50 protein-coding genes and 9 tRNA genes (2 of these 59 running past the window's edge) are annotated in these 56,888 nt (G+C 53.9%); 27 read left to right on the top strand and 32 right to left on the bottom strand.

The genetic code is table 11. The annotated features are described in order from the left end of the window. Positions 1 to 655 carry the 3' portion of a LysR family transcriptional regulator gene (locus AAGR22_RS15940; protein ID WP_067705867.1) on the top strand. 266 nt of this gene lie to the left of the window's left edge, so the window shows 655 of its 921 coding nt (coding positions 267–921); the start codon falls outside the window, past its left edge; its stop codon occupies positions 653 to 655. Here AAGR22_RS15940 and AAGR22_RS15935 read toward each other — a convergent pair. Next, positions 652 to 996 carry a FlxA-like family protein gene (locus AAGR22_RS15935; protein WP_067705865.1) on the bottom strand — a complete coding sequence of 115 codons (345 nt, stop codon included), beginning with the start codon at positions 994 to 996 and terminating at the stop codon, positions 652 to 654. The genes AAGR22_RS15940 and AAGR22_RS15935 overlap by 4 nt on opposite strands. Positions 997 to 1,363: 367 nt before the next feature. On the opposite strand from AAGR22_RS15935, the gene AAGR22_RS15930 reads away from it, so the two are divergent. Then, positions 1,364 to 2,899, top strand: a complete 1,536-nt coding sequence (locus AAGR22_RS15930) for a M12 family metallo-peptidase (RefSeq protein WP_345828473.1) — start codon at positions 1,364 to 1,366, stop codon at positions 2,897 to 2,899. An 85-nt stretch (positions 2,900 to 2,984) separates the two neighbouring features. Here the strand turns inward: AAGR22_RS15930 and AAGR22_RS15925 are convergent. The 4 genes from AAGR22_RS15925 to AAGR22_RS15910 form a co-directional block, all read right to left on the bottom strand. Then, positions 2,985 to 3,060, bottom strand: a tRNA-Lys gene (locus AAGR22_RS15925). Positions 3,061 to 3,064: 4 nt separating this feature from the next. Next, positions 3,065 to 3,140 (bottom strand) — tRNA-Val (locus AAGR22_RS15920). A 32-nt stretch (positions 3,141 to 3,172) separates the two neighbouring features. Beyond that, positions 3,173 to 3,248, bottom strand: a tRNA-Val gene (locus tag AAGR22_RS15915). Between the two features lie 51 nt (positions 3,249 to 3,299). After that, positions 3,300 to 3,375: transfer RNA gene (locus tag AAGR22_RS15910), tRNA-Val, on the bottom strand. A gap of 275 nt (positions 3,376 to 3,650) precedes the next feature. Here AAGR22_RS15910 and gltX point away from each other — a divergent pair. Beyond that, the gene (gene gltX / locus AAGR22_RS15905) at positions 3,651 to 5,072 is read left to right on the top strand and encodes a glutamate--tRNA ligase (protein WP_345828472.1); all 1,422 of its coding nucleotides are present in this window, start codon (positions 3,651 to 3,653) and stop codon (positions 5,070 to 5,072) included. Positions 5,073 to 5,336: 264 nt separating this feature from the next. On the opposite strand, the gene AAGR22_RS15900 is transcribed toward gltX, so the two are convergent. Next, entirely contained in the window at positions 5,337 to 5,696 is a 360-nt protein-coding gene (locus AAGR22_RS15900; protein WP_067705859.1) for a YfeC-like transcriptional regulator, read from the bottom strand. Positions 5,697 to 5,849: 153 nt separating this feature from the next. Next, positions 5,850 to 6,635 (bottom strand): formate/nitrite transporter family protein, encoded by a 786-nt coding sequence (locus AAGR22_RS15895; protein ID WP_067705857.1) that lies wholly within the window; start codon positions 6,633 to 6,635, stop codon positions 5,850 to 5,852. 416 nt (positions 6,636 to 7,051) lie between these two features. Here AAGR22_RS15895 and AAGR22_RS15890 point away from each other — a divergent pair. The 4 genes from AAGR22_RS15890 (at position 7,052) to AAGR22_RS15875 (ending at position 8,333) form a co-directional block, all read left to right on the top strand. Next, a tRNA-Ala gene (locus AAGR22_RS15890) sits at positions 7,052 to 7,127 on the top strand. 45 nt (positions 7,128 to 7,172) lie between these two features. Beyond that, positions 7,173 to 7,248, top strand: a tRNA-Ala gene (locus AAGR22_RS15885). 266 nt (positions 7,249 to 7,514) lie between these two features. After that, the gene (locus AAGR22_RS15880; RefSeq protein ID WP_345828471.1) at positions 7,515 to 7,805 is read left to right on the top strand and encodes a hypothetical protein; all 291 of its coding nucleotides are present in this window, start codon (positions 7,515 to 7,517) and stop codon (positions 7,803 to 7,805) included. 48 nt (positions 7,806 to 7,853) lie between these two features. After that, positions 7,854 to 8,333 (top strand): nuclear transport factor 2 family protein, encoded by a 480-nt coding sequence (locus AAGR22_RS15875; RefSeq protein WP_067705854.1) that lies wholly within the window; start codon positions 7,854 to 7,856, stop codon positions 8,331 to 8,333. Between the two features lie 95 nt (positions 8,334 to 8,428). On the opposite strand, the gene AAGR22_RS15870 is transcribed toward AAGR22_RS15875, so the two are convergent. The 5 genes from AAGR22_RS15870 to AAGR22_RS15850 all read right to left on the bottom strand — a co-directional run bounded on the left by AAGR22_RS15870 (position 8,429) and on the right by AAGR22_RS15850 (position 13,748). Beyond that, the gene (locus AAGR22_RS15870; protein ID WP_345828470.1) at positions 8,429 to 10,042 is read right to left on the bottom strand and encodes a rhodanese homology domain-containing protein; all 1,614 of its coding nucleotides are present in this window, start codon (positions 10,040 to 10,042) and stop codon (positions 8,429 to 8,431) included. Beyond that, entirely contained in the window at positions 10,035 to 10,622 is a 588-nt protein-coding gene (locus AAGR22_RS15865) for a cysteine dioxygenase (protein ID WP_345831615.1), read from the bottom strand. Before AAGR22_RS15865 ends, AAGR22_RS15870 begins: the two co-directional genes overlap by 8 nt. Beyond that, positions 10,619 to 11,590: an ABC transporter substrate-binding protein gene (locus tag AAGR22_RS15860; protein ID WP_345828468.1), complete on the bottom strand. Its 972-nt coding sequence runs from the start codon at positions 11,588 to 11,590 to the stop codon at positions 10,619 to 10,621. The genes AAGR22_RS15865 and AAGR22_RS15860 overlap by 4 nt, the downstream gene beginning before the upstream one ends. Then, the gene (locus AAGR22_RS15855) at positions 11,590 to 12,672 is read right to left on the bottom strand and encodes an LLM class flavin-dependent oxidoreductase (protein WP_345828466.1); all 1,083 of its coding nucleotides are present in this window, start codon (positions 12,670 to 12,672) and stop codon (positions 11,590 to 11,592) included. Before AAGR22_RS15855 ends, AAGR22_RS15860 begins: the two co-directional genes overlap by 1 nt. A gap of 110 nt (positions 12,673 to 12,782) precedes the next feature. Further along, the gene (locus AAGR22_RS15850; protein WP_345828465.1) at positions 12,783 to 13,748 is read right to left on the bottom strand and encodes a LysR family transcriptional regulator; all 966 of its coding nucleotides are present in this window, start codon (positions 13,746 to 13,748) and stop codon (positions 12,783 to 12,785) included. A gap of 87 nt (positions 13,749 to 13,835) precedes the next feature. On the opposite strand from AAGR22_RS15850, the gene AAGR22_RS15845 reads away from it, so the two are divergent. Further along, positions 13,836 to 14,756 carry an aliphatic sulfonate ABC transporter substrate-binding protein gene (locus AAGR22_RS15845; RefSeq protein WP_345828463.1) on the top strand — a complete coding sequence of 307 codons (921 nt, stop codon included), beginning with the start codon at positions 13,836 to 13,838 and terminating at the stop codon, positions 14,754 to 14,756. Between the two features lies 1 nt (position 14,757). Continuing rightward, positions 14,758 to 16,065 (top strand): NtaA/DmoA family FMN-dependent monooxygenase, encoded by a 1,308-nt coding sequence (locus AAGR22_RS15840; protein WP_345828461.1) that lies wholly within the window; start codon positions 14,758 to 14,760, stop codon positions 16,063 to 16,065. Positions 16,066 to 16,117: 52 nt separating this feature from the next. Here the strand turns inward: AAGR22_RS15840 and AAGR22_RS15835 are convergent, their stop codons facing one another. Both AAGR22_RS15835 and AAGR22_RS15830 read right to left on the bottom strand, forming a co-directional pair. After that, positions 16,118 to 17,305 carry a NupC/NupG family nucleoside CNT transporter gene (locus tag AAGR22_RS15835; RefSeq protein ID WP_067705846.1) on the bottom strand — a complete coding sequence of 396 codons (1,188 nt, stop codon included), beginning with the start codon at positions 17,303 to 17,305 and terminating at the stop codon, positions 16,118 to 16,120. Between the two features lie 321 nt (positions 17,306 to 17,626). Continuing rightward, a complete protein-coding gene (locus tag AAGR22_RS15830; protein ID WP_345828458.1) occupies positions 17,627 to 18,589 on the bottom strand; it encodes an Rpn family recombination-promoting nuclease/putative transposase in 963 nt (320 codons plus the stop codon). Between the two features lie 441 nt (positions 18,590 to 19,030). Here AAGR22_RS15830 and AAGR22_RS15825 point away from each other — a divergent pair, with 441 nt between their 5' ends. Continuing rightward, positions 19,031 to 20,269 carry an Nramp family divalent metal transporter gene (locus AAGR22_RS15825; RefSeq protein ID WP_067705843.1) on the top strand — a complete coding sequence of 413 codons (1,239 nt, stop codon included), beginning with the start codon at positions 19,031 to 19,033 and terminating at the stop codon, positions 20,267 to 20,269. A gap of 56 nt (positions 20,270 to 20,325) precedes the next feature. Here the strand turns inward: AAGR22_RS15825 and mgrA are convergent, their stop codons facing one another. Continuing rightward, the gene (mgrA, locus tag AAGR22_RS15820) at positions 20,326 to 21,315 is read right to left on the bottom strand and encodes an L-glyceraldehyde 3-phosphate reductase (protein ID WP_345828455.1); all 990 of its coding nucleotides are present in this window, start codon (positions 21,313 to 21,315) and stop codon (positions 20,326 to 20,328) included. A 208-nt stretch (positions 21,316 to 21,523) separates the two neighbouring features. Between mgrA and AAGR22_RS15815 the strand changes: the two genes are divergently transcribed. Both AAGR22_RS15815 and glk read left to right on the top strand, forming a co-directional pair. Next, entirely contained in the window at positions 21,524 to 23,176 is a 1,653-nt protein-coding gene (locus tag AAGR22_RS15815) for a thiamine pyrophosphate-binding protein (RefSeq protein WP_345828453.1), read from the top strand. A gap of 159 nt (positions 23,177 to 23,335) precedes the next feature. Then, positions 23,336 to 24,301, top strand: a complete 966-nt coding sequence (glk, locus tag AAGR22_RS15810) for a glucokinase (protein WP_067705838.1) — start codon at positions 23,336 to 23,338, stop codon at positions 24,299 to 24,301. Positions 24,302 to 24,563: 262 nt separating this feature from the next. Here the strand turns inward: glk and AAGR22_RS15805 are convergent, their stop codons facing one another. Beyond that, positions 24,564 to 25,295: a LytTR family DNA-binding domain-containing protein gene (locus tag AAGR22_RS15805; RefSeq protein WP_067705837.1), complete on the bottom strand. Its 732-nt coding sequence runs from the start codon at positions 25,293 to 25,295 to the stop codon at positions 24,564 to 24,566. 25 nt (positions 25,296 to 25,320) lie between these two features. After that, the gene (locus tag AAGR22_RS15800) at positions 25,321 to 27,006 is read right to left on the bottom strand and encodes a sensor histidine kinase (RefSeq protein WP_345831614.1); all 1,686 of its coding nucleotides are present in this window, start codon (positions 27,004 to 27,006) and stop codon (positions 25,321 to 25,323) included. 154 nt (positions 27,007 to 27,160) lie between these two features. Here AAGR22_RS15800 and AAGR22_RS15795 point away from each other — a divergent pair, with 154 nt between their 5' ends. Next, the gene (locus AAGR22_RS15795; protein ID WP_067705836.1) at positions 27,161 to 27,688 is read left to right on the top strand and encodes a GNAT family N-acetyltransferase; all 528 of its coding nucleotides are present in this window, start codon (positions 27,161 to 27,163) and stop codon (positions 27,686 to 27,688) included. A gap of 118 nt (positions 27,689 to 27,806) precedes the next feature. Then, complete coding sequence (alaC, locus tag AAGR22_RS15790) at positions 27,807 to 29,042, top strand: alanine transaminase (RefSeq protein WP_067705834.1); 1,236 nt, start codon at positions 27,807 to 27,809, stop codon at positions 29,040 to 29,042. A 41-nt stretch (positions 29,043 to 29,083) separates the two neighbouring features. Here alaC and ypdK read toward each other — a convergent pair whose 3' ends face one another. The 3 genes from ypdK to AAGR22_RS15775 all read right to left on the bottom strand — a co-directional run bounded on the left by ypdK (position 29,084) and on the right by AAGR22_RS15775 (position 31,881). Then, positions 29,084 to 29,155, bottom strand: coding sequence for a membrane protein YpdK (gene ypdK, locus AAGR22_RS15785; protein WP_156484989.1), 72 nt, complete (start codon positions 29,153 to 29,155; stop codon positions 29,084 to 29,086). A gap of 96 nt (positions 29,156 to 29,251) precedes the next feature. Beyond that, entirely contained in the window at positions 29,252 to 30,280 is a 1,029-nt protein-coding gene (locus AAGR22_RS15780; RefSeq protein WP_345828446.1) for an HlyD family secretion protein, read from the bottom strand. Continuing rightward, the gene (locus tag AAGR22_RS15775) at positions 30,277 to 31,881 is read right to left on the bottom strand and encodes an MFS transporter (protein ID WP_345828444.1); all 1,605 of its coding nucleotides are present in this window, start codon (positions 31,879 to 31,881) and stop codon (positions 30,277 to 30,279) included. The genes AAGR22_RS15780 and AAGR22_RS15775 overlap by 4 nt, the downstream gene beginning before the upstream one ends. A 164-nt stretch (positions 31,882 to 32,045) precedes the next feature. Between AAGR22_RS15775 and AAGR22_RS15770 the strand changes: the two genes are divergently transcribed. The 5 genes from AAGR22_RS15770 to AAGR22_RS15750 all read left to right on the top strand — a co-directional run bounded on the left by AAGR22_RS15770 (position 32,046) and on the right by AAGR22_RS15750 (position 36,097). Next, positions 32,046 to 32,828, top strand: coding sequence for an IclR family transcriptional regulator (locus AAGR22_RS15770; protein ID WP_067705829.1), 783 nt, complete (start codon positions 32,046 to 32,048; stop codon positions 32,826 to 32,828). A gap of 12 nt (positions 32,829 to 32,840) precedes the next feature. After that, positions 32,841 to 33,293: a universal stress protein gene (locus tag AAGR22_RS15765; protein WP_345828443.1), complete on the top strand. Its 453-nt coding sequence runs from the start codon at positions 32,841 to 32,843 to the stop codon at positions 33,291 to 33,293. A gap of 52 nt (positions 33,294 to 33,345) precedes the next feature. Then, positions 33,346 to 34,155 carry a hypothetical protein gene (locus AAGR22_RS15760; RefSeq protein WP_345828441.1) on the top strand — a complete coding sequence of 270 codons (810 nt, stop codon included), beginning with the start codon at positions 33,346 to 33,348 and terminating at the stop codon, positions 34,153 to 34,155. Between the two features lie 251 nt (positions 34,156 to 34,406). After that, a complete protein-coding gene (locus AAGR22_RS15755) occupies positions 34,407 to 34,694 on the top strand; it encodes a hypothetical protein (RefSeq protein ID WP_067705825.1) in 288 nt (95 codons plus the stop codon). Between the two features lie 521 nt (positions 34,695 to 35,215). Further along, positions 35,216 to 36,097: an SMP-30/gluconolactonase/LRE family protein gene (locus tag AAGR22_RS15750; protein WP_345828438.1), complete on the top strand. Its 882-nt coding sequence runs from the start codon at positions 35,216 to 35,218 to the stop codon at positions 36,095 to 36,097. A 50-nt stretch (positions 36,098 to 36,147) separates the two neighbouring features. On the opposite strand, the gene AAGR22_RS15745 is transcribed toward AAGR22_RS15750, so the two are convergent. Both AAGR22_RS15745 and AAGR22_RS15740 read right to left on the bottom strand, forming a co-directional pair. Then, complete coding sequence (locus AAGR22_RS15745) at positions 36,148 to 36,282, bottom strand: hypothetical protein (RefSeq protein WP_345828436.1); 135 nt, start codon at positions 36,280 to 36,282, stop codon at positions 36,148 to 36,150. Between the two features lie 255 nt (positions 36,283 to 36,537). Further along, positions 36,538 to 36,705, bottom strand: coding sequence for a hypothetical protein (locus AAGR22_RS15740; RefSeq protein ID WP_345828435.1), 168 nt, complete (start codon positions 36,703 to 36,705; stop codon positions 36,538 to 36,540). Between the two features lie 267 nt (positions 36,706 to 36,972). Here AAGR22_RS15740 and AAGR22_RS15735 point away from each other — a divergent pair, with 267 nt between their 5' ends. After that, positions 36,973 to 37,200: a hypothetical protein gene (locus AAGR22_RS15735; RefSeq protein WP_345828433.1), complete on the top strand. Its 228-nt coding sequence runs from the start codon at positions 36,973 to 36,975 to the stop codon at positions 37,198 to 37,200. A gap of 804 nt (positions 37,201 to 38,004) precedes the next feature. Here AAGR22_RS15735 and AAGR22_RS15730 read toward each other — a convergent pair. The 5 genes from AAGR22_RS15730 to AAGR22_RS15710 all read right to left on the bottom strand — a co-directional run bounded on the left by AAGR22_RS15730 (position 38,005) and on the right by AAGR22_RS15710 (position 43,159). Next, positions 38,005 to 39,231 (bottom strand): MFS transporter, encoded by a 1,227-nt coding sequence (locus AAGR22_RS15730; protein ID WP_067705822.1) that lies wholly within the window; start codon positions 39,229 to 39,231, stop codon positions 38,005 to 38,007. Positions 39,232 to 39,375: 144 nt separating this feature from the next. Then, positions 39,376 to 40,647 (bottom strand): mechanosensitive ion channel family protein, encoded by a 1,272-nt coding sequence (locus tag AAGR22_RS15725; protein WP_345828430.1) that lies wholly within the window; start codon positions 40,645 to 40,647, stop codon positions 39,376 to 39,378. A gap of 151 nt (positions 40,648 to 40,798) precedes the next feature. Further along, positions 40,799 to 42,439: an NAD-dependent malic enzyme gene (locus tag AAGR22_RS15720; RefSeq protein ID WP_345828428.1), complete on the bottom strand. Its 1,641-nt coding sequence runs from the start codon at positions 42,437 to 42,439 to the stop codon at positions 40,799 to 40,801. Positions 42,440 to 42,616: 177 nt separating this feature from the next. Then, positions 42,617 to 42,829 carry a hypothetical protein gene (locus AAGR22_RS15715; RefSeq protein ID WP_067705819.1) on the bottom strand — a complete coding sequence of 71 codons (213 nt, stop codon included), beginning with the start codon at positions 42,827 to 42,829 and terminating at the stop codon, positions 42,617 to 42,619. Positions 42,830 to 42,943: 114 nt separating this feature from the next. After that, positions 42,944 to 43,159 carry a hypothetical protein gene (locus AAGR22_RS15710; protein ID WP_345828425.1) on the bottom strand — a complete coding sequence of 72 codons (216 nt, stop codon included), beginning with the start codon at positions 43,157 to 43,159 and terminating at the stop codon, positions 42,944 to 42,946. Between the two features lie 164 nt (positions 43,160 to 43,323). Here AAGR22_RS15710 and AAGR22_RS15705 point away from each other — a divergent pair, with 164 nt between their 5' ends. From AAGR22_RS15705 to AAGR22_RS15695, 3 genes are all read left to right on the top strand, one after another. Further along, the gene (locus AAGR22_RS15705; protein WP_345828424.1) at positions 43,324 to 44,061 is read left to right on the top strand and encodes a YoaK family protein; all 738 of its coding nucleotides are present in this window, start codon (positions 43,324 to 43,326) and stop codon (positions 44,059 to 44,061) included. A gap of 157 nt (positions 44,062 to 44,218) precedes the next feature. Further along, positions 44,219 to 44,497, top strand: coding sequence for a cupin (locus AAGR22_RS15700; protein ID WP_067705814.1), 279 nt, complete (start codon positions 44,219 to 44,221; stop codon positions 44,495 to 44,497). Beyond that, positions 44,497 to 44,796: a hypothetical protein gene (locus tag AAGR22_RS15695; protein WP_067705812.1), complete on the top strand. Its 300-nt coding sequence runs from the start codon at positions 44,497 to 44,499 to the stop codon at positions 44,794 to 44,796. The genes AAGR22_RS15700 and AAGR22_RS15695 overlap by 1 nt, the downstream gene beginning before the upstream one ends. Before the next feature lie 57 nt (positions 44,797 to 44,853). Here AAGR22_RS15695 and AAGR22_RS15690 read toward each other — a convergent pair whose 3' ends face one another. After that, the gene (locus AAGR22_RS15690; protein WP_345828421.1) at positions 44,854 to 45,585 is read right to left on the bottom strand and encodes an SDR family oxidoreductase; all 732 of its coding nucleotides are present in this window, start codon (positions 45,583 to 45,585) and stop codon (positions 44,854 to 44,856) included. A gap of 99 nt (positions 45,586 to 45,684) precedes the next feature. On the opposite strand from AAGR22_RS15690, the gene AAGR22_RS15685 reads away from it, so the two are divergent. Then, the gene (locus tag AAGR22_RS15685; RefSeq protein ID WP_345828419.1) at positions 45,685 to 46,083 is read left to right on the top strand and encodes a helix-turn-helix domain-containing protein; all 399 of its coding nucleotides are present in this window, start codon (positions 45,685 to 45,687) and stop codon (positions 46,081 to 46,083) included. Positions 46,084 to 46,802: 719 nt separating this feature from the next. Further along, positions 46,803 to 53,642 (top strand): Ig-like domain-containing protein, encoded by a 6,840-nt coding sequence (locus AAGR22_RS15680; RefSeq protein ID WP_345828417.1) that lies wholly within the window; start codon positions 46,803 to 46,805, stop codon positions 53,640 to 53,642. A 545-nt stretch (positions 53,643 to 54,187) separates the two neighbouring features. On the opposite strand, the gene AAGR22_RS15675 is transcribed toward AAGR22_RS15680, so the two are convergent. The 4 genes from AAGR22_RS15675 to AAGR22_RS15660 all read right to left on the bottom strand — a co-directional run bounded on the left by AAGR22_RS15675 (position 54,188) and on the right by AAGR22_RS15660 (position 55,827). Further along, positions 54,188 to 54,262, bottom strand: a tRNA-Arg gene (locus tag AAGR22_RS15675). A gap of 74 nt (positions 54,263 to 54,336) precedes the next feature. Further along, positions 54,337 to 54,410 (bottom strand) — tRNA-Gly (locus tag AAGR22_RS15670). 1 nt (position 54,411) lies between these two features. Further along, positions 54,412 to 54,487: transfer RNA gene (locus AAGR22_RS15665), tRNA-Lys, on the bottom strand. 476 nt (positions 54,488 to 54,963) lie between these two features. Continuing rightward, positions 54,964 to 55,827, bottom strand: coding sequence for a formate/nitrite transporter family protein (locus AAGR22_RS15660; RefSeq protein WP_231877614.1), 864 nt, complete (start codon positions 55,825 to 55,827; stop codon positions 54,964 to 54,966). 251 nt (positions 55,828 to 56,078) lie between these two features. Between AAGR22_RS15660 and ccmA the strand changes: the two genes are divergently transcribed. Together ccmA and ccmB are read left to right on the top strand one after the other, a co-directional pair. Further along, a complete protein-coding gene (gene ccmA, locus AAGR22_RS15655; protein WP_345831613.1) occupies positions 56,079 to 56,696 on the top strand; it encodes a cytochrome c biogenesis heme-transporting ATPase CcmA in 618 nt (205 codons plus the stop codon). Next, positions 56,696 to 56,888: the 5' end (the start) of a heme exporter protein CcmB gene (gene ccmB / locus AAGR22_RS15650; protein ID WP_067705802.1), read on the top strand. The gene runs 467 nt beyond the window's last position; 193 of the gene's 660 nt are visible here — the first part of the coding sequence; its start codon is at positions 56,696 to 56,698; the stop codon falls past the right edge of the window. Before ccmA ends, ccmB begins: the two co-directional genes overlap by 1 nt.

The raw sequence follows: 56,888 nt of genomic DNA, 5'->3' as shown, positions 1-56,888 counted from the left end.
GCAGCGCAGCGGCACGGTAAGAGTTGCAGCCAGCCAGACGATATCAGCTCATCTGATGCCCCAGTGCCTGGCGGCCAGCCAGCAAAACTACCCTGACATCAGGATAATGCTGCGCGACCGGCCACAGCAGTGGGTACTGCAAAGCGTGCGTAACGCGGAAGTGGATTTCGGCATCGTCATTGGCCCTTTAACGGTTGAGGATTTCACCTGTGAACCGATCCTCGATGAACCTTTTCTCCTGCTTTGCCGTCAGGACGATCCGCTGGCCGCAGAGCAAACCATCAGCTGGGAAATGCTGAACGACCGGCCGCTGGTGCTTCAGGATTATACCTCTGGCAGTCGGGTGCTGATCGATGAAGCGCTGCGCGCGCAGCAGGTGAGGGCGGAGATTGTGCAGGAAATCGGCCATCCGGCCACGCTCTATCCGATGGTGGAGGCGGGGATAGGTATCAGCATTTTGCCCGCGCTGGCGCTACCGTTGCCGCAGGGCAGGCCGCTGCTTGTCAGGCGAATGGTACCGGAAATCAACAGGACGATTATGCTGGTACGACGTAAAAACCGCTCGCTCACGCCGGCAGCAGAGGCTATCTGGCAGGAAGTGCGTCAGCAGGCAACCCTGCTGACGCAGCAACGCCGCGTCATGCCAGCGTTTTAGACGTAAACGTTAATTGAGTTGGTCGCGGTTGGACGGTTGATGCCATCGGCTACGTTGGTGCTGGCCGTCTCTTTTTTCGCTTCCTGCTTTTCCTGAGCCTTCTGCGCCTGCTGCTGCTCAATCTGGGCGATTTGAGATTCGATCATCTGAATCTGGCTCTGGATAAGCTGTTCCTGCTCTGACTTTTGCTCGGTAGTGAGTGAATCGTCAGTGCCCAGACTCTTAAGCTGATTTTCCAGCTGCGTAATCTGCTTGGTCAGCGTGGCAATCTGGGAGGTTGAACCGCCGCCCGAGCTTGCCGATCCAATTGAACTTGTGCTGCTACCACTGATAGTCGTCATCGTATTCTCCTTTGTAATAGACCAGTACGGTTATCGGAGGGTTACAGGAGATACTTGATATGAGAATTCGTAAAAAAATCGCTAAGAATTCGAAAAGGTGCGCAGGCAGGACCTGAGGCCCGGTGGCGTGCAGGGCGGCGGAGACGATGAACGCCTCTCCCGAGCAGTATAAGAAAAGATGTGGTTAGCGGTCAGGCGTGATTAATATATTTCCTGTTATTCAGAGAATAATAATAATAAATTTATCAATAAAAAATAATTGAGAATGTCACTGAGTGAATTTGCTATCCCTCTGTGCTTTGCCAGAATAGGAAACAGGGGCCTGTCAGGTGGCTGACTGTTTTTCATTTCAATCAGGTAAACTATAATGCAAAAAAAATGGGCGGTCGGAGCGTTTCTTTTTAATGTTATTTATATCGCAATATGTCTGGTTACGCTGGCACATGCTGCGCCTCCACTTATCTCGCATCTAAAAAACCCAGGCATGCAGGATGGCGTTAATAAATCAAACAACACATTTCTTTCAGATATTACTGTTTCTCGTTCCACCCGTGAAATACGTTTAGCAAGCATTGACTATTCTATATTAAATCCCGACAGTGCTAAACTGACGTTGCTGACTACGGCAGGTAATACCGTTGAATATAAGCGGTGGTCCTCGATCCTCAATAACGATGGGAGTTATACCTGGACGGGGACAGCAACAAAGCATGCCTCAACAGATCCGATGTTAGTAAGAGGTGAAATGGGAAAAGGGGCCATTAGCGATCCTGAAAATGTGGCTACCCTGGTATTTAATCATCATACGCTGGCTGGAACGTTCAGAACCCGCGGTCAGCTTTATCAGATCTTTCCACTCAGCGGTGGCACTGGGCAGGTTGCTATCGTCAGGGTAGATGAAGCTAAAGTTTCGGAAGATAACAACGACGAATCCTTGCCTGTTTTCTCTGGCAGCAAAGCCGCTATCGTCTGCCCGGATAATCCAGGACAATTCGTTGATCCGGTTAAAGAGCAAAGTACGATCAGAGTGGCATTAGTGACGACCAACCAGTCCCGAGCGGTAATGGCTTCACTGAACATCAATGCGCTGGCATCGGTTGCCTTTGCCGAAGCGAATCAGGGCGCGAAAAACAGTGATGTTAAAATAACCTTTGAAAATGCGGGCATATTGGATGCGACATATAATGAACTGGGCGATTATTCCAGTATGCGCAAGCAAATGCTGGTCAGTTCGGGTTCCGCGCTGAGCAAAGAGATTAATGCCTTCAGGGATAAAACCGGTGCAGATCTGGTAGTGATGCTGGTGAAAGATACCTCGGGTACGGGGAATGGAACGGTAGATGCAACTAAGGCAAATGCTGCGTCGGTCATCCGATATTCGTCTCTGACGGGCACCTATACTTTTGCTCATGAAATGGGGCACAACATAGGAGCCAGCCACGATCTGTATCAGTTCGGGGGAGCGCCAACGCGTGAGCCCTGTTACCGGCATGGATTCAAATATGAAGTGGCAGCGAGTCAGCCTAAGTGGCGTACTATTATGTCCTATAATTGTCAGACCGGGAGCTGTCCGCGCCTGAATTATTTCTCTAATCCGCGCATCACCTACAATGGTGTTCCCATGGGGAGTGCCAAATACGAGGATAATGCCCGTCGGCTAAATGAACGCCGCGAAGCAGTTGCCAACTTTTATACCACATCTCCAGATCCCGTCCCCAATCCTTCAGGTAACTGTCCGGGCTATACAGAGTGGGAGAGTAAAAAACCCTATAGTGTTTATGGCGAAAAGGTTTCATATAAAGAGAAGATTTACAGGCAGAACTTCTACTCGGTGGATATGCCGCCCGATATTAACTCTGCGCCGTACGGCAAGCCATGGGTTTATCTCTCTGACTGTCAGTGAAAGTAATGGTGCCGCAGGGTCAAATGCTGAGCAAATGAGCAAATGCAGAAAAGCAAAAAGGCGCCTTTAGGGCACCTTTTGACATTGGTGGGTCGTGCAGGATTCGAACCTGCGACCAATTGATTAAAAGTCAACTGCTCTACCAACTGAGCTAACGACCCGAAGTGGTGGGTGATGACGGGCTCGAACCGCCGACCCCCTCCGTGTAAAGGAGATGCTCTACCAACTGAGCTAATCACCCACTTCGGTACTTCATAACAACCTGTTCAGAAATGGTGGGTGATGACGGGCTCGAACCGCCGACCCCCTCCGTGTAAAGGAGATGCTCTACCAACTGAGCTAATCACCCATTTCTGTACACGTCTGGTACTGCCTACACTGCGGAGCCACCGGTTTAGAGTGGTGGGTGATGACGGGCTCGAACCGCCGACCCCCTCCGTGTAAAGGAGATGCTCTACCAACTGAGCTAATCACCCCCGCTGTGTGGAGTCGCATTATAGGGATCGCGGGAAATGAGTCAACGGTTTTTGAAACGAAAATCACTGTTCGTCTTAAATTTAAACAAGATGTTGGGCTTTTATGCAAAAACGGCCGTCTGCCGGGGGGGGGGTACCGCTAACCCTGGCAGTAAGCGGGGGAATGGCGTTGAGGATTCGCTTGCAGATGGTAGAATGTTGCCCACTCTCTTTTGGTCTTTATCAGACCTCCTCCGGCAATGGCCGAATCTGATAGCGTAATAAGGCAGCTGTTAATGAAAATCAAAACCCGCTTCGCTCCCAGCCCCACGGGCTACCTGCACGTTGGCGGCGCGCGCACCGCGCTATACTCGTGGCTGTTTGCCCGTAATCAGGGCGGTGAGTTCGTGCTGCGTATTGAAGATACCGATCTGGAACGTTCTACCCAACAGGCCATTGATGCCATTATGGACGGAATGAACTGGCTGGGTCTGGACTGGGATGAAGGCCCGTACTATCAGACCAAACGTTTTGATCGCTACAACACGGTCATTGACCAGATGCTGGAAGCAGGCACGGCCTATAAGTGCTACTGCTCCAAAGAGCGCCTTGAGACGCTGCGTGAAACGCAGATGGCTAATAATGAGAAGCCGCGCTATGACGGTCGCTGTCGTGACAGCCATGAGCATCATGCTGCTGATGAACCCTGCGTGGTGCGTTTCCGTAACCCGCAGGAAGGTTCGGTTATTTTCGACGATCAGATCCGTGGGCCGATTGAATTCAGTAACCAGGAGCTGGACGACCTGATCATTCGTCGTACCGATGGTGCGCCGACCTACAACTTCTGCGTGGTGATCGACGACTGGGATATGGAAATTACCCACGTTATCCGCGGTGAGGATCACATCAATAATACGCCCCGTCAGATTAATATCCTGAAGGCAATCGGTGCTCAGGTACCGGTCTACGCACACGTATCCATGATCCTCGGCGACGACGGTAAAAAGCTCTCCAAGCGCCACGGTGCGGTTGGGGTGATGCAGTATCGCGACGACGGTTATCTGCCGGAAGCGTTGCTGAACTATCTTGTCCGTCTGGGCTGGTCGCATGGCGATCAGGAAATTTTCAGCATCGACGAGATGAAGCAGCTGTTTGGTCTGGACGCGGTCAGCAAATCAGCCAGCGCGTTTAACACTGAAAAGTTACAGTGGCTGAATCATCACTACATCAATTCGCTGGCACCGGAATACGTGGCGACGCACCTGCAATGGCATATCGAGCAGGAGAAGATTGATACGCGCACCGGTCCTGAACTGGCCCAGTTGGTGAAGCTGCTGGGTGAGCGCTGTAAGACGCTGAAAGAGATGGCTGCATCCTGCCGCTACTTCTATGAGGACTTTGACGCCTTTGATCCTGACGCTGCGAAGAAACATCTGCGACCAGTGGCACGTCAGCCGCTTGAGGTCGTGCGTGACAAGCTTAGCGAACTCACCGACTGGACGGCTGAAAGCGTACATCAGGCTATTCAGGCTACCGCTGACGACCTTGCCGTGGGCATGGGCAAAGTGGGCATGCCTTTACGCGTCGCGGTAACCGGCGCGGGCCAGTCTCCGGCGCTTGATGTTACGGTCCATGCTATCGGCAAGGCGCGCTGCGTCACCCGCATTAATCAGGCCCTCAGCTGGATTGAGGCGCGGGAAGCTCAGCAGTCAGTCTGATAAAATCGTGCAGCGAAAAGCCGTTCACCCGAGATCGGGTGAACGGCTTTTTTTTAGCCAGCGCCGAATGGACCCGTCATCCTTAGCGCTGAGACACGTCAGGGTAATGCAGCCCGGCAGGCAGCTTTTCATCTGGCAGTGAGGTAACTGAATGATTTGTGATGAAAGCAGGCGCTGCCGATTCCAGGGGCCACAATCGTATTAACCCATGTTAGCTCCCGGAACAACCGGACGAAAGGTCATCTCCCGCCCGGCGAACCGCTATTACTGATCGTTACCGCGAATACTCAGTCGATTCAATAATCCCTGTATGCCTTCGCGTAATAACAGTGAGTAAAGCTGATCCTGTTCTTCGGCATTCATCTGCTGGAGTGACGTCATTAGCAGGGCAGGAAGGGAGTTATGGGTTACGCGATAGGTAGCGGTGGGCTCTGCGGCGTGACGTGTAGATTTGAGGAAGTTTTTAACCCGCTCATCAATAAATATCATCCGTGCTTTACCGCCCTGAACGCCGGGTTTAGGCGCGGTTGTCCATTGCTCTTTCTTAACCCATTTGTTGATGGTCTGACGACTGAAACCCGTTTCCTGCGCCAGTTCTTCTGGCGTTAACCATTCCTTTTTCATTGTGCAATCCCTTTTGCGAGTTATGTAACACGATCATATTACAGCAAAATGTTCCCAGAACAACTAACAGGAAGCCTTAAAAGGGGCAGAAAATTTGGCAGGCAGATCGGGAGAACAATACCCCCCGGTCCTGAAGACAGGGGGGCATTGGTATTAGCGGGGGACTACGGCATTCAGCTGTGAGCGGTAAGCCATAAAATAGGCCAGGCCAACAAAGACGGCACCGCCGACGGTGTTACCCAGAAAAACAGCTGTAAAATTAGGCAGGTAGGCAGCCCAGCTTAATTGACCGGCGAAAATAGCGGCGGGGACGATAAACATATTGGCGACGACGTGCTGGAAGCCGATGGCAACGAAGGCCATGACCGGGAACCACATACCAAAAATTTTACCCACCACGTCTTTACTGGCAAAGGCCAGCCACGTCGCCAGGCACACCAGCCAGTTACAGCCAATACCTGAGATAAAAGCGTGGGTGAAATCGGCATTTACTTTGGCCGTGGCGATGGCAACGGTCTTTTTCAGGTAGTCACCTTCGGTCATGCCCAGGATATGGCCAAAGAACCAGGCGACGGCCAGGCTGCCGACAAAGTTCGCCAGGGTGACCCAGAACCAGTTACGCAGCAGGCTTAAGCCACTTATCTGGCGGGCAAACCAGGCGATGGGCAGGGTCATCATATTACCGGTCAGAAGCTCCCCTCCCGCCAGAATAGTCAGAATGATGCCGACCGGGAACACGGCGGCCCCTAACAGCCCGCTGAACGAACCCCAGTCAGCAGGAAGGGAGTTGATAACGTGAATATCCAGCAGAAATCCAACGGCAATAAATGCACCGGCCATAAAACCGAGGATAATCAGCGTGGCGACGGAATACTGGCTTTTGGCAACGCCTGACTGAATGGCGAACGCCGCAATTTCTTTAGGTGAATAGGAGGACATAGTAGCTCTAAGTTTCTGGTGTGATAATGAAAATGGCCAAAGGCATCGCGTCAGGAAAATGCGCCTGAACCTTGCTGTGTGCGGGCTGGCCGTCAAAAACGTCGCAGTTTTACACGCGGTCTTAACAAAAACAAGGCCGATTAGAGCTGTTTTTAACGCCTTGTTTACATGATTGCGGCGGACAAAAGAGGGGTGTAGTCATATTGCGGCTTAATTTGCTTCGACGCGGCATATTATGCATCCCGGCATGCAGGCCTGAGCGCGTTTATGCTGTCGGGTCTGAGGGCCAGGCTGCCAAAAAAAACGCATTGTGGCGGCTTTTTCAGCGATTGACCGCAGATCGGTAATTTGCCGTTGACACCGCAGACGCTGTTTCATATTATCCCCGCCGTCAAGACGACAAGGTTTTTCGGTACGGGGCTATAGCTCAGCTGGGAGAGCGCTTGCATGGCATGCAAGAGGTCAGCGGTTCGATCCCGCTTAGCTCCACCAAATCTTCACCAGCAGATTTGGACTGAAAAGCAGTTTCTTTGTTGTGGGGGTATAGCTCAGCTGGGAGAGCGCTTGCATGGCATGCAAGAGGTCAGCGGTTCGATCCCGCTTATCTCCACCAATCATCTCTTGATATCGAATTTCTCCGTTCCAAAAAAGCACATTTCTGCTCCAGCTATGATGGCCACCAGCTCTGTCGTGTGGGTTCGCCAGATTTTCAACGCTCAAATCAATCGTAATTCAACATTAAGTCCGCGAAATCACGCCGGGTCATACCGCTCACGTTGTTGTGTCTGATAAAATGGCGTTGTTTCTCATTGTACTTTCCCTGACCGATTTTTCTGGCAGCCCCTCCTTATCCTGTCTTTGTCGGTATTCCTCTAAACTTTGTCCGATTTTCACGGCTGTGCGTTTATTAACACGGCAGGCGAGGTGGGTAACCCCGCCGATCCGGTGCGTTTGATAAGTCAGTCACACAAGAAGAAATTACTCAATTATGCGCTTTTACTGTGTGAACGGGCAGAGTGCGCACAGCCGGAAGCCCTGGCCAGACAGCTGCTAATCCTGATAGATGGGGCCATTACCGTGGCAAAAGTGATGGGCGATCCCGAAGCCGCTGCGAGTGCCAAAACGATTGCCATAACGTTGCTGGAGAGGGCCTGTTCTGCGCCAGCCTGATGCCGCTTGATCAACTGATCTGATTGTATTTTATACCGAGGAGTTGCTATGTCCGATCGTCAGACCCCACGCCCACCGCTTCCCCCTTTTACGCGCGAATCAGCCATTGAGAAGGTTCGTCTGGCCGAGGATGGCTGGAACAGCCGCGATCCAGAAAAAGTCTCGCTGGCTTACTCCGTCGATACCCGGTGGCGAAATCGCGCCGAATTCGTCGAGAGCCGCGATGAGTGTAAAGCCTTTCTTGAACGGAAATGGCGTAAAGAGCTGGATTACCGCCTGATAAAAGAGCTGTGGGCCTTTGCCGATAACCGCATTGCCGTTCGCTATGCCTATGAGTGGCATGACGATTCAGGAAACTGGTTTCGTTCCTATGGCAATGAAAACTGGGAGTTTGACGAAGATGGCCTGATGACCCGGCGATTTGCCTGTATTAATGATATGCCGATCAACGCGTCAGACCGCAAATTCCACTGGCCTGCCGGGCGCCGCCCGGATGACCATCCCGGTCTGTCAGATCTGGGTCTTTAATCCAGGGGCATCGATACAAAGCTGACTGACCACGCCGGTGTCGGATGTTCAGGGCCCGATGGGCCCTTATCCCGCGACGCTGTCTGATAAACGCTCTACGCCCCGGCAACGTTTTCCGTCAATACGTGAAAGCCGTGGGTGCCATCGCGATCCAGCTGGGCAATGAGACCAAACTCCCAGTCGAGGTAAGCCTGCATCGCTTCGGGGGCGTTGTCGGTGCCCTCATAGGGGCGGCGATAGCGATCGTCGCGCGGCTGGAGTAGCCTTGTCTCTCCCTGCTCCACGGGCAGCCCTGCGGCTTTCCAGGCCGTGTTGCCGCCCTTCAGCACCACCACCGGCCTGCCGGTCAGCTCGGAGATCTGCTGAACCGCAAAGCGCGCCAGCATGCTGCTGCCGCAGGTCACCACATAGCGTTGCGCAGCCGGTATCGCCTCTTTCCCTTTCTGGGTCAGCAGCGCCCGCTGTAGCCAGGCGGCACCGGGTATATGGCCGTTAACGTAGTTAGCGCTGGTGGTGAAGTCCAGCAGCTGGGTGCCTCCCTGATCCAGCCACGTTGCCAGTACGGCAGGCTCAACCTCCTCCTGGTGGGGCAGGGCAGGGATTGTAGGTGACCAGGCCCCGGTGGCACTGAAATCAGCGGCGCTGAGCCCGTCCACTACCGCCACATCCCAGCCCATCTGCGCCAGCCAGGAAGCGCTCATATTGGCCCGCACGCCATCATCATCAACCAATATCACCTGCGCCCCTCTGACGCTGGCGTAGTGATCGGTTTCCTGAACCAGCTGGCCGCCCGGCACGTGACGCGCGCCCGGCAGATGCCCCGCAGCGTACTCCTCTGCGTCCCGCACGTCGAAAAGATAGCGCGTCCGTGTTTCCTGCTGCTGCCACTGGCTGAGCTGCGTGCCTGACACCCGCTTAACGCCGACGCTATCGGCGACTTTTCGCGCGGCCTTTGCAGCCTGAATTTTTGCATTCTCGCTCACCTTGCTAAAGCGGCGCGTTTGCCCATGATCCAGCTTCAATCCGGCCAGCGTCCAGCCGATAGTGCCATTACGCAGTGCATAAACAGGATTCTCAATCCCGGCATTAATCAGGGACTGCGTACCGATAATACTGCGGGTGCGTCCCGCACAGTTAACGACGATGGTTGTTTCCGCCGAGGGAGCCAGATCCCGTACGCGCAATACCAGCTCAGCACCCGGTACGCTGATGCCGCCGGGAATACTCATCGTCTGATACTCATCAAAGCGGCGGCTGTCCAGCACCACCACCGGGCTGCCGCTGTGCAGCAGGGCGTTCACCTCTTCCGCAGGCAGAGAGGGCGTGTGACGACGACTTTCGACCAGCTCGCCGAAGGCCTTGCTGGGGGAGTTGACGTCAATAAACAGCTCGCCGCCGCCCGCCTGCCAGCCTGCCAGGTTATTCTCCAGCAGCGCTACATCAGCGTAGCCAAGCGCGGATAAGCGCGCGGCCGCGACGGCCGCCAGTCCTTCACCGCCGTCGTAGATCGTCACCGGCGTTGCCAGCCGGGGCACGCGGTTGAGGATTTCAATCTCCAGCTTCGAAAGGGGGATATTAACCGCAAACAGCGGATGGCCGGTGGCGTAGTACGCCTCTTCGCGCACGTCGATGAGCGCCACCTCCTGGTGCTGAAGGAGGGCGGATCGAATCTCGGCTGCGCGACGAAAATGTAGTGGTGTGTCAGTCATGTGAAAGATCCCATATATTGGGTAAAAAAGCGTTGTTGTAGCCAGAAATAAAGGTTTTTTCACTGCCATCGGGCTGATAGACGGCCCGCTTTACGGCACCAATATTGCCGCCGTAAACGTGAATACTGATCGAAACGCGATCCTGCCCATTGCTGACGCGGTGGATATCCCCTGCTGCGGGCGAGACGGCCTCCACGCTGCCAGGTTCGAGGCGAACCGGCTCGCCGTCGGGCGTCAGGCCCTGAGCCTCCCGTCGATACCCCTGAGAAATTTCACTGCCGCGCAGCATGCCAATCAGCCCCCAGACGCGGTGATCGTGTATCGGCGTGCGCTGACCAGGCCCCCAGACGAAGCTCACGACCGAAAAACGCTGTTGCGCATCGGCGTGCAGCAGATATTGCTGATAACGTTCAGGATCCGGCTGGGCGAATTCCGGCCCAAGCCAGTCATCATGGCGGATAAGTTCACCGAGGAGCTGACGACCCTGGTGCAGAATGGTTTCCTCGCTGGGATGGCTATCCAGCAGCGAGGCCAGGCTTCCGACAAAGTCGCGCAGCCGGTGATGTTGAAGAGGCATTATTTGATCCCCTGTTCAGAGGCAACCTGATTGGCGCCCGCGGAAAGGTCGTAGTCAAACGCCTGATGAACGTCGATACGTTTTGGCAGCACATGATAGTTAAAGAAAAAATCAGCCGACTTTTGCAGGGTATCGGCCACCTGTGGAGTAAAGTTCAGCGGGCGGATTTGCGCGCTGGCAATCCAGCGGGCGGCGATCGCGGGTGGAAAGCCCAGTGATGTTGAGAGGGCGTTGGCAAACGCCTGCGGATGCTGCGCGGCCCAGACCTGTGCTCTGGCAAGGCGGGTCATTAAATCGGCAATGGCTTCCCGCTTAGCCGGATCCTTTAGCGCCTCCTCCCGCGCCAGCGCATAGGAGTAGCCGGATAGGATCCCTTTGCCGCCGCCCTCCGGCACCCTCACATCTTTATCCACTTCCTCCGCAGAGGAAACGTAGGGTTCCCAGGTGGCCCAGGCATCCACGGCATGGCTGGCAAGCGCCGCCCGGCCATCGACCGGGCCAAGAAAACGCAGCGTCACGTCCGAGAGTTTCAGGCCCGCGCGCTCCAGCAGGCCCAGCAGCAGATAATGGCCCCAGCCACCGCGGTTTACGGCGATCTGTTTACCTTTGAGATCCTTCAGGCTGTGAATACCGCTATCAGGTCGCGTAAGCAGCGCAATACTGTCCGGATTGTTTTGCCAGGCGCCCACCGCCTTCACCGGCGCGCCTGCCGCGAACACGAAAAGGAACGGCAGATCGCCGGTGAAGCCAATGTCCAGCGCACCGGCGTTTAACGCTTCCTGCACCGGCGCGCCGGAGTCAAACGAGGTCAGTTTCAGGTCGTAGGGCAGATCCTTTAGCTGGCCCGATTCGCGCAGCGAGATGAACCGGTCGCCCTTAACGTCCCCCAGCTTAAGGGTAACCTTCTCCGCCGCGCTGGCACTCAGAGAGAGGGCAGCGGCCAGCCCGAAAACAAGCAGTGAAAATCGCATCAGGCACTCCTTGCTACGCGACGTGCCGCCACTTTTTCCCGCGTAAGCGGGATTAGCTCTTTACCATACTCCCGTGCATCGTTGAGGGGATCAAAGCCGCGGATCAGTACGCTTTTAATGCCCAGGTTGTAATAGTCCAGCAGGGCATCAGACACCTGGTCCGGCGTGCCGACCAGGGCGGTGGAGTTGTAGCCGCCGCTCACCAGTTTGGCAATGCCGGTCCACAGAACCTTGTCCAGCCGCGCCCCTTCATTCGCCGCTGCCAGCAGCCGCTGCGCACCCACGCTTTGCGGTTTCGGCAGGCCAAAATCGTGACCGGACGCGGTCAGCTTGTTGCGCGCCGTCTCCAGAATATGTTCCGCCTTCTCCCAGGCTTCCTTCTCCGTTGGGGCAATAATGGGACGGAAAGAGATATTGAAGCCGATTTCACGGCCCTGCTTAGCGGCGGCGGCGCGCACGGTGCGCACCGTTTCCGCCGCGCCCGCCAGCGGCTCGCCCCAGAGAGCGAACACATCGGCATGACGCGCGGCAACCGCAATTGCCTCGGGCGATGAGCCGCCGAAATAGACGGGAAGGTGCGCCTGCACCGGCTTGATGGCGGAAAACGCCTGTTCAGTCTGGAAATACTCTCCCTGATGATCCCAGGGATGATCGGCTTCCAGGCCCTGTCGCAGTACGCTGAGAAAGTCATCGGTGCGCGCGTAGCGCTGCGTCTTGTTGAGAAAGTCGCCGTCGCGACGCTGCTCCGCGTCGCTGCCCCCGCTGATGATATGCACGGCCAGTCGGCCATCGGTTAGCTGGTCCAGCGTGGCCAGCTTGCGGGCGGCCAGCGTCGGGGAGACGAAGCCGGGCCGATGCGCCAGTAAAAATTTGATGCGCGACGTATTCGCCGCCGCATGTGCGGTGACCAGAAAGCCATCAGGCTGATCTGACCAGTAACCGACCAGCACGCGGTCAAAGCCTGCCTGCTCATGGGCCTGGGCGAAGTCTGCAATATACTGCTTATTAAAAAGCGGGCCGCGGGGAGCGATGATTTCTGACGCCAGCCTATGGCCGATCATACCAAGGAACTGAATGCCCATGATGTTTTCTCCTGGAGGAAGGCCGGCAAATTACCGACAGAGAGAAAACCCTAAGCTGAATTCTAATATGTGTGAAATTCATAATTGTACGTAGCTAATATAAAAACTAACTAATGTCGGTCCCCGCCCGGGTGATACCCCTTCGCCAGTTCAGTAGCAAATACCGCCACCGCCGCCTGTTGATTTGCGGGAAGGGAAGGGTGCACGAGCCAGAGTTGGCTAATGGGAGCAAAGTCAGCCAGCGGTACGCTGCGCACCCGATGCTGAGGGGAACCGTGCTTCACCAGTATCTCCGGCATAATACCCAGCCCGCGTCCTGCGGCAATCAGCGCCAGCTGCATCGCCACGCCCTGAACTTCGACATTCAGCGTCAGGGGAAGACCGCGATCGGCCAGCGCTCGCGCAAGAGTTGCGCGAAAGCCGCAGCCGTCAGGGTTGAGGATCCACCCCGTCTTATAGCAGGCCGCCAGCGTGGCAGGCAGTGGCTCGCCGTCGTCAGCGGTGACGATTGCCAGCGGCACGGTTCCCAGCGCCGTCGCGTTGAGGGCGTCATTGAAAATTTTATCGGCGGGGGCCAGCAGCAGCGCCGCATCCAGCGCGGCCTGATCGAGGGAGCCCAGCAGCCGATCGCCCCAGCCGCTGTTTAGCCGCAGCTGGAGGTGGGGATAGCGAGACTGCATCAGCGCCAGCGCGGGCAGCAGCGTGGTATCGGAAAGAGTGTGAGGCAGGCCGAAGCGCAGCACGCCGCTGGGTGGCGCGTCTGTCGCCACCAGCTGATTGAGTTCATTCACCTGCCCGGCAATACGCTGACACTGCTGATAAACCTGCCAGCCCAGCGACGTGGGTTTCAGGGGCTTGGTCTGTCTGTCGAGCAGTTGAACGCCAAGCGACTCTTCAAAATTTTGCACGCGGCGGGTCACCGCGGGCTGCGTCAGACCCAGTTTTTCAGCCGTCTGCTGGGTCGACTGTAGCTGAACAAGGGTGACAAAGGCTTGCAGATCGTCGAGTTTCATTTTCCATTTTCCACCGGCAAAGAGGCTCAGCATAAGCAGCGCGCCCGCAAACAGATATGTCAATTTTGCATATTGAATGCGCGTAAAATGCATTTAGAGAATAAAAAAGCCGGTGGTAGTCTCAGTTTTTTACTCATATTGAGACACCAGATGAAAGCATTCACCCTGAGTACCCTCGGCCTGATCGCGGCGTTACTGTCAACGCCAACGCTGGCGGCCAATACGCTGGCCGTCGGCGATCAGCGCGGCAACGCCCGCGCCATCCTCGAGGCCGCCGGAGAGCTAAAAAATACCCCCTATACGCTGGAATGGCATGAATTTGCTAATGCGGCACCGCTGCTGGAGGCGATGCGTGCCGGCTCTATTGATGCGGGTTCGGTCGGCGATGCGCCGCTAACCTTTGCCGTGGCCGCCGGACTGGATGCGAAGGGGATCCTGGCCACGCGCTATGCCGGTAATGCGCTGATTGTCAAAAACGGCAGTGCGATCCATCGGGTGGAGGATCTGCGCGGAAAGCGCATTGCGACGGTGAAAGGGTCATCCGGCCATAACCTGGCTCTACAGGCACTGAAGCGCGCGGGTGTCGATCCGGCCAGCGTCTCATTTGTCTTTACCACGCCAGCCGAAGCGACGCTGGTGCTGGATCAGGGTGGAGTGGATGCGGTGTCGACCTGGGAACCCTACGTCTCTTTCGCCACGTCCCAGTCCGGCGCGCAGATTATTGCCGACGGCCGTGACTACCCGGCGATCAACTACCTGATAGCCAGCAACAGCGCCATCGCCAGCAAACGGGCCGAGCTGGTTGATTTCAGCCAGCGCCTGACGCGCGCCCGCGCGTGGGGTGAGCAGCATCCCGAGGCGTATGCGGCGTCAATCAGTAAGCTGCTGCGTATTCCGCAGGCGGTGGCGCTGCTCAAGGTGAAGCGGGAGGTGAATAGCATTGATGACAACAGTCAGGAGGTGCTTAAAGTGCAGCAGAATACCGCTGACCTGTACGTGACAAATGGCCTGATCCCCAAACCGCTCAGCGCCGCAGCCTTCGTCGATCTCAGCCTGTCGCAGAGGAAGTAATATGCATCTTGCACTCTATCTTAGCGATACCGGGCTGCATGCAGGCGGCTGGCGCCATCCCGAGGCGCAAAACCCGGATCCGATGCAGCTCAGCACCTGGCTGACGCTGGTTAAAAAAGCCGAGGAGGCGAAGTTTGATTTCGCTTTCGTGGCCGATAAGCTGTCGATCGATGATATCTACGGCGGCGATATCGCCACCACCGTGCAGTATCGTCCCGGCTATGCCCGCCCGGAACCGATGGCGCTGCTTACCGCGCTTGGCCTGTTTACCGATCGCATCGGGCTGGGCGGCACGCTCTCCACCACCTACGGCGAACCCTTTCACGCCGCCCGCACGCTGGCGACCCTCGATCACTTTAGCGCCGGGCGCATGGCGTGGAATGCCGTTACCTCCACTAACGACGGTGAGGCGCGTAACTTCAGCCGCTCGCAGCATATGGGGCACAACGCGCGCTATCAGCGTGCCGGGGAGTTTATTGATGCAGTACACCGGCTGCTGGCGAGCTGGCAGCCCGATGCGCGCGTGGCTGATAAAGCCTCAGGGGTCTGGGTCGATCCGCAAAAGGTCAGCTACACCCATTTCCACGGCGAGCATTTCCAGATCCAGGGGCCGCTGACGGTGGCAGCCTCTCCCCAGGGAAGGCCGGTGCAGATTCTGGCCGGGGTCTCACAGGATTTCCGCGATGTGGCCACCCGCGTGGGCGAAGTTATTTTTACCGTGCAGCCGGAGCGGGCGCGGGCGCAGCAGTTTTACCAGCAGTTTAAAGCAGAGATGCTCGCGCAGGGCCGCCAGCCGGAAGCCTGTAAAATCCTGCCCGGCGTGATGCCGATAGTGGGCGCAACGCGCCGGGAGGCAGAGGAAAAGCGGCGGCTGCTGGACGAGCTGGTCAACCCGCTGGCCGGGCTAAGCTTTATGTCCGCCAGCATGAATTACGATTTGTCACAGCACGATCCCGATGCGCTTTTCCCGGATATTTTCCCGCATATCAGCGGCAGTAAAGGGCGCTTTGAGTATGTTATCGCTCAGGCGCGCAGGGAGGGGAAAACCCTGGCGCAGGTCGCCAAAACTTATGCGGCGAGCGCGTCGTTCCCGGTGATGGTCGGCACCGCGGCAGAGATAGCCACTGAAATGACGCTCTGGGTGGACAGCGGAGCCTGCGACGGTTTTGTACTGATGCCCGCCGATATGCCCGCATCGCTCAATGATTTTGCGGACTACGTTGTGCCGGAGCTGCAACAGCGGGGGGCTTTTCGTCAGGATTACCCGGGGAAGACGCTGCGCGACCATCTCAACCTGCCGCTGCAATAAAAAAGGCGACCCGACAGGGGTCGCCTTGATAACCGACTGGGCAGGGGACAATTTAGCCCAGCACCAGCCCGGCAATAGAGGCGGACAGTATGCTCACCAGCGTTGAGCCGTACAGCAGCTTCAGACCAAAGCGGGAAACCACATTACCCTGCTGCTCGTTCAGGCCCTTAATCGCACCGGCCACGATGCCGATAGACGAGAAGTTGGCGAACGACACAAGGAACACGGAAAGGATGCCCACGCCGCGCGGCGACAGGGTACCGGCCACTTTTTGCAGGTCCATCATGGCCACAAATTCGTTTGAAACCAGCTTGGTGGCCATAATGCTGCCAACCTGCAGGGCTTCTCCCGCAGGCACGCCCATCACCCAGGCAAACGGATAGAACACATAGCCCAGCACGCCCTGGAAGCTGATGCCAAAAATGGTGTCAAACAGTGCGTTAATGGCGGAGATCAGCGCAATAAAGCCAATCAGCATCGCCGCCACTATCACGGCCACCTTGAAACCGGCCAGGATGTATTCGCCCAGCATTTCAAAGAAGCTTTGCCCTTTATGCAGATCGTTCAGCTTAAGGTCTTCTTCACTCTCGACGCGATAGGGATTAATCAGCGAGAGTACGATAAAGGTGCTGAACATATTCAGGATCAGCGCCGCCACCACGTACTTCGGCTGGAGCATCGTCATATAGGCACCGACGATAGACATTGATACGGTCGACATCGCGGTAGCCGCCATGGTGTACATGCGGCGCTGCGACATTTTTCCAAGGATATCTTTGTAGGCGATAAAGTTTTCTGACTGTCCCAAAATCAGCGAGCTTACCGCGTTGAAAGACTCCAGCTTACCCATGCCGTTTACTTTCGACAGTACGGTGCCAATCGCGCGGATGACAACCGGTAGAATGCGGAAATGCTGCAAAATGCCGATCAGCGCGGAGATAAAGACGATCGGGCAGAGCACGTTCAGCCAGAAGAAGGCCAGCCCTTTATCGCTCATGTTGCCAAAGACAAAACCGGTTCCCTGTGCAGCATAGGAGAGCAGCTTGTCGAAAAACCCGGCAAAGCCCTGCACGAACCCGAGGCCGACTTCTGAGTTGAGGAAGAACCACGCCAGCAGCACCTCAATAACCAGAAGCTGGATAACAAAACGTATACGAATGTTCTTGCGATCGCTACTCACCAGCAGGGCCAGCAGCGTGACGACACCCAGTGCTAAAGCAAAATGCAGAATGCGGGACATGTATGCTCCAAATTTGAAGGCTGTTATATTTCGCTGCACATTCTATGTAACGGGACATGGAAAAACGAGAGCTAATCCACAATATAACAATTACCTATCGCCTCTCTGTTGAGAACTCTCTTCGCGATCACATCCTGACGCTGTTGAGGGTCTGAAGCATAACGGCAGGGAAAGGTAGGTAAAGGGTTTTTCGGGCAGGGTTGGTGGGTTAGGAGAACGCGGGGCTGATTTGCTCTTTCCGTACATCCCTCAGGGTTAGGGAGCAGGCTGAACGTAATGTCCCTGTCCTGTCAGTGTACGCTGATGGGACAGGGACAACGATCAGTGGCGGATCTGCGCCAGATCGTCTGCGTTCAGACCCGTCATTTTCATAACGGTGTCGCGGTCAAGGCCGTTCTGCAGCATGGTACGGGCAACTTCGAGTTTGGCTTCATTGCGACCTACCTGTCTGCCCAGCTGGATACCTTTCTCGATACCTTTCTCGATACCTTTCTCGATACCCTTCTGTTCAAGCTGTTGCGCGATGGTCATCAGTTCGTCCTCATGTTGCGGCACCCGCTGTGCCAGTTCACGTACAAAGGCCTCTGCGTCTGAAGTTTCGCCTGCCTGTACGAGATAGTTTATCAGTGAAATCAGCTGCTGTCCTGTCATGTGTTCTGCCAGCAGCAGGCTGACCAGATTGTCCAGCAGGTCAGCCAGATCGCGCCGGTGAATATGTTTCTGCAGCAGCGTCAACGCGGCCATACTGCGGTGGCCCATGATCTCTTCATCAGGTATGACTGTCACATCGACCACTGGAAAGTCAGCGCTATAGAGCTTTTCGGCCAGCTCAGGATCGTTAAATTCGTCCAGCCAGCGGGTAGAATAAGGGTAGGGGCTGCGCCTGCCCGTGTAGAACAGCACCGGGATCACCAGCGGCAGCTTTTTATGCCCGGCGTCCAGATGGCGTTGCATAGCCGCAATTGAGTAACGAAGAAGCCGGAACGCCATATGTCTGTCAGGTGTGGACTGGTGCTCGATGAGTACGTGGATATAACTCTCATCACCGGCTGTGGTTCTCAGGCTGTAGAGTACGTCGCTAAAGTAAGGGCGTAAGCTTTCCTCCACAAAGCTGCCTGACTCCAGCTTGAGGGTACTGAAGTCACAGACAGCCTGCAGTTCTGTGGGCAGATGCAGCTGCATGAAATCCCGTGCGGTATCGGAATGCGTAAGAAACTGTTTAAACACCAGGTCATGTGGGGTCGGGGTACCCTTTGCACTACTTTTAGCTTTCCTGTTAGCCATGCGCTTCTCCATTGCTTCTTTTGTAGCCATGATTACACGGGAACACTGGCCTGACATACTGCAATTTATGGAATACGACAGAATAGCGGTTAATCCATGGCGGTTTAGGACAAATGTGTCTCCATGCTGTCTCCTGTGCCAGGCATTAGTGCATCCATAAACCGGTGCGTTGGTGACAGAGGGAAGGCGAGTCACTGCTCTGTCGAAGGCTACCCTTAATTAAAAGACACCCGACGGCTTGTGAGGTCTTACTCTCTCACCTAGAGTTAAAAGAGTTGCTCATTTGTTAGCAGTGACGTAATTTGCCCTGAGGTATAGCCTTTGCTATGTTTCTTACCGCTGGCTATCACAGCGATAACAACAACCCATCTACGTGCACTTGATAATCATTATCATCTAAAAGACAATGCGATTCTAAGGTGATTAGCAGGGGAAATAACTATGTTGGAAGGCCGCACCGTGGAGCAAATTGCCCGTGGTTCCCGTAAAATTAAGTTCGCGCTCATGGGGCCGGCCTTTATTGCTGCTATCGGCTATATCGATCCCGGCAACTTCGCCACCAATATCCAGGCGGGTGCCTCCTATGGTTATAAACTACTGTGGGTGGTGGTGTGGGCGAATATCATGGCGATGGTTATCCAGCTGATGTCAGCCAAGCTGGGGATCGCCACCGGTAAGAATCTGGCCGAACACATCCGTGACCGTTTTCCCCGTCCTGCCGTCTGGTTTTACTGGGTGCAGGCTGAAATCATTGCGATGGCGACCGACCTGGCAGAATTTATCGGGGCGGCGATCGGCTTCAAGCTGATATTTGGCGTCAGTCTGTTACAGGGCGCCGTCCTGACCGGGGTGGTGACCTTTCTGATCCTGATGCTGCAACGGCGTGGGCAAAAGCCCCTTGAGCTGGTGATTGGCGGCCTGCTGCTGTTTGTGGCGGCCGCCTATGTCATAGAGCTGTTTTTTTCCCAGCCTGACATTGCCGCTCTGGTGCGCGGGATGGCCGTTCCTGCTTTGCCTGGCGCGGATGCGGTGCTGCTGGCAGCGGGCGTACTGGGTGCCACCATTATGCCGCACGTCATCTACCTGCACTCCTCGCTGACTCAAAGTCCGGATGGCGGCACGCGGGCGGAGCGTTATCGCTCGACCAAGCTGGATGTGGCTATCGCCATGACCATTGCTGGATTTGTTAATCTGGCGATGATGGCAACGGCGGCGGCGGCCTTTCATTTCAGCGGTCATACCGGGATTGCGGACCTTGAGCAGGCCTGGCTTACGCTCGATCCGCTGCTGGGACGCGCGGCTGCGCTGGTCTTTGGCCTGAGCCTGCTGGCAGCTGGCCTCTCATCGACCGTGGTGGGCACCCTGGCCGGGCAGGTGGTGATGCAGGGGTTTACCCATATCCATATTCCGCTGCTGGTTCGCCGGGTCATTACTATGCTGCCCTCTTTCATTGTGATTTTGGCCGGGTGGGAGCCTACCCGGATCCTGGTAATGAGTCAGGTTCTGCTGAGTTTTGGTATTGCCCTGGCGCTGGTGCCGCTGCTGGCTTTCACCGGCAATCGCGAACTGATGGGGGATATGGTGAACTCCCGCCTGATGCAGACGGTGGGTAAGGTGATCGTAGCCATAGTGGTCGCGCTGAATCTCTACCTGCTGGTCGCGATGGCGCTTAATCTTTAACGATAAAGCCGGCGTGTTGATAGTGGGGCTGACGCGGTGTCCAGCCCCTCATGCTTTTAGCCGAGTATGGCGTCGATGCGCGCCAGCTCCTGCTCAGTGAAATCAGGATTCGCGAGCATGCCAACGGCATCGTCGATCTGGCTGGTTTTGCTGGCCCCAATCAGTACAGAGGTGACGCGGTTGCCGCGCAGCACCCATGCCAGCGCCATTTGCGACAGTTTCTGACCGCGCTGCGCCGCCAGCTCATTAAGCTCACGCACTCGGGTCATATTTTCCGGCGTCAGCCGATCGGCGCTGAGGAACTGGCTCCCGCTGGCGATTCGCGAGTCATCCGGGATGCCGTTCAGGTAGCGATCGGTAAGTATGCCTCCCGCCAGCGGAGAGAAGCCAATGCAGCCGACCCCCTCTTGTTGTAGTACATCCAGCAGACCCTGCTCTGGCGCGCGCTCGAGCATGGAGTATTTCGGCTGGTGGATAAGGCAGGGCGTTCCCAGCTGCTTCAGCAGGCCGATGGCTTCTGCTGCGCGGTCGGCCGGATAATTAGAGAGCGCGATATACAGGGCTTTGCCCTGGCGCACGATGTGGTCCAGCGCCATCATCGTCTCTTCCAGCGGGGTTTCCGGGTCAGGCCGGTGATGATAAAAAATATCGACGTAATCAATGCCCATGCGCTTAAGGCTCTGGTTAAGGCTGGCGACCAGATATTTCCGCGATCCCCAGTCGCCATAGGGGCCATCCCACATGGTATAGCCCGCCTTGGAGGAGATAATCAGTTCGTCCCGATAGGGGGCAAAATCTTCCCGCAGCAGGCGGCCAAAATTCTCCTCAGCCGAGCCGGGAGGGGGGCCGTAATTATTGGCCAGGTCAAAATGGGTGATACCGTTATCAAAGGCATGTCGTAACAGTTGACGACTGTTGTCCAGCCGGGTGGCATCGCCAAAATTGTGCCACAGCCCCAGTGAGATGGCCGGGAGCTTAAGTCCGCTTCGTCCGCAGCGGTGATAGACCATTCCGCCGTAACGCTGTGCATCTGCCTGATAAACCATTGAAATTTCCTGTAAGTGTCGGGCCGATTTTACCCAAAGCATAGCAGTGTATACGGTTACACTAAATGGAATAGCGGGGCCGATCGCAACTTGAGGAAAATTCCGAGGCGTAACGCTTTGTTGCCGTTTAGCGCTGGCGTGCATCTTTAACGCAGTGAAAATTATCGGTAATACTCTCTACTACGTTTGCTGTTTACCGGGGAAAACCATGAAAAGCTGCACCGTTGGGGAGTATCTGCTTTCTCGCTTACACCAGTCAGGGATCGATCATCTTTTCGGCGTGCCGGGGGATTACAATCTTCGCTTTCTTGACCAGGTTATCAACAGCCCGGATATCGCATGGGTAGGCTGCGCCAATGAGTTGAACGCGGCCTACGCGGCGGATGGCTATGCACGCTGCCGGGGGGCAGGTGCCTTGTTGACCACCTTTGGCGTCGGCGAACTTAGCGCCCTCAACGGGGTAGCGGGTAGCTATGCTGAATATCTGCCGGTGGTGCATATCGTCGGCGCCCCCGCCCGGGAGAACAGCCGCAGCGGGCTGCTGCTGCACCATACGCTGGGAGACGGCGACTACGATCACTTTCTGCGTATCTCTCAGGAGGTGACGGCCGCGCAGGCGGTGCTAACGCCAGAAAATGCCGCAGCGGAGATCGATCGCCTGTTGCAGATTGCCCTGCACGCGCGTCGACCGGTTTACATTTATCTTGCCACCGACGTGGCGGAGGCCAGCATCGCTGCGCCAGCCGCAGCGCTTTCCACGCCGCAGCTGGCTGCCCCGCAGGTAGCAGAAGCGTTTTCCCGCGCCGTTGAGCAGCGGTTCGCTGCGGCAAAGAGCGTCGCGATGCTGGCTGATTTTCTCGCCGACCGGGCAGGGCTGAGGCCCGCGCTGCACCAGTTTCTGACCGAAATACCGATGCCCTTTGCCACCCTGCTGATGGGTAAGAGCGTAATGCCGGAGTCTCTGAATGGCTTTGCCGGAACCTACGCCGGGGCAGCGAGTGCGGGCAAGACGCAGTCGATTATCGAACGGGCTGAAGTGATTATTACCCTGGGCGTGCGCTACACTGACTCCATTACCGCCGGGTTTACCCAGCAAATCGACAGTGCCAAAACCATTGCGATAGACCTTCACGAAAGTCAGATAGGTGAGGAGGCGTTCTCGCCCTTACCCATGGCGCAGGCGCTGGAGATCGTCCATCAGCTCGCGCGGCGTTATACCAGCGGCTGGAATCTAACGCTGCCCACGCCGCCCGCCTTAAGCAACGCGCCCTCCGACAGGCTGACCCAGAGTACGCTCTGGCAGGCCATGCAGGATTTTCTCCGGCCCGGTGATATCGTGCTGGCCGATCAGGGGACCGCCGCCTTTGGTGCAGCGGTGCTGCGGCTCCCTGAGGAGGTGACCTTTATCTGCCAGCCGCTGTGGGGATCGATTGGTTACACGCTTCCCGCCGCCTATGGTGCGCAGATTGCCGCCCCTGAACGCAGGGTAGTGCTGCTTATCGGTGACGGTGCCGCACAGTTAACGATACAGGAGCTGGGCTCAATGCTGCGTGATGGGCTGAAACCGGTGATCTTTGTGCTGAATAACAGCGGATATACCGTGGAGCGGGCTATCCATGGCGAGCATCAGCGCTACAATGATATTGCTGAGTGGAACTGGACCCAGCTTCCCGGCGGTCTTAGCGTGCGCAACGAAGCCCAGAGCTGGCGGATAACGGAAACGGCGCAGCTGGTTGAGGTTATGCAGGTTATCGCGCAAACTTCCCGATTGTCGCTGGTTGAAGTGGTACTGCCGCAGATGGATATCCCCCCTTTGTTACAGTCGGTCAGCGCATCCATGAGCCAGCGTAACGGTGGTTAAAGACGTAATTAGGATTGATGCCCGTGGGCAAGTGGCGCGCAGGCAGGTAAGGTAGGCGGCGGCAGCGCTTTTTACGCTCTCCATTGTGTGGAGGACGTTGTTGTTTCAGCGGGGGAAATTTATAGTGTGTTTAAATGACGTAAGCGGAGCAAAACAATAATGACTAAGTATGCTTTGGTAGGTGATGTCGGCGGCACTAACGCCCGCCTGGCACTGTGTGAAGTTGAGAACGGTGCCCTGTCACAAGCCAAAACGTTCTCCACAGCAGATTTTGCAAGCCTGGAAGCGGTGATCCGCGCTTATCTTGACGAGCAGCAGCAGGACATAACCGATGGCTGTATCGCTATCGCCTGTCCGATCACGGAAGACTGGGTTGAGATGACCAACCACGACTGGGCATTTTCCAGCAGCAAAATGAAGGCTAATCTTGGCTTTGAGCATCTGGAAATTATCAATGACTTCACCGCCGTGTCGATGGCCATTCCGATGCTCTCGGAAGAGGACGTTATGCAGTTCGGCGGGACCGAACCGGTGAAGGACAAGCCGATTGCCGTCTACGGTGCGGGAACCGGGTTGGGTGTGGCGCATCTGGTGCACGTTGACCAGCGCTGGGTCAGCCTGCCGGGCGAGGGCGGCCACGTCGATTTCGCTGCCAATAGCGAAGAGGAAGACCTGATCCTTGAAGTGCTGCGCGCCGAGCTGGGCCACGTCTCTGCCGAGCGCGTGCTGTCGGGCGCGGGCCTGGTTAACCTCTATCGGGCGATTGTCAAATCCGACGGGCGGGAGCCGGATAACCTGAAGCCGAAGGACGTTTCATCCCGTGCGCTGGACGATAGCTGCACCGACTGCCGTCGCGCGCTGGCGATGTTCTGTGTGATCATGGGCCGCTTTGGCGGTAACCTGGCGCTAAATCTGGGTACCTTTGGCGGCGTCTATATTGCCGGTGGCATTGTGCCGCGCTTCCTCTCCTTCTTCAAAGCGTCCGGCTTTCGCGCGGCGTTTGAGGATAAAGGGCGCTTCAAGGATTACGTGCAGAATATCCCCGTTTACCTTATCACCCACGACCAGCCGGGCCTGCTGGGTGCCGGGGCTCACCTGCGCCAGGTGTTGGGCAGCATTCTGTAAATGCGCCACCCTCAGGGGCCACAACGGCCCTGGGGGCATCACCCCCTGACAGGCGACAGCGGCATGGGCCGCTGGAGCTGTCACTTACCCTAAACTGCGGTCTCAGACATCCACGAATATCTTTAACCGCTGCCCGGCTGGCATCCACGCTTATCTTTAGCCCACTGCGCTGCTGGCATCCACGCTTCTCTTTAGCCCACTGCGCTGTTGGCATCCATGCTTCTCTTTACCCCCTGCATTAGCTGGCATCCGCGCTTCCCGTTTACAGCCCCATTAACTGGCGGAACGCTTTCACCTTGCTGCGGCTGACCGGCACCTGGAAGTCCCGATCGCGCAGTTTGAGCATATAGGTGTTATTAAACCAGGGTTCGATTTCGCGAATTTTGCTCAGGTTGATGCACCAGGAGCGATGGCAGCGAAAGAAGGCATCCTCGGGCAGGCGGTTGCAAAACTCTGAGATATTCATCGACATCACATACTCTTCACGCCGGGTATAAACAAACGTTAATTTCTCGTGCGCTTCGACATAGTAGATATCGTTAATATCGGTCACGATAATGCGCTCATCCTTCACCAGATTTACCGTGCGGGGCTGGGGGCGTATGGCCCCGGGCGCGGTGTGCAGTTTCGCCTGCTGCAGCGTGTTCTCCACCTTATGCAGCATAGTGACAATACGCATCTCATGGTAGGGCTTAAGGATGTAGTCAAAAGCCTCCAGCTCAAAGGCTTCTACCGCATGCTCTTTACAGGCGGTGATAAAGACAATGAGCGGCCTGACGGCGAATTTACTGATATTCTGTGCCAGCAGTACGCCGTCCAGCGAGGGGATATTAATATCCAGAAAAATGACATCCGTCTGGTGCGTTTGCAGATACTTCAGGACATCCAGTCCGTCATCGAAGGTTGCCTCGATGGTCAGCTGGCTATGCTGCTCAATCATCCAGCTCAGCTCCTGCTGCGCCAGAAATTCATCTTCGACTATAATCGCTTTCACAGGCTTATTTCCGCTTAATACGACCTCAGGCCGTCAGTGACATACGCTGTTTTTCCGGCAGGATCGCCCCGTTTTTACTGATGTAAAAGGCAATTTCCGTGCCCGGCATCAGCCGGTGTATATGCAGCCCTTCACCGTACAGCAGTTTGACCCGGTGATGGACGTTAAGCAGACCAATCTTGTTGCCGGGCATTTCGTTTTTTTCGACTCTGGCGACCACCTCCTCGCTGATGCCATGACCGGTATCGCGCACCGAAATACGCAGCCGGTCGCCCTGGTCCCTCACGCTGAGCGTGACCACCCCTTTACCCCGACAGGGGTGGATGCCGTGTACGATGGCGTTTTCCACCAGCGGCTGGATCAGCAGGCTGGGCAGCACGCCGTTAACCTCTTCATCAATATCGTAAATCACGGTGAGCTTGTCGCCAAAGCGCGCCTGTTCAATGGCGATATAATCTTTTATCTGATACAGCTCTTTCCTGATATCAATCATCTCATCATCGTTCAGCTCAAGGTTATAGCGTAGATAACGGGCGAGATTACTGATCAGCTGGCGGGCAGTATCGGGATTGATGCGAATGGAGGAGGAGATGGCGTTAAGGGCGTTGAAGAGAAAGTGGGGATTTATCTTGCTCTGGAGCGCCCGCAGCTCCGCCTTGTTGGCCATCTCCCGCAGCTGCTCGGCGCGGGAGACTTCCAGCTGAGTAGAGATAATTTGCGACAGGCCAATCGCCATCGCCCGTAGCGACCAGGTAATGCGGTGGGCATGGCGATAATAGATTTTCAGCGTGCCGGTGACCTCGCCTTTTTCCCACAGGGGAATGACGATCATCGAATGAATTTCCGGCGTTCGGTGCGCCTCATCGTTATTTTTGATAATGATTTGACCGTAGGCGATGGCTTTGGCCGTGGTCGGGCTGATGTCATCATCACCGTTTTCGTAGTTCTCTTCCCCCACGCCGACATAGGCGAGGATCTGGTTCTTATTGGTGATGGCTACCGCATCCGCGTTGATATCGCTGCGGATAATATCGCAAACGCTGCGCATCGACTGGCTGTTCACCTGGCGAAACAGCGGCAGCGTTTTATTGGCGATATCCAGAGCCAGCTTGGCCTGTTGGGCAGCAATGGCCTCTTTTTCCCCCTCAACGCTCTGAATAAGCAGCACAATCAGGCCAATACTGGCGGCACCGAGGATCATCGGCAGGGCAATTTCGCTAATAATCTCCAGGCCAAGAGAAAACGGCCTCGCCCAGAGCACGATCAGCAGCATGGTCAGTGATTCACACAGCATGCCGCCAAGAATACCTACGCTCCAGCGCTTTTCCTTGATAACCTTAAGGTTAATCGCACCGGAAACAAATCCGGCGATGATGCTGGTGATCAGACAGGGAACCGCGCTGACGCCGTGAACGTCCGTCAGAAAACGGTGAAGACCGGCAATCACCCCGGTAATGATGCCGACCCAGGGCCCAAACAAAATGCCGCCGGACATAATCGCGATGGTGCGCACGTTGACCAGCGAGCCCTCAACGTTGATGCCGCTCCAGGTACCAAACAGGGCAAACAGGCTGAAAATCGCCGTGACCGCAACCAGCTCCTGCCATGAGTGCTCATCTTTTTGCAGCAGCTGACGAAACTGATGAATGCGGGTCATAAAAAACAGGCAAATCAGCATCAGGGCAGCGCGTTCTAATACGGCAAGCAGCATATCAAAGGTCGTGTGCACGGGCGCCTCGGCAGACGTGAAAAAGTCATCGCCTATAATATGTAAAGTGGGGAGGTTGTGCCAGGCATGAGGTCGTGGATTACCCCGAACAGGTATCTTGATCAATTTTCACCTTGCAGACCGCCAGAGGATATTTATGCAACTGACCACTGACAGGCTTCGACTGACCCGGCTGGTGCCAGACGACTGGCAGCTGTTTCAACAGGTACACCGGGATAAAACCAGCATGGCATTTATCAGCGAGATCCCGCAGGAGGCCGATATTCGCCAGCGCTTTACCCTGCGCCTCGCGCCCTGGCAGGTGACCAGCTACCATATGCTCTGCCTGACGATCCGCCTGGCGGAAACGGGTGAAGCCATTGGCCTGATTGGCGCGAATGCCGAATGGATCCCCTGGCGTCAGGCTGAAGTGGGCTACTCGCTGCTCAGCGGGCATTTTAACCAGGGCTATGGCACCGAAGCGCTGTCGGCGATGGTGGACTACCTGTTTGAGACCTGTGAGTTCCATAAGCTCAGGGCGCAGGTGGTGGAGGGGAACTGGCCTTCGCGCCGGGTGCTGGAGAAAAACGGCTTCCAGCTTGAGGGCACGCTGCGCGAGAATTACCTGCTGCGCGGTCAGTGGGTAAATGACTGGACCTTTGGTTGCCTGGCGCGCGATCGTTAAAAAAATGTTACGCCTCATCTCGACAAACCCAGGCTGCCTGCGATATGTTCACTGACAGACCAGTTTCTGGTCGGCGTCGCTCGGACGGTCCGGGCGCTAACGTAAATCAGAGGTTTCAATGGCTGACATCAGCTCTGCACGTCGTTTTTCCCGTATCGAACGTCTACCGCCCTATGTTTTCAATATTACCGCCGAACTGAAGATGGCTGCGCGCCGTCGCGGTGAAGATATTATTGATTTCAGCATGGGGAATCCCGATGGCCCCACGCCGCCGCATATCGTAGAAAAACTGTGCACCGTCGCCCAGCGCGATGATACGCACGGCTACTCCACCTCGCGCGGTATTCCCCGCCTGCGCCGCGCCATTTCTCGCTGGTATGCCGACCGCTATCAGGTTGATATCGATCCTGAAACAGAGGCGATTGTCACCATTGGCTCGAAAGAGGGGCTGGCCCATTTGATGCTGGCGACGCTGGATCACGGTGATACGGTGCTGGTGCCAAATCCCAGCTATCCGATTCATATCTATGGCGCCGTGATTGCCGGTGCTCAGGTCCGTTCGGTACCGCTGGTTGAGGGCGTAGATTTTTTTAACGAGCTGGAGCGGGCGATCCGGGAAAGCTATCCGAAGCCGAAAATGATGATCCTCGGCTTCCCGTCAAATCCCACCGCCCAGTGCGTTGAGCTGGATTTTTTTGAACGGGTTATCGCGCTGGCGAAGCAGTACAACGTGCTGGTGATCCACGACCTCGCTTATGCGGATATCGTTTATGACGGCTGGAAAGCGCCCTCTATTATGGAAGTGCCCGGTGCGCGCGAGGTGGCGGTAGAGTTCTTTACCCTGTCGAAAAGTTACAATATGGCCGGCTGGCGTATTGGCTTTATGGTGGGGAATAAGGAGCTGGTTGCTGCGCTGGCGCGCATCAAAAGCTATCACGACTACGGCACCTTTACGCCGCTACAGGTGGCGGCCATCGCCGCGCTGGAGGGCGATCAGCAGTGCGTACGCGACATTGCTGAACAGTATAAACGCCGCCGTGACGTGCTGGTTAAAGGTCTGCATGAGGCGGGGTGGATGGTTGAAATCCCTAAAGCCTCCATGTACGTCTGGGCGAAGATCCCCGACCACTACCGCGCAATGGGATCGCTGGACTTCGCCAAACATATGCTACAGGAAGCGAAAGTGTGCGTTTCCCCAGGCATCGGATTTGGTGATTACGGTGACACCCACGTGCGCTTTGCGCTGATTGAAAATAGCGATCGCATTCGTCAGGCGGTAAGAGGGATCAAGGCGATGTTTCGTGCGGACGGCCTTCTTCCTGTGACCACTAAAGTCAGCGAAGAGGACGTTTAACGACGAGGGCCGGGCCGTCAGGCCTGGCCCCTGTCCAGGGGTTACAGCATCAGTAAAAAAGTGCCAACCCAAATCAGCAGAATGAACGAAATTCCCATCAGTGCATATTTCACAAACGCGTCCTCTGAGCGGTGATGGCAGAACAGCGGGTCAATTTACCCGTTATTCTCGCCTGAATAAAGTCGGATACGCTGAGAATACCCCCACCGTTAACGCGGTTCAATTTCCGAAATGACTGACATTCCCACTCGCAGACGCGTCCGGTCAACCTGACCCGGATCCAGCACGATTTTTACCGGCAGGCGCTGGGTGACTTTAGTGTAATTACCGGTGGCGTTATCAGCGGTGATCGCCGCAAAGGTTGAGCCGGTAGCCGGTGCAATACTGTCAACGCGACCATGCAGGGTGACGCCGGGCAGGGCATCGACGCTGAGGGTCACGGGCTGACCGGATCTGACGTCGCCCAGCTGCGTTTCCAGGAAGTTAGCCAGCACGTAAGACTGGCTGAGGGGCACGACCGCCAGCAGGCGCGTGCCTGCCGTCACCCACGCGCCCTGCCGCACCGTACGCTGGCCGACGGTGCCATCAACCGGTGAACGAATAATAGTGTAAGAAAGGTTGAGGCGGGCCTGATCGACTGCCGCCGTCGAAGCCGCGATATCGGCATTCGCCTGGCGGAGGCTGGCGCGCAGGACACCGGTCTGTTTACGAGCCGAGAGCGCGGCTGCCTGGCTCTGACGCAGCTGGGAGGCGGCTTCCTGCATGGCCGCCTGGGTTTTTTGCTGCTCATCCGCAGTGCCGGTGCCGGTGTTCAGAAGGCGACGGTAGCGCCCGGCATTCTGCTGCGCATAGTTAAGGGTGGCTTCGCTGGCGCTGACTGCCGCATCGCTTTGCGCGATCGCCGCCTGCTGCTGTTCCAGCTGAGCCTGTACGCTGCTTAACTTTGCCTGACTGATTTCCAGGTTTGCCAGTGCCGTTTCCAGCGCCACGCGGTAATCGCTGTCGTCAATCGTGGCCAGCGTGTCGCCCGCCTTCACCTGCTGATTATCGCTGACGTTCACCCTACGGATATAGCCCGACACTTTGGGTGCGACCAGCGTGTAATCGGCCACCACCGTCGCATCATCGGTCCGGGCATGATGGTGGCGCATTGCTGACCAGATCACAAAGGCGCAGGCCAGCAGCAGGATCAGCAGCAGCGCTAAAAGCAGAGGGCGTTTTGCAGTGACTAAACTCATGATAATTTTCCTGGCACCTGGATAGGATGTTGAAGAAGCGTTTGTGGCGGATACACGCGTTTTGGGAGCCACGCCGTCAGCAGGACCAACAGCAGGGCGGCACCGATAATCAGCAGGTAGCCATCGCTGATGCTGAGGATCACCGCCTGATGTTTAACCAGCGTGGCAAAGTGGCCTACATTTTCCACCGAGCTGACTGATCCGTCCGGCAGGAGTGGCGAGAGCGGGCCCGCACTGGCAGCATTATCCGCCGTAATCAGCCAGGGCCGATTCCCCAGCTGATCGACCAGGATATGAGAATGAAACTTTTCGCGGTGGGTAAGGAAGTTTTCGACCAGGCTACCGGCCGCCACGCTGGAGAACCCCCGCACGGTATTGAACATCGCCGAGGCGTAAGGCCCTTCCGGCGGCTGAACGACGCTGGTGGCGCTCATCAGCACTGGCAAAATAAGCATTGGTTGCCCAAAAGCCTGAAGCGTCTGGATCAGCCAGAAGTTCTGTCTGCTCCACTCATCCGTCAGCTGCATACCCATCAGGCAGGAGAGACTGAGCAGGATCGCGCCAAGGGTCAGCATCCAGCGGCAGTCAATCCAGCGCAGATTAAGCAGGGCGGCGAGCAGTGGTGCGATTAGCAGCTGAGGCAGACCGATAGTCAGCGCCAGCGGAGCAAACTGTGCGGGGCGGAACCCTCCTACCTGAGCAAACCAGGCCGATGGCAGGGCGGACCCGGAAAGCGCGACCAGCAGTACGCCCGCCAGCACCAGCAGCCCGTGGCTCAGGTTTCTGCGCGCCAGCATCTGCAATTTGAACAGTGGCACGGGGTGAAACCACTCATTGATAAAGAACACCACCAGCAGGGCGGCCGCAGCCAGCAGCATGGCGGCGATTAGCGGTGAGTTCAGCCAGTCCAGTCGTTCACCCTGGCCGAGTGCCAGGATCAACAGCGCCATTCCGCTACAGCCGGTCAGCATGCCGAACAGATCGATCTGCTGAAAACGGGCCAGTCGCAGCGGATCCTGAGGGATCCCCCAGCCAATCAGCAGGCCAGCCACCAGGCTGGGCGGTATTACCTGCCAGAAAACAAACTGCCAGCCGACAGAGTCGGTCCAGAAAGCGGCCAGCGAGGCAGCGATATTGGGACCGAAGGTCGCAGTCAGCGCATAGGCGGCAAGGCCATAGAGTTTGAACGGCGGCGGTAAAAAACGCAGCGCCACGGTCATCAGCAGCGGCGGCAGCGCGCCGCCGAACAGGCCCTGAACGACCCGCAGGGCGACAAACAGGCCGGGCGTGGGCGCAAAGGGTTGCAGCAGGCCGGTGGCGGCGAAGCCAAAGGTCATCACCAGCGCAAACCGGCGCAGTGAGAAAGTGACGGCAAACCAGGGGGCAACCATCATCGCTGAGACTTCCGCTGCCTGCCATGCTGAAGTTATCCAGGTTGCACTGTCGTAACTAAAGCCAATCGCCGCACGCACGTCGGCCAGTGCCAGGTCGGTGACGCGGTCATTAAGCCCCGAGGTCATCGCCGCTATCAGCACGCCCACCATTCCCAGTGCCAGACGCAGGGTAAAAGGATGAGGGGCCGGGGCCGGTACAGCATTCATAACAGGGTTCCGCAGGAAAAATAGGGTTATTGGTGCACTGTATTGCATAGCGATACAGTGGCTGACGATATTACTCTGCGATAACCTGTATTGCAATGCGGTACAGCGTGCCGGTGAGGATAAATTAGTGCTAAAGTATCGCCATCCAAAAAGAAGGAACGCTTATGTCTGAACTTTCAATCCCGCGGGATGAAGATCGAGCGGGTGGGATTCAGGTCATCGCACGGGCGGCTAAAATATTGAATGCCCTGGGTGACTGTCCGAACGGCATGAGCCTGGGTGAAATCGCTCAGGCGGTTTCCCTGCCGCGCTCGACGGTACAGCGGATCGTGAGTGCGCTGGACTCGGTACAGCTGGTGCGCAGCCACGGCGTTGGCGGAGTGCGACTGGGCCCGGCGCTGCTGCGACTCATTGCTACGCTGCATACTGACGTGGTGGCCATTGCTCAGCCGTGGCTACAGGCGCTGAGTGATGCTACTGGCGAAACCGTGTCGCTGGCGCGGGCAAGTGGCGTTCAGCTGGCGATTGTTCACTGCGTGGTGGCCGACCGCGAGCTGCGGGTGGTACCGCGCATCGGTCTTAACCTGCCGTTGTACAGCACTTCAGGCGGCAAAGCGCTGCTGGCGCTGGACAGCGATGAGCAGGCCCGGGCGCTGGTGGGCGATGCCTATAAGGCGATGACAGACCTTACCGTAAAGGCATTTCCAGAGCTGCTTGCGCGGCTGCATGAGATCCGCCGTACCGGATTATCCTATGACCGCGGTGAGACGCTGGAAGGGATTTCTACTATGGCGGTAGCGATCGATACTATTTTGGGGCGCTTTTCCATTAGCTTACTGGTTCCATCCACCCGTTTTCAAAAGCATGAGGCGCTCTATCGTACCGAGATCCTTAAATGCAAAGAGGCGCTGGTAGATGAGATAGGCAAGGTGACCCTTCGTAACTGACAGGAGAGGGATATGAAAACGCTTTTAGTGGCCGTTGATAACTCGGCTATTGCCCGTAAGGTCGTACAGCTGGCCAGTGAGCAGGCCTGCGCACTTCAGGCACAGGTGGTGGTGTTATGCTGCGTTGATGCCAGCTACGCCAGCACGACTGGCGCCTGGATTATTGAGGCCGGGGAAGACCCGGGTGACTTTGGCGCGGCCCTGGACGAGCAGAACACCGCCGAGGCCGCCGTGCGTCAGGCGCTGGCGGGCTTACAGGCCGCTGGCGTTACGGCAACCGGACGCGTGGTAGCCGGTGAATCGGCGGAAACGATTGTAGCGGTGGCGAACGAGCTGCACGTGGCGATGATTATTATGGGGCGCCGCCATCTCTCCTCATTTAACCGGCTGCTTAAAGGGTCGGTGAGTGCGGCCGTGATCGAACATGCCAGCTGTCCGGTGCTGGTGGACGTACGCGCCGACTAGCGCTTCATTATCAGGGCTGGCGTAAGCTGGCCCTGCATAACAGGATGCCATTTTGATTTCACAGCCTACCCTTATTTCCTTTATCTTCGGCCTTGCCGTTATTCTCGTGCTCTCCCTGCTGCAAAAACGCGGCGCCTTCAGTAAGACAACCGCCGCCATACTGGCATTTACCCTGCTCTTTGTCGGAAATTTCTATTATTTCGGCTGGCGGCTGCCGCAGGAGCAGCATGCAGAGAAAATTGCTGAGGCAGTCAGGCATCTGGCCCTGCAGCCGGTCTGGCGCACGGTAAAAGCCCAGCAGCCTGACCTCTATAAAAAAATAGAGCAGGAATATCTGACGGCCCTGAAAGAGGGGGCCAATGAAGCGGAAGCCCAGCAGCGGCTGCGCCCGGATCTTGCTGACCTGCTTAATCAGCGACTCGCTTATGCCAGCGACAGCGATGTGGTTGCCTATATGCGTATTTCAGTCGAAGAGATGATGGTACTGCGGCAGAAAGATCCCAATCTGTGTTTCAAATTCCTTTTTCCTCAGGTCAGCGGCGGGATTAATACCGATGAACTGTTGCCGGAATCGCTGTTAAGTCGTGAGAAAGATGCAATGGACAGCTTTCTGCAACACGCCAGCGAAACGGTAACGCAGCAGGATGTGTCGGGTGCAAATCGGGATTTACACACGACTGTCCGAACGCTCTATCGGAAATGGGGCAGCGACCTGCAAACGCTCAATACACCCGCCGAGCCAGACATTAACCGGACTAAACTCTGTGATATGACCCTCGATCTGTATCAATCCGTGCTGGCACTTCCGGTTAAGCGTTCTGCGGCCGTTTTGCGTATCATACTCAGCGGAAATGCAAATTAAGCAAAAAAAAAGCCCGCTCGCCGCGGGCATAAATCATTGTAATTTTTTAGTAAATCCTGGTGTGGTGCAGACTCGTTACTGTGTCTAACTGCATAATCGCATTCCCTCGCCAATGACGCCAGATGGTTCGCTGAATCGAATCAATAGGTAAGTTAATGCAAATGTCGGCTAAAGAAAGCGCAAATATAGCTTTTTCCGATAGCGAGGAGAGCCGGGGCTGATATCATGCCGCACCAGAGGAGAGTAATGAGATGAAAAAGAGTATTCCCTGCCTTGTTGCCCTGGCTGCACTGCTATTAGCAGGCTGTACGTCAGGTAAACCTGGGGCGTTTGAAAGAGTGGATGAAGACCCGGCTGTAAATACCGTTCAGTATCGTTTTAATCCGACAACGGTAAATAAAACGGCGATGCGAGAAGATGTGCAACGCTATTGTGCCGATCGGGGTTTTGACACCGTCGAACCGATTAAACCTCAGGCGAGCCGTCTTCCGGGATTAATGAAAGCATGGTATCAGTGTAATTACAGTATTAAGGGATAAAATATAAAAAAGGGCGGGGAAATCCCCCGCCCTGAATAGCGTTATTTCTTTATTGTTATATTGCTGTGCGCAGGCTTTGCCCGCCAGGGAAGTGAGCTTTTTCCCGTAATTAGCGATATCAAATCTGTACGAACCCCATGCCGGGCAAGGTGTTTTCACCCATGCCCTGATACTTATTGTAGACCGCATCTACTGTCCTGCATGGTACATCTTTCCGTTCAGGCATCTTTATCTGAATGTTAGAACTTCATTTATCTTACGCCAACAAGGTTAGCGACAAATAGTGGAGAAATAATGCCGCGTTTGTCTTTTTTTTTATAAAGATATGTCCAGGTAATTCAGTTTATTTTGCATGGCTGTACAATTAATGGTCATCAGACAATGATGAAAAAAACCTTTGACGGCAGAATTATCCTAAATGAAACCCTTTTTATTCTGTGTTATTTACCTACTGCCCTTTTTGAACCAGGCAAACTGGCGGTGATGACCTAAACTGTTCGCATTCATTTAAAGGAGACGTTATGCGTTATCAGGTAGAAAATGTACTTGCGGTGCAGGCTGAACTGGGGGAATGCCCGGTCTGGTCGGTCAGTGAGCAGGCGCTTTATTTTGTCGATATTTTGGCCCCCGCGCTGCATCGCTTCGATCCGCAGAGTGGCGCTCATCAGGTTATGCCGGTAGCGGAGCATATCGGCTGTTTCGGGCTGCATCACCAGGGGGGCTTTATCGCCGCGATGCGCAGCGGCGTTTTTCAGCTGGATAAGCAGGGGCAGGTTGTTAGTCGTATTGCGCCTAATCCTGGCGATGCTGAGCGCAGTCGGTTCAATGACGGAGGCGTAGATCGCCTTGGTCGTTTCTGGTGCGGCAGCCTGTGGGAGCCGCAGGATCGTAACGGCGCGAAGCTGTGCCGGGTGGACGAGGCTCTTCAACTGACCGTTCAGGCTGAAGATATCATGATTTCTAACGGCGTTGCGTTTTCGCCGGACGGGCGCTGGATGTACCAGACTGATACGCCACACGGGCTGCTTTATCGCTACCCAATGGACGAGCAGGGCGAGATTGGTCCGCGTGAGGTGGTCCGTCAATTTGCGCAGGGTGAGGGCGGTCAGCCCGACGGCGCAGCGGTAGATAGCGAAGGTTTTTACTGGGCGGCAATGTTCGATGGGTCGCGGGTTGTCCGCATCGATCCGGCGGATGGCCGAATTGTTGATGAGATCCCATTGCCGGTTCGTTGGCCGACGATGGTCGCATTTGGCGGAGCGGATCTTAAGACGCTGTATATCACCAGCTCCCGTGAGGATCGTAGCGCCGAGGAGCTGGAGAAATACCCACAGTCTGGCGATCTTTTTGCGGTCAGGGTAGAGGTGGCAGGCCTGCCGGAGCCGATCTTTGGTATGAAGTAGGGGGCTGCCCGGTAGCGTCAGAGGGTTTAACGCCCGGCTGGAATATCAGCTTAGCCGATGGACAATCCCAGCGTTTGCCGGGCGTCCTCACGCCAGGCTTTGCCTGGTGCCTTTGGCTCCGACGCCAGGCCGGACGGCCCGGTCGCGAGCGGGCATCCCTGCCCGCCGCTCCCTGAGAGCAGCATCCCTGCCCGCCGCTCCCTGAGAGCAGCATCCCTGCTGCCCTCGCCTGGCCTTCCGTCTGCGCCGCAGCGCTGCGGATTGCCCGTCAATCGCAGGGATTGTCCATCTCTCGGGCTTCTGAATTGCTTTCAGTTACACCACTTTTTCTATGAAGAAAATGAGCCCTTTCACACCCTGATGTTTATAAAAGAACAGGTGGGGGGAAGATATCTCATATTCCTATACTCCACTGGTTAGCTGGTTAGCTGGTTAGCTGGTTAGCTGGTTAGCTGGTTAGCTGTAATACCTGCGATCCCGGTGGACAATCCCAGCGTTTGCCGGGCGTCCTCACGCCAGGCTTTGCCTGGTGCCTTTGGCTCCGACGCCAGGCCGGGCGGCCCGGTCGCGAGCGGGCATCCCTGCCCGCCGCTCCCTGAGAGCAGCATCCCTGCTGCCCTCGCCTGGCCTTCCGTCTGCGCCGCAGCGCTGCGGATTGCCCGTCAATCGCAGGGATTGTCCACCTCTCGGGCTTCTGAATTGCTTTCAGTTACACCACTTTTTCTATGAAGAAAATGAGCCCTTTCACACCCTGATGTTTATAAAAGAACAGGTGGGGGGGAAGATATCTCATATTCCTATACTCCACTGGTTAGCTGGTTAGCTGGTTAGCTGGTTAGCTGGTTAGCTGGTTAGCTGTAATACCTGCGATCCCGGTGGACAATCCCAGCGTTTGCCGGGCGTCCTCACGCCAGGCTTTGCCTGGTGCCTTTGGCTCCGACTCCGGGCCGGACGGCCTGGTCGCGAGCGGGCATCCCTGCCCGCCGCTCCCTGAGTGCAGCATCCTTGCTGCCCTCGCCTGGCCCTCCGTCTTCGCCGCAGCGCTGCGGATTGCCCGTCACCCGCTGGGATTATCCACCTCTCACGCTGCTGAGCTGCTTTAAGTAAAACCGTTTATCTATCCGCAGTTATCATCAGCACGACGTCCAGTTAAGCCCTAATAACATTCAGGCTTTTGAGCTGTAGCAATGCTCATCCATTTTCTTATTTGCAGAGTTCTTCCTTTTAAAACTTGCCGAAAGATCTTGTGTAACCCCCGAAACCGCCGTTACCCACAGCCAGCACAATACAATAAGCCGACGGGTGGGGCCCGGTGACAGGCAATCCGCAACGCTGAGCGTAGAGAGGAAGACCCGGATGGGCCAGCAGGGATGCTGGCACAAGGGCATGCCGGGACAGGGATGTCCCGTCATGCCCGGTCCGAAAGGTCGACGAGCGGAGCGAAGGCACCGCGCCACGCGCGGCGTGAGGACCGCCAGGCACCGGGCACCACTTGTAGGCGATACCCCGGACCTTTGCCGCATCAGTTACAACTACAGGCACCACTTGTAGGCGATACCCCGGACCTTTGCCGCATCAGTTACAACTACAGGCACCACTTGTAGGCGATACCCCGGACCTTTGCCGCATCAGTTACAACTACAGGCACCACTTGTAGGCGACACCCCGGACCTATGCAGCATCAGTTACAACTACCAGGCACTCCTTGTAGGCGACACCCCGGACCTATGCAGCATCAGTTACACCTGCCAGGCACTCCTTGTAGGCGACACCCCGGACCTATGCAGCATCAGTTACACCTGCCAGGCACTCCTTGTAGGCGATACCCCGGACCTTTGCAGCATCAGTTACACCTGCCAGGCACTCCTTGTAGGCGACACCCCGGACCTTTGCCGCACACGATCTTCTCAGGCATGCTGAAGATGGCTCTTTTTATCAGCAGGACGATGTGGCAATCGAATTGAGGCTGATAAAACCAGCGAAATAACCAGCAGCGCCATAATCAGACTAAAAGTCACGACAAACCCGCCAAACAGGGAGGCGATCAGCGAACCCAACACGCTCCCAATCCCAAAGCCCAGATAAATCAGCCCGTAGTTTTTAGTCAGATTATTCAGGCCAAAGAAATCGCTCACCAGCGAAGGATAAACGGTAATGGTCCCGCCAAAACTGAAGGCGACACAGGCAATGGCGATAAAAAAGGTCAGCTCGTTCATCTGACTGAACAGCATAATCGCCATTCCCGCCAGCGAAACCACCTGTGCAAGCGTAATCACCCGGATACGCGGCATTTTATCGGAAAGAATACCGAGAATCAGGCGACCGCTCAGGTTGGCAACCGCAATCACCGTCACCGCGTTGGCCGCCGTTTGTAATGAGAGATGTACCAGCCCTTCGCCGATATCTTTCGCAATGCCAATCACATACAGCCCGCTCATACAGGCGGTCAGGAACATCAGCGCCAGCATCCAGTACTGCGGTAAACGCACGGCTTCTGCCAGCGAAAAGTCACGCGCCCGACTGATTTCACCCGGCCTGGCCGCAGGCTGTTGTGGGGCGTCTTTCATCAGCAACGCGCCGAGGATAATCATCACCATTGCCAGTCCGCCCCAAATAACAAAGGTCGTCTCCAGGCTGTTAATACTCAACAGATAGCTACAGATAAATTTAAACCCAAGGCTGCCCAGACCGTAGGCACCTATGGCACAGGCGGAAATCATCCCTTTGCGCTCTGGAAACCATTTTACGCAGTTTGAAAGCGTCATCAGATAGCCCGCACCGTCGGCCAGACCCACTAACACCCCCGCGCTGAGATACAGCATAAAGAGATTGTTAGCGTGAGCGGTCATATAAAAACCCACCGCCATTAGCACGCCAGAACCGATGGCCACCCGGCGTACGCCGAAACGCTCCTGAAGCTTTCCCGCCAGCGAAGAGGCGATAGCCAGCCCCAGGCTCAACAGGCCAAACGAGAAAGCCACCTGGCTAATTGGCGCATCCAGCTTGTGGGACAGCTGGCCATTAAACAGGCTCCAGGTATAGACTGAACCCAGAGCAAACTGAGTGATCACCGTACCGATCAGGGTTAGCCAGCGGGTACGATTAACGCGGGTGTTGACGGGGGATGTGCTCATGGAAAACTCCCGATGAAAGTTTAATAAATTGAGCACAGAATATGTCGGGTCTTTCGCGCGCGGGCTGATTAAGGCATGAACTGCCGCCCGCGCGGAATGAAATGCCTCTCACAGGGTATGAAAGGTAGCCTGAACCGCAGTTCGTTAGCGATCCGCCGGGATAGCATTATCCTGTTCCGTCAGCCGCAGCTGTCGCAGATCGTTGCCAGTAGGCGTTTGATGAACGCGCAGGCCAAATTCAGGCAGTACGGCAAAGATATGATCGAAAATATCAGCCTGGATATTTTCATACTCCAGCCAGGCGGTGGTATTGGTGAACATATAAATCTCTATCGGCAGGCCCGAGGGACCCGGCGCCAGCTGGCGTACCATCAGGGTCATCTCCTTATGGCTGCGCGGATGCGCCCTGAGCCAGGCTTCCAGCCAGGCGCGGAAGGTGCCGACATTGGTCATCCTGCGGCCGTTAAGTGGCGTAGTGAGATCGCAATTCAGCCGGGCATTATAGTTTTCCACTTCCTCACCTTTGCCTTCCAGATAAGGCGTCAGCAGCTGGGCACGTTTCAGGCTGGCCACTTCGTCCTCGCTGAGAAAATGGATGCTGGTGGCATCAATATTAATGCTGCGCTTGATGCGGCGTCCGCCTGATTCTGACATCGGGCGCCAGTTTTTAAATGAATCTGATATCAACACGTAGGTAGGAAGCGTCGTGACGGTCTTATCCCAGTTGCGAACTTTAACCGTGGTCAGACCGATATCCACCACGTCGCCGTCTGCGCCATATTTAGGCATCTCCAGCCAGTCGCCAATCTTCAACATATCATTGGCTGACAGCTGGATCCCGGCCACTAAACCGAGGATGGGGTCCTTAAATACCAGCATCAGTACGGCGGTCATGGCACCCAGCCCGGTCAGCAGCACCAGCGGGGACTTACCAATCAGCACTGAGATAATCATCAGCACAACCAGCAGCGCGGCAATCAGCTTCAGGCTTTGAAAAATACCGCGAAGGGGGAGCTGGCTGGCAATGGCCTGTCGCTGCGTTAGCTCAAGAAGTACGTCCAGCAGCGAGAAAAACATCAGCAGGCTGAACGTCATCATCCATACCTGGCTGAACACCACCAGCACGGTATGCAGCGGCTCAATGCCCTGCAGGAAAAGTGCAATTTGCAGCTGGAGCAGGATCCCCTGGAGCAGCAGGGCTGAACGGCTGAGCAGTTTCTTATCAATAAACGATCGCGGCCACTGCTTTGACGACTTCTCGGCCAGCCTGCGGAGGGGAGGAGTAACTCCCTGATGCAGCAGGCCGTGTACGAGCAGGGAGATCAGCAGGATAATGCCGAGCAGGGCGAATACAGCGATAAAAGAGGCGTAGGGCAGATCAAAGGCGCTGAGCCATTGTGTCAGGTAGTCATGCATAACGTTATCATCCTTGTTAAATTCATCGTCCAGCTATGCTGCGCCAGGTCGTCGAACCTGACGCATGAAGGGCATAAAATGAACTATATCAACAGCTCGTCCGCAGGATATCGCGAATTGCGTATCCCGATCAAATCAGTACGACACGCATTTACTCGTAACGGGGCTTGTAGCTCAGCTTATCAAGCCAGCGGGGGATATCATCGGGCTCTTCCACCCCCGCCAGATCGTTATCAAACAGATAGCGCACCAGATGACGGGCGATAGCCTTTTCCGTTTTCAGTATCCCGGCCTGTGAAGGGTAGAGCATTCCCCGATCGCGATCTTTTTTACTGACCTGCTGCGCACAGGCGCGGGCTGCCTCTATAAACAGCCGATCGTCAATACGCCTGGGGCGCGCCGCGTACACCGCCAGGCTTACCGCCGGAAAAATATAAAAGTTATTGGCCTGACCCGGATAGCGCGTTTCACCCTGTACGTTTTCCTCACCGAACTGCACACCCGCGGCATAGAGCGCTTTGCCCTTGGTCCACTGATAGGCCTGTTTTGCGGTGCATTCAGCGTTATCTGTCGGATTGGAAAGTGGGAAGATAATCGGCCGATCGTTCAGCTTACTCATGGTTTTAACCACCTTCTCGGTGAACAGCCCCCCCTGCGTACTGACGCCGATAAGCACCGTAGGTTTAACCGCTTCCACCACTTTTTGCAGATCGGACTGGGGTTCAGCCTTCCGGGCAAAGGTCTTCTGTTCAGCAGAGAGTTTTTTACGCCCCGTCTCAATCAGCCCGTCCTTATCGAACAGCGTGATTGCCCGGCGAGCCTCTTCCCGCTCTGCGCCTTCCAGCACCATCGCCTCAACCAGCATATTGGCGATGCCCGTTCCAGCGGAGCCAGCACCGGCAAAGAGCACGCGCTGCTGTGACAGCTTGCCGCCAGTGGTTTTCAGGGCCGTAATCAGGCCAGCCAGCACCACGCTTGCCGTACCCTGAATATCGTCGTTATAAACCAGGGCCCGACTCTGATAGCGTTGTAGATAGCGCACCGCATCACTGCCTTTCCAGTCCTCAAAGTGAATACAGCAGCCGGGGAAGACGCTCTCCACCGCCGCGACAAACTCATCCAGCAGCTCATCCAGCGCTTTTTGCGCAAGGGGGGCTTTACGCAGGCCGGTATAAAGTGGGTCACTCGTCAGCTTTTTATTGCTGGTGCCAATGTCCAGGTGGACAGGCAGCAGGCCCTCTGGCGGGACGGCGGCGCAGGCGGTGTAGAGCTGGAGCTTTCCCACCGGGATAGGCGCACCGTTAGCACCGATGTCGCCCAGTCCTAAAATCCGGCCACCGGAGGTTACACAGATAAAACGAACGTCCTTTTGCGGCCAGTTGCGCAGCACCTCAGCCAGCCGGCCTTTCATTTCACGCGTCAGATACATCCCCTTCGGCTGGCGATAAATATGGCCGTACTTAAGACAGGCATCCGCAATGGTGGGATCGTAAACCAGGGGAATAAAGGTGACGGGATCGGACATCAGCGTGGCATAAAACAGCGTTTCATTGCGATTCGCCAGCTCCTGCAAGTAGATATATTTTTCGATGTCGTTAGGCTTGCCGTCGAGGTGCTCTTTAACGCGCTGGATCTGGGTTTGCAAACTGTCCACGATGGGCGGCAGCAGCCCTTCCAGTCGGTGTTTTTTACGATCTGCTTCGCTAAAGGCCGTACCTTTATTTTGCTGTGCTGAAGAGAGTGGCAAAGGGGAAACGGCTGCGGGCTTATCTTCTCTGGCGTGTGACGACATAATGGTTACTCCTTACGAGTCCTGAACGTGGAAACTGAGCACGAGGTCTTGTTTTAATAAGGAGTAAGCCTGGTCGAAAACATTTAGCGGGGCGGCAGGTTAATGTAACAAAATCCGAAATCTGCATTCTGGCACATTGCGCAGGCGGCGATGATTATGGAAAGAATAGCCAGAAAATCAGTTCTGAATGTAGCTGCGGATCGCCTCGGCGATGGCTTTATTGCCGTGTCGTTCATCGCGGTGTTCAGTATCATCCGCTACCTTGAGCAGGTATTTATTCAGCTTGCCACCGGTAGGCACGTTGCCGTAAGCAATCAGCATCTGCACGATATGACGCAGGGCAAGTACCTCAACGGTGAGACGTTCAACAATAGGATCTTTGTCTGGCATAGGGACTCCACAACGGGCGTGATTAACTTTCCCTCAGTGTAAGTGTGCGGTGAGCAATCAATCAGCGGAGTAGCGGGGTATTTATCGCCTATCTCTCCCTCCGACTAATCGTACCTAAAAGAGGGTAGGGTTAATGCCTAAGGTCTCGAGGTACAGGCTGACGTACCAGAAAGCACAATAGAATGCCACAAAGGGTAAAATGAGCACGATAAGGGCCAGCCCGAAACTGGCGTCACCCTCGCGGGAAAGCCTGACCAGGAAAATAATAAAACAGACGATAAAAAGCAAAATAAACAGAATAGCTAAAATGGGCAGCAGGGTAAGCAGCATAATTGAATATCCTTATCATTGAACATTTACCTCTCCACAGTCAGGAAGCTTACTAAATTAAGGCCGACCGCATTGTCCTTTTTTCTGGCGCGATTAAGTAACTTGAGTTTCCCATTGGTTGGGCAGAAAATAATGCATCCCTTTCTCCACGCACAGAAATTAGCATGTTGATTCGTACCGATGAAGCCAGAACGCTCAATACTGACAGCTGGCTGGCCTGTCTGCTGGCCGCCGTTGCCGGTGCGCTTAATACGGTGGCGTTTGAAATTGTAGGATTTTTCGCTGCCAACATGACCGGTAACGTCTCTTCCCTTTCCGATAATCTGGCCCGGTTCAGGTGGAACGGCGGCATATTCTTCCTGTCCATCGTACTGTTTTTTATTTTTGGCGCTTTACTCTCCACGCTGATTATCAATGCCGGACGGCGCAGAGGCCTGCGCGGCATCTATGCTTTCGTTATTGTTATTGAAGCGCTGGCGCTAATGGTGCTTGGCGTGGCTGAGCTGAGCTTCACCCTGCCAGGGGCGGTGCTCATTTTGGCCCTGAGCCTGCTGATGGGGCTGCAAAACGCCGTGGTAACGAGGATTTCGAATGCCCGCGTCAGAACGACGCACGTCTCCGGCACGGCAACCGATATTGGTATTGAAATGGCGATGCTGATTGATATCCTGCGGCGGCAGGAGTCCCCCAGTGAAGCCACGGCATATCTCGATCGGTTAAAGCTCCATGCGCTGACGATAGCGGGATTTCTGGTCGGGGGGATCGTTGGTATCTGGGCCTGGAGCCTGCTGGGGTATGCTTTTCTGATTGTCGCCGGATGCGTACTGATGGTGATGTCCCTGCTTTCGCTGCATCATGCCAAAGCGCGCTATTCCGCTGCGGCGAGCGGTACGTTGAAATAGCCCCTGGCGGTGCCTGCGACAGGGGGCTGCGGGCGGCTATGCGCGGCCGGTTAGCAGCAAAGGCGAGAGGGCGCGCGCCGACAAGCCCGGTATAAATTGAAAGTGTGTGGGCAGTCAGGCTATCTTAGCGGAATACCTGTGTTTATCCGGAGTGACCATGCAGCAGGAAGAATTCGTAAAACAGCTGGCTGAGCAGGGTTTTGACACGCCGGTGGTGGTGGAGCGCGAACCTAACGGCAGGCTGGAGCACCACGCGCATCCCTTTGAAGCGAAAGCGCTGATTCTGGCGGGTGAGATAACCATTCTTAGTCAGAGCGGGGAAAAAACCTGGCGCGTGGGCGAGGTGTTTCATCTCCAGCGCGATGAGCCCCATTCCGAATTCTTTGGACCTGAGGGCGTTCGTTACCTCTCCGGCAGAAAGAGCGCGCGGCCCTGATGATGAAAAAAGTATGGTTAGTTTTATGCCTGATAATGACGGTTGCCGGGTGTACCGCCTCCGTTGGCCAGGATTTCGACGATGCGCGGCTTAACAAAATCCACAAGGGCACGACCACGAGGCAGGAAATGATTGCGCTTTTTGGTCAGCCCACCTCGGAAACCCCATATCCGGAGGGGCATCAGATCCTGATGTGGACCTGGAGTCAGGCAAGGGCAAGGGACACGACCGAGGGTAAGACGCTGACCGTACAGATGGAAAATAATAAAGTCAGAAACTATGCGGTGAGCAAGTCGTAAGGGGCGCGCCTCAGCCATCCGGGGATGGCTGAGAAACAGATCATTATCCGTTAGCGTTTAAACCTGCGTCAGGCCGCCATCCACACAAATTTCAGCGCCTGCAATATAGCTACTTTCATCGCTTGCCAGAAACAGCGCGGCGTTGGCCACTTCTTCAGGCCTGCCCATGCGGCTCAACGGGATCGCGCTGATTATTTCCTTGCGCAACTCTTCGGAGGCGGCCTGCATCATTTCCGTATCAACAGGGCCGGGAGCCACCACATTGATTCGGATACCGCGCGAAGAGAGCTCGCGTGTCCAGGTCCGGGCAAAGGATCGCAGGGCCGCTTTGCTGGCGCTGTAAACGCCGTAACCCTCGGTACCCAGCACATCAGCAATGGAACCAATCAGGATAACGCTTGCGCCGGGTTTAAGGAGCGGCAGCGCGGCCTGCAACGCAAAAACGGCCGCCCGCACATTAAGACCAAAAATCTGGTCAAAATGCGACGGACTTATATCATCAATAGTGGCATAGTCCGTCATCCCGGCATTGATCACCAACGCATCTATCTGGAATGATTCAGCCTTTACCGTATCCATAATGCGTATCAGCTCGCTCTGCTGACTGACATCGGCCTGCAACGGGTTCGATTTACCCGATATCTTCAGGCCTGCCGCCTGCAACTCTTCGTCACGACGCGATGTGAACCAGGTCGTTGCACCTTCGCTGGCAAAACGCTGGCTGATGGCCAGGCCAATTCCTTTAGCGCCGCCCAGTATTACAGCGACTTTATTTTCCAGTCTGCTCATCTGATCTCTCCTCTTTGGGTGGAGAGGGAAGGGTATATATATTATATTTAATATCAATTACGCACTTTGTTTATATCAGGTATCCCGGAGTATATTGCCATGGCACATTCAGACGCTAACGTATTGAGAGACGTAGGGAAAACCCGCCCGGTACTGGAACATATCACCAATAAATGGTCGATTTTAATTCTCACGGTGCTCTGTTCCAGGCCTTCCCGCTTTAATGAAATCCGTCGTCGGTTGGATGGGATCACCCATAAAGCGCTGGCAGATGCGCTGAAGCGACTCGAACGTAATGGCCTGGTGATCCGCGAAGTTCTTCCCACATCCCCGGTTGGGGTTGAATATAGCCTCACGCCGCTGGCACAAACGTTACAACAGCCGTTTATCGCGCTGTATGACTGGGCGCTGGAACATGGAGCGGCACTGGATAAAGCCCAGGCCGCGTATGACCTGACCCATGCGGGTGAAAGCAGGCAAGAGACGGCAGCGGATTAGCCTTTCGGGGAAAAGCGTGCTGGGTCCACATTAAAACGCTGGAAGTACTTTCCAGCTAATTCCGCTATATCATCTGCTTCATGCAGCTCCTGTAAAGCAAACTGGTAGGCAACATCGATACTGTTATTACCTGATATCAAAGCAGTAATCCCGCAATGTCTTGTATGCCTCATTGTTTACCTGTTTCCTCTATGAGCACCCAAAAAGTCATACGTGATGATGATGTGGGTACCCTCTTGTACAAGTATGTTCCGTTGAGTTCCCCTACCATATCTATAGATACTCCTTGTTATTGCCCCTGTATGCGCGCTGTGCGTGCCATACATTCAATCTGCGGGATGATGGTGCGAACTCCATAGTTTATTACTATAAATAATTGTTTCAGGTAAAAATCTGGATGTATTTGGTTTTTTTTATGCTTTACCCCAATAAATATACACTATGGTGAGGGTTCAACTTAAAATAAATTAATAGAAAGTGACCATAAAAGGAAAGTATAAGCTCCTAAGTTTGTAAAAAACGATTATTTAAGAGATGAATTGCAATTAGATTAATGTTCGTCCCGATTTGCATGTATATAATCCCTTTTTTACGTGACTGACTATCAATCCCCCTTAACAGCAAAGAGTGCAATCAAGCCTGTATTAAGAGCCGGTTCATCGGTGTTCTTTCCGTCACGGACTCTTTTTTATGCGTGTTTCTTGACCAGAGTAAAACCTATGACTAACTTTACCTCCCAACTTAAACCCCATCCTGACGCCGTACCCGTACGATTGCGGTGGTTGGTTTGGCTGAATATCGCCGTTCAGTTCGCCTTCCCGATGGCGGTGACCTTTACGCCCGCCATTGCGGGCGCAGGTGGCCAGTACTTTCTGAATGCCCCGACAAAACAGGTCATGCCGCAGACGCGGTTATATATCCTGTGTGAGAGTGAAACGGTGGCTATGGTGGCCAAAAAGTACAATATGAGTCTGGAGCAGCTGCGGAAGCTCAATCAGTTCCGCACCTTTGCACATGGCTTTGACCATCTGAAGCCTGGCGATGAGCTGGATGTCCCCCAGGCTCCCCTGCCAGAGGTTCAGTGGGATAATCAGGCAACCGGAGAGGAGTCAGCAGATGTGAAGGATAATCCGGCGCATAAGGTTGCCTCTATTGCTTCTCAGGCTGGCGGTTTCCTGGCAAATAACCCAAATGGTGATGCCGCGACTTCGATGGCCAGGGGAATGGCCTCAGGTGCTGCCAGCGGTGAAGTGCAGCAGTGGCTCAGCCGCTTCGGCACCGCCCGCGTACAATTGGATGCTGATGAGAACTTTTCACTGAAGAACTCACACCTTGAGCTGCTGGTTCCGTTGTACGACCAGGGCAGCAATTTGGTGTTCACTCAGGGCAGACTGCACCGCACGGATGATCGCACCCAGGCCAATCTCGGCTTCGGGATGCGTTATCTTACCCCTGCATATACACTGGGGGGCAACGTCTTCGGCGATTATGACCTCTCCCGGGGCCATGCGCGGGCAGGTCTGGGGCTGGAGTACTGGCGTGACTACCTCAGGCTCAGCGCTAACAGCTATATGCGTGTGACAGGTTGGAAGGATTCTCCGGATATTACGGATTACCAGGAGCGCCCGACGAACGGCTGGGATATCCGGGCTAATGCCTGGCTGCCTTCACTGCCACAGCTGGGTGGGAAGCTGACGTTCGAGCAGTACTATGGTAAAGAGGTCGCGTTGTTCGGAGTGGATAAACGTCAGAATAATCCACGCGCCATCACGGCGGGGGTAAACTATACGCCGGTTCCACTGATAACATTAAATGCTGAGCGGCGGCAGGGGCAATCAGGTACCAATGAGCATCGTTTTGGTGTTGATATGAACTACCAATTAGGTGTGCCGTGGCGTAGTCATATAAACCCTAATGCGGTGGCAGCCTTGCGCAGCCTGGCGGGCAGCCGATATGACCTGGTGGAACGGAATAACAATATTGTATTGGAATATCGCAAAAAAGAAGTTATCCGGCTTAATTTGAATAACCTAATCAAAGGTTATGCAGGTGAAAAAAAATCACTTGGTGTCAATGTAACGACTAAATATGATTTAGACAGAATCGAATGGACGTCTCCTTCACTGATTGCTGCTGGCGGTAAAATTATCCATGAAGGGGCTGGCTATTTTGTCGTTATACCGAATTATAGCTCAGCGGCGTCTGGTATAAATAATCACAAAATTAGCGCTGTAGCTATCGATAAGAAAGGAAACATATCCGCACAGAAAGAAACACAGGTTACGGTCACTCAAGCTGCTATAGAATATAAAAACAGCACATTCACGCCAGGTGAAGTAACGTTGCCAGCCGATGGGAAGTCTCAGAAAGAATTAACACTTAAGGTAAATGATGGCAATGGTAATCCAATAGATATTGATAGCAATGAAATAAGTGTTGATATTAAGGGGGGACATACCTCCACGCTTACTAATTTTAAACGTAAAGCAATAGGTGAATATACTGTTATTCTAACTTCAGGTATTGTTCCAGAGAGTTTTTCTATTACTCCTTTAACAAGAGAGGTCGAACTCCCATCAGCAAAAATAACCATAACAGCAGATAATGAAAGTGCTGTTATCGATAATATTGAGGTTATCACTAACAATTCTAAAGCCGATGGCGAATCAGAGAATAGAATTAAGGTGACTGTTATTGACCCTCATGGGAATAAAGTTCCAAATCAGAAGATAAACATCAAGTCCACTGGTAATGTTAATGTAAAAGAATCTGTTGATTCTGATGATAATGGTGAGGCAATGTTATCAATAACCAGCAAGGAAGCTGGTGATAGCAAAATTACCGTAAGTTTAAGTAATAACGCCAGCAAAGATGCTGTGGTTACATTTATTGCTGATGATAATACGGCAGGACTTCTGGATGATAACTTTACTATTTTACCAGAAGTATCTGTAGCTGATGGTAAAACGGTAAAACACGTACGTGTTTTAGTCACTGATAATAATAAAAACCCTGTGAAAAACTTGAGTGTGACTTTCAGCGCTGGCAATAATGCTATCTTAGCTTCTAAGACGGTTAGCACGGATCTGGAAGGAGTTGCATCAACAACATTAACAAATATCAATGCGGGCACTATTAAAGTTACTGCAACTGTAAATAGTCATGAGCATACAAAAGACACTGTTTTTACAGCAGACACGGTTACAGCTAAAGTCATATCTGTATTGCCTTCAAAGAGTTCAGGGGATGCTGATGGTAAAAGTCCTTTGGTTTTCACAGCATTAATTAAAGACGAATTTAACAATCCTCTCGCTGGGGTTCCAGTAGACTGGAAATCGAATCGTGATAGCGACATAGTAAAAATTAGCGCTTTACAAAGTATAACTAATGAGAATGGTGAGGCTGTAACTGAAATAACCAGCAGCAAAGCATTAAGTGTTGTGATTACTGCTTTGACGAACTCATCCTTTAAAAATGCTGACCCTGTCTCTTTTGTAGCGGATGCCACAAAAGGGTTAATTACTCATTTAACCACTGATAAGACCAGCATCAACGCCGATGGTACAGAAAGTGCAACAATTTCTGCTACCGTTCAGGATGTTAATGGTAATCCATTGAATGGGATTACGGTTACTATGAACAGTGATACCAATGCTATTATATCGCCTGAAAGTACGGTTACTAATAGTGAAGGTTTAGCTGTTTCAACATTAAAGACAAAACATGCCGGAAAGATAAATATACAGGCGCGCCTGGATAATGGAGAGAAAAAAACGATTGTTTTGAGTTCAACTGCGGATGCAAAAACTGCACTTGTTACACTAAAAATAAATAAACCTGAAATTGAGGTTGGTAGCACGCCTGTTGAGATGACTGCAAAAGTAGTTGATAGTAATAATAATCCTCTCGTTGGCACGAATGTGATGTGGAGAAGCGACAGTAATGAACTAAATACTTATATGTCGTTAACCAACGAAGAAGGAGTGGCGTCAGCGAAACTTAGTGGAACACAGGCAAGAGTTACCTCTGTTACCGCAGAGATTTTTAATGGTATAAAAGCTTCCTCTAAGATTACGTTCCTGGCAGGGGATGCCGACAAAGATTACAGCCAATTATCTGTTAAGCCTCAGTCAATATTCGCTAACGGGGTTGATAATTCTGTCGCTGAGCTGATTTTAAAAGATCGCTGGGGTAATCCTGTTGATGTGGAAAGTATTAAATGGTCGGCTGAAAACGATAGCATTAAAATTATAGAGTCAGATAAGGGTAGTGGTATTTATCGTGCTTCTGTAAAGGGCAATAAGGAAGGAACCTGGCTCATAACTGCAAATAGTGGTAATGTTAATTTGCAAACGCCTTTGGGGCTGATTGCGAATGAAAAAGATGCTACCTTCGAAAGTGTTAACGTGGAGGGTTCGGGAACTGTTAAAGCCGATGGAAAAACAACGGTAAAAATTCGTGCACAAATAAGCGATAGTAATGGAAACAAGAAGTTACCCGGTGTATCTATTGGCTGGAAGACTAATCTAGGTGTCCTGTCCTCACCAATAAGTAAAACCAATGATGATGGAATTGCGGAAATCTCTCTCTCCAGCTCTATAATTGGTCAGGCGACTGTAGTAGCTTTACTGGGAGGTGGTCAGAATATGAGTGCAGATAAGGCAATAACCTTTACTGCTGATGAAATATCAGAAGATAAATCTTCGCTTAACCTTTCTCCAGCTACAATAGTTGCAGGAAAGGATACTGCCATTGCTACTATTGTAGCCAGAGATATTAATGGAAATTTAATTTCCGGCTTACAGAATGATATTTCATTAGTGTTTTCAACAGATTTACCTCTGACGACTACGCCTTTTACCGAAACCGAGAATGGAGTTTACCAGGCTCGCATCACTGGAACAAAGGCCGGAAAGACTGAGGTTAAAGGTCAAATCAAAAATGTCACAATAAAAAGTCGTGCTAATATTACAGTTAAATCGGATACCCTCTCCGTTGGACTCATAGGTGAAATCGCAGTTTCAGCCTTGTCTACGGCAGTCGGTGGTAACGTTACCTATACTGCAATGTTAACTGATAAAAATGGCAATCCCATAGAGAGTGGTTTCCCGGTTACATGGAGCGCCAATGAAGGGAGCATCTTGAGTTCGCAGGTAAGCACAACTGATAATGATGGGAAAGTAGTCGTCAATCTAGTTCGTAACAAGGCAGGTACCGCTAAAGTTGATCTGCTCTTAGCGACAACATCTGTTTCGGCACCCGATGTTAGTTTCACTGCGGATGTGCCTGACGCGGATCACTCTGAATTAACGCTTACTCCATCAACTATCATTGCGGGAAAAGAGTCAGCAGTGCTGGCGCTTACTTTGCGTGATAAATACGATAATCTTTTGTCGGGACAGGATGTCATCGGCGTGAGTGATAATAACGCTATTATTCCGGGAAAAGCCAACAGTACTCGTCCGGGACACTATCAGTTCGAAGTGACAAGTAAAAAATCGGGGACAGGCAATTTAACGGTTAAAGTGAATCAGACCACTTTTGGACAGAATAAAGTACTGACCGTAAAGGGGGATGTTAGTAACTGGAATATATCAAATATCACTACCGATAGGACCAGTTTTACTGCCGGGGATGAAAAGGGAGTAACATATAAAGCAACGGTCACTGACTCCCTGGGTAACGTATTACCTAATGTGGTAGTATCCTGGAACTTAACCGGTAAAGCAGAATCGTTCACACCCACTTCTCGATCTGACTCGAACGGTATAGTTTCCGTTACTATTAAAAGTTCAACTTCCGGTCAGCTATTGATGACAGCTTATCTGGATGAAAAACACTACTCCCGGGCAGGTGTTGTTATTGTCAACCCTGGCGATATTGACAGTAAAAGCTCCAGCTTTGCTGCAGACAAGACATTAATCACTGTTGATACAAACAGTAGTGTGACTTTCACAGTAACGTTAAAGGACCGTTATGGTAATCCTGTCAATTCAGCTCCTGTTAAAATCAGGGTTACTGGCTCGCCTACAGATTTCAAACTGACGTCTGTTACAAATGTGTCAGAGGGAATCTATCATGCGACAGGTAAATCTTCTGTTCGGGGAAAATACGAACTGGAAGCATCGGTATCGGGTACTGTTATTGATAAAAAGATCACTATTACTGTCGATTCCGTTACCCCTGATCTGAAATTTGATAATCGCGATCAAACTGTTACCTACGCTAAAACATTCAAGGATTCTCAGTCAGTCAATGGCATGCCAGCTGCACTCAAGCCAACCTGGTCCAGTTCTGATCCTAAAGTTGCGACCGTTGATTCAACAGGGAAGGTAACCTTACTTAAGTCTGGTCAAACGAAAATCGTTGTTTTCACGGCAGGAAACGAATTTTATAACTCAGCAACAGCGAGTTATAACCTTATCGTTAATAAAGCGAATCCCATGATTGATTCTGTTACTAAAAAGATAACGGCAGTCTGGAATGACAAAAAGGATCAACGAATTGTTGCTTCATTCCTTAACCCGGATGTTGGAAATACATTAGCATTCAAATTTTCTTCATCAGACACTGCGGTTGCAACAGTGGATAAATCTGGTTCGATTACTCCAGTTAAGCCAGGATATGCGGCTTTTAAAGTTAATACAGAGGAGACCGATCAGTTCCTGCCGGGTGTTTTAGAAATCAGCTATACACTTGAAAAGGCCAAAGTTGACCTGTCGGGTTCTAAACAAGAAAGTTTTGATTTGATTTCAGCTAATTCAGTTGATATTTCTCATCTCTCAATTCCTGATGAGAGTGCACCATATCTTGATGTTTATTCATCCAATGAATCGGTGGCGAAATGGGACGGTGCATTAATCAGATTTATTACCCCCGGCAAAGCAACTCTATCCTTTGGCGCAAAAGTCAATGATTATTTCGAATTTTATAATAGTTTTAACTATGAGTTGACGCTGAAGGGCGCGACCATTTCTTCATTGAATGTCAAAGGGTTCCGCTTCCAGGCCGATCAGGGCTTTCCAGCTACAGGGATAGACGGTGCCAATTTCAAATTAGAACTTACTGGTGGTGCTGTCAGTGATTTTGATTGGAAAAGTGATACCTCATGGTCTACGGTCTCTGCCGATGGTACGGTAAAATTTAACGATGGTGGCCAATCGGGTCAAAAAGTTACAATTCAGGGTGTTAGTAAAAAGAATCCTGACTATATCCTGAGTTATAGTTTTACGTTAGCTCATTGGTTCTATATACCTGGCCGCATTGAAGATGTTGCTCCAAACATGTTCTATCACGCTGTATCTAAACAACAATGTATAAGCTCCTCAGGTTCTCTATCAGCCGTTGAACTTATTTATTTAGATAAAGGAAATAGAAGAATTGGTGCGCTTTATTCAGAATGGGGAGATGTATCTGCATATAACAGTAATCTTCATTCCAATGATGTTTACTGGGCTATCGAAAATATTGGGGAAAGATACAAGACTTTTTCCTTGTCGAGATATGCTGATACCAATGCATATGCTCATGAAGAAAAATGGACTCTATGCCGTAGATAATATTGGTAAGTTCTCTTTTTAACACTAAGCCACCTTATTTAGAAGGTGGCTTAGATTAACGACAAAGTACTGGCCGCAAGGCCGGGGCTTTGATCGAATTAGGCCAGTGCAGTTTACAGACTGGCAGTCATGTTGAAACATTCCCTGCCTATGCAATACGCTTTTGAAATGGTCCCCCCTCAACACTTAGCCAAAGCCGCCGCCTCCGCTTTACCGACAGCGACCTTCCCAGGATTCTTCTTCCTCTGTCGTGGAGCAGGCCCTGGCCAGAATACTGCGAACCTTCGCGTTCTTTACACTGATAGCATCCACCCGAAGGCCGGTGCCAACCCGTACTGACCTGCCCCCAGGATCACATATGGGGAGCGGGTCATTATGAAGACATTACTAACATCGGGGTGTAATAATCAACGGAGAGCAGTTCACCAACAAAATGTGCAGGATGTTGATAAAAGTTATTGGAATTAGGTAGACGAAGTAATGATTTTAACTTGATGAATCGATTGGATAAAATAGGTTTAAATGGACGTTCGCAGACATTAAAATGGTGTCCCCTGCAGGAATCGAACCTGCAACTAGCCCTTAGGAGGGGCTCGTTATATCCATTTAACTAAGGAGACGCGGTACAAGATGGCGACATACTCTTCGCCAGGGGCAGTATCTTAGCGTAACTGCTCGCGTATTTTCAAGCAGTTGGAGCGGCCAGCGGGAATCGAACCCGCGTCATCAGCTTGGGAAGCTGAGGTAATGCCATTATACGATGGCCGCCTGGTGGGTCGTGCAGGGTTCGAACCTGCGACCAATTGATTAAGAGTCAACTGCTCTACCAGCTGAGCTAACGACCCAGAGCGACAGGGATAGTATCATAAAATTTGACGCTAATGTTGAGGAATATCAAATATCTGAGCTGGGGCAAAAACAGGCCGCTTAGGTGCTGTTTTTTTCAGCGGCGGCTTTATATGTTTCAGTCGAGATTATCTGAATTCTCTTTACGCATGCTTACTTGCGCTGGATCAATATCTCATGGCTCGCCGCGTTCTAATGTAAATCCACGTAAACAAGGGGCACCCTTGCTGTGTGAGAGAGAGGAACAGGCTATGTCACTGAAATTTTCAATTGGGTTGATCCTGCTGGTATGGCTGGGATACGTGCTGTTTGCGAGCTCATTTTACGTTAAAACCTTCGCACTTTTTAACTGAGCCTCTGCAAAGAAGGGGGTAGCGCGCTGCGTCCAGCGGCTACCCTTTGAGCCATTACAACGTGTTGTTGCTCATATTGTCTGAGTCATGACAACGTTTTGTTGCTCATAGTACCTGAGTCATTACGACGTTTTATTGCTCATATCGTTGCGGATTTGCGCATGGCTTATCAGCGCAAAGATAAAGGTGCCGCCGATGATATTTCCCGCCAGAGTGGGCAGGGCGAATGGCCAGAGGAATTCCTTCCAGCTGATAATGCCGTTAAACACCAGAAAAAGCGTTTCGACGGAACCGACCACGATATGCGTAAAGTCGCCTATCGCTACCAGCCACGTCATCAGCACAATAATCCAGAGCTTTGCCGTGCCCGCTGAAGGGAACATCCAGACCATCGTGGCGATAATCCAGCCTGAAGCGATCGCTTTAGCAAACATCTCGCCTGGTGAGTTTTCCATCACCTTCTGACTAAGGCCGATAAATGCCGTGCGCGTGGCCTCATCGAAAATGGGCATATGCATAAAGGCCAGCGCAGCCACCGCCGTCCCTATCAGGTTACCGCCCAGCACTATGCCCCACAAACGCAACAGCAGCAGAAAATTGCGGCCGGTCGGTTTATGCATTATCGGCAGCACGGCGGTCACGGTGTTCTCCGTAAACAGCTGCTGACGCGCCATGATGACGATAATAAAGCCAAAGGTATATCCGAAGTTCTCCAGTAAGAAGGCGCCTGGGACCCCCTCGAAATGAAGGTGGAAGATCCCTTTCGCCATCAGCGAGGCCCCCATCGACAGGCCCGCCGCAACGGCGGAAAACAGCAGCGCTAAGCCATCGCGCTCCAGCTCTTTTTCACCTTCCTGTCGAATTTGCTCATGCACCGCCGCTGCGCGCGAGGGCAGGGCCTCTTCATTCACCTCAATCTCTTCGCCGCTCTCACTCTCTTTGCTGTCAACTTCAACATCACTTTTTTTATTGGTTTTGTCGTTCACTTGGCTGCTCCTGTCGGCCCTGATACATAATGTGCCTGATAAGCGTAGCGGGTTTCCCGGCAGGCGGAATGTAACGGTATTTAATGATAAGGGTAACAAAGCTTTAACCATGCGGTATTTTTCATCATATTCCCTGTTTTTTGCGGGCATAATGCGCATGCCATGGGTATGAGACGTACGTCGTGAGACTGCGATGCCATGATTTCCTGTGGTACTATTTCATTCAACATTCACGAGTGCGACGTAATTTGATGCTGGAAGCCCACAATCTCACCTGCGTTCGAGATGAACGTACGCTGTTTAGCAATCTTAGTTTTACCGTTTCAGCGGGCGACATCGTGCAGATTGAAGGCGCTAACGGCGCGGGAAAAACCTCGCTGCTCCGCATCCTCGCAGGCCTGAGCCGGGCTGAGCAGGGCGATGTGCGCTGGCATCAACATCCTGTTCATCGCCAGCGTGAGCGCTATCATGCGGATTTGCTCTACCTCGGCCATCAGCCCGGCGTGAAGTCGGTATTGACCGCCTTTGAGAACCTGCGTTTTTTTCACCCCGCCCATTCGGCAGAGGCCCTGCTGGCGGCACTGGATGAGGTCGAACTGACGGGATATGAAGAGGTGGCGGTGGGCCTGATGTCGGCAGGGCAGCAGCGCCGCGTGGCGCTGGCCAGGCTATGGCTGAGTCCCTCGCCGCTGTGGATCCTGGATGAGCCGCTGACCGCGATTGATGTCTCCGGGGTAAATAAGCTGACGGGGCTGTTTGAGCGCCATGCGGCGGCCGGCGGCCTGGTCATTCTGACGACCCATCAGCATCTGCCCGCGTCGCATCGCACGGTTCGCAAACTCTCACTGGCCTCTACGGAGGTAACCTGATGTTCTGGCGCGTGCTAAAGCGTGAGCTGCGTATTGCCTTTCGCAGCGGCGCTGAAATCATTAACCCGCTGTGGTTTTTCCTGATCGTCATCACCCTGTTTCCGCTGGGTATCGGGCCGGAACCCCAGCTGCTGGCGCGTATTGCCCCGGGCATCGTCTGGGTCGCGGCGCTACTCTCTTCGCTGCTGGCGC

Source organism: Erwinia sp. HDF1-3R, from assembly GCF_039621855.1.
In the GTDB taxonomy this organism is placed as follows: Bacteria; Pseudomonadota; Gammaproteobacteria; order Enterobacterales; family Enterobacteriaceae; genus Erwinia.
This window is presented reverse-complemented; position numbering and strand designations above follow the sequence as displayed.

Bases quoted from the DNA above. Each gene is read 5' to 3' on its own strand.
- AAGR22_RS15935 (WP_067705865.1), bottom strand. From the start codon at position 996: ATGACGACTATCAGTGGTAGCAGCACAAGTTCAATTGGATCGGCAAGC.
- AAGR22_RS15835 (WP_067705846.1), bottom strand. From the start codon at position 17,305: ATGTCCCGCATTCTGCATTTTGCTTTAGCACTGGGTGTCGTCACGCTG.
- AAGR22_RS15895 (WP_067705857.1), bottom strand. From the start codon at position 6,635: ATGTCCTCCTATTCACCTAAAGAAATTGCGGCGTTCGCCATTCAGTCA.
- AAGR22_RS15825 (WP_067705843.1), top strand. From the start codon at position 19,031: ATGTTGGAAGGCCGCACCGTGGAGCAAATTGCCCGTGGTTCCCGTAAA.
- AAGR22_RS15720 (WP_345828428.1), bottom strand. From the start codon at position 42,439: ATGTCGTCACACGCCAGAGAAGATAAGCCCGCAGCCGTTTCCCCTTTG.
- AAGR22_RS15830 (WP_345828458.1), bottom strand. From the start codon at position 18,589: ATGGCTAACAGGAAAGCTAAAAGTAGTGCAAAGGGTACCCCGACCCCA.
- AAGR22_RS15845 (WP_345828463.1), top strand. From the start codon at position 13,836: ATGAAAGCATTCACCCTGAGTACCCTCGGCCTGATCGCGGCGTTACTG.
- AAGR22_RS15875 (WP_067705854.1), top strand. From the start codon at position 7,854: ATGTCCGATCGTCAGACCCCACGCCCACCGCTTCCCCCTTTTACGCGC.
- AAGR22_RS15900 (WP_067705859.1), bottom strand. From the start codon at position 5,696: ATGAAAAAGGAATGGTTAACGCCAGAAGAACTGGCGCAGGAAACGGGT.
- AAGR22_RS15800 (WP_345831614.1), bottom strand. From the start codon at position 27,006: ATGCTGCTTGCCGTATTAGAACGCGCTGCCCTGATGCTGATTTGCCTG.
- AAGR22_RS15795 (WP_067705836.1), top strand. From the start codon at position 27,161: ATGCAACTGACCACTGACAGGCTTCGACTGACCCGGCTGGTGCCAGAC.
- alaC (WP_067705834.1), top strand. From the start codon at position 27,807: ATGGCTGACATCAGCTCTGCACGTCGTTTTTCCCGTATCGAACGTCTA.
- AAGR22_RS15680 (WP_345828417.1), top strand. From the start codon at position 46,803: ATGACTAACTTTACCTCCCAACTTAAACCCCATCCTGACGCCGTACCC.
- AAGR22_RS15755 (WP_067705825.1), top strand. From the start codon at position 34,407: ATGAAAAAGAGTATTCCCTGCCTTGTTGCCCTGGCTGCACTGCTATTA.
- AAGR22_RS15690 (WP_345828421.1), bottom strand. From the start codon at position 45,585: ATGAGCAGACTGGAAAATAAAGTCGCTGTAATACTGGGCGGCGCTAAA.
- AAGR22_RS15715 (WP_067705819.1), bottom strand. From the start codon at position 42,829: ATGCCAGACAAAGATCCTATTGTTGAACGTCTCACCGTTGAGGTACTT.
- glk (WP_067705838.1), top strand. From the start codon at position 23,336: ATGACTAAGTATGCTTTGGTAGGTGATGTCGGCGGCACTAACGCCCGC.
- AAGR22_RS15695 (WP_067705812.1), top strand. From the start codon at position 44,497: ATGATGAAAAAAGTATGGTTAGTTTTATGCCTGATAATGACGGTTGCC.
- AAGR22_RS15855 (WP_345828466.1), bottom strand. From the start codon at position 12,672: ATGGGCATTCAGTTCCTTGGTATGATCGGCCATAGGCTGGCGTCAGAA.
- AAGR22_RS15705 (WP_345828424.1), top strand. From the start codon at position 43,324: ATGTTGATTCGTACCGATGAAGCCAGAACGCTCAATACTGACAGCTGG.
- AAGR22_RS15710 (WP_345828425.1), bottom strand. From the start codon at position 43,159: ATGCTGCTTACCCTGCTGCCCATTTTAGCTATTCTGTTTATTTTGCTT.
- AAGR22_RS15745 (WP_345828436.1), bottom strand. From the start codon at position 36,282: ATGCTGCTCTCAGGGAGCGGCGGGCAGGGATGCCCGCTCGCGACCGGG.
- AAGR22_RS15765 (WP_345828443.1), top strand. From the start codon at position 32,841: ATGAAAACGCTTTTAGTGGCCGTTGATAACTCGGCTATTGCCCGTAAG.
- AAGR22_RS15750 (WP_345828438.1), top strand. From the start codon at position 35,216: ATGCGTTATCAGGTAGAAAATGTACTTGCGGTGCAGGCTGAACTGGGG.
- AAGR22_RS15815 (WP_345828453.1), top strand. From the start codon at position 21,524: ATGAAAAGCTGCACCGTTGGGGAGTATCTGCTTTCTCGCTTACACCAG.
- AAGR22_RS15930 (WP_345828473.1), top strand. From the start codon at position 1,364: ATGCAAAAAAAATGGGCGGTCGGAGCGTTTCTTTTTAATGTTATTTAT.
- AAGR22_RS15770 (WP_067705829.1), top strand. From the start codon at position 32,046: ATGTCTGAACTTTCAATCCCGCGGGATGAAGATCGAGCGGGTGGGATT.
- AAGR22_RS15780 (WP_345828446.1), bottom strand. From the start codon at position 30,280: ATGAGTTTAGTCACTGCAAAACGCCCTCTGCTTTTAGCGCTGCTGCTG.
- AAGR22_RS15700 (WP_067705814.1), top strand. From the start codon at position 44,219: ATGCAGCAGGAAGAATTCGTAAAACAGCTGGCTGAGCAGGGTTTTGAC.
- AAGR22_RS15740 (WP_345828435.1), bottom strand. From the start codon at position 36,705: ATGCTGCTCTCAGGGAGCGGCGGGCAGGGATGCCCGCTCGCGACCGGG.
- AAGR22_RS15840 (WP_345828461.1), top strand. From the start codon at position 14,758: ATGCATCTTGCACTCTATCTTAGCGATACCGGGCTGCATGCAGGCGGC.
- AAGR22_RS15775 (WP_345828444.1), bottom strand. From the start codon at position 31,881: ATGAATGCTGTACCGGCCCCGGCCCCTCATCCTTTTACCCTGCGTCTG.
- AAGR22_RS15730 (WP_067705822.1), bottom strand. From the start codon at position 39,231: ATGAGCACATCCCCCGTCAACACCCGCGTTAATCGTACCCGCTGGCTA.
- AAGR22_RS15685 (WP_345828419.1), top strand. From the start codon at position 45,685: ATGGCACATTCAGACGCTAACGTATTGAGAGACGTAGGGAAAACCCGC.
- mgrA (WP_345828455.1), bottom strand. From the start codon at position 21,315: ATGGTTTATCAGGCAGATGCACAGCGTTACGGCGGAATGGTCTATCAC.
- AAGR22_RS15725 (WP_345828430.1), bottom strand. From the start codon at position 40,647: ATGCATGACTACCTGACACAATGGCTCAGCGCCTTTGATCTGCCCTAC.
- ccmA (WP_345831613.1), top strand. From the start codon at position 56,079: ATGCTGGAAGCCCACAATCTCACCTGCGTTCGAGATGAACGTACGCTG.
- AAGR22_RS15860 (WP_345828468.1), bottom strand. From the start codon at position 11,590: ATGCGATTTTCACTGCTTGTTTTCGGGCTGGCCGCTGCCCTCTCTCTG.
- AAGR22_RS15870 (WP_345828470.1), bottom strand. From the start codon at position 10,042: ATGACTGACACACCACTACATTTTCGTCGCGCAGCCGAGATTCGATCC.
- gltX (WP_345828472.1), top strand. From the start codon at position 3,651: ATGAAAATCAAAACCCGCTTCGCTCCCAGCCCCACGGGCTACCTGCAC.